Source organism: Paenibacillus sp. AK002, from assembly GCF_053903045.1.
This window is the reverse complement of the sequence record NZ_CP096377.1, coordinates 5953176-6009653: the sequence shown is the minus strand read 5'-3', so window position 1 is coordinate 6009653 and position 56478 is coordinate 5953176. Positions and strand designations below refer to the sequence as shown.

Here is a 56478-nt window from a genome sequence, read left to right as displayed (position 1 = left end):
TCGTGATGGACGTAAAGCCGGATATTCTGAACCACAACATTGAGACGGTGGAGCGTATGTCTGATCGCGTACGTGCCAAAGCCAAGTATTCCCGCTCATTGCAGCTGCTGAAGAATGCCAAGGCGATGCAGCCTGACATTCCGACCAAATCCAGCATCATGCTGGGCGTCGGGGAACAATGGCATGAAATTCTGGAGGCGATGGACGACTTGCGTTCGGTGGGATGCGATATCATGACGATCGGCCAATACCTGCAGCCTTCGCCGAAACATCTGAATGTTGAAAAATACTACACGCCGGAAGAGTTTGCGATCTTGAAGGAAGAAGGAATGAAGCGCGGATTCAGCCACGTGGAATCCGGCCCACTTGTGCGCAGTTCCTATCATGCACACGAGCAAGTGAAATCTGCGGAACGCAACAAGGAAGAGACGGTGCAGTCTTAACCTATTGGAAAGGCAGGGGAAGCTTTCAATGATCGTTATCGGAAACAAAAGCTATGAAGTGTTAAAGGACCATCGAAACGGCTGGAATCTGGAAGCTTTCCGGGAGCGGTACAGCGAGGTGCTGGACCGCTATGATTACATCGTGGGAGACTGGGGTTATAATCAGCTTCGGCTTAAAGGCTTCTATCGGGACAATCATCCCAAGGCTGCCAAGGATTCAACCTTTTCCAGCATGTCCGATTACATTAACGAATATTGCAATTTTGGCTGTGCTCACTTTGTGCTTCAGAAAACGAAGGAGCAGAAGGAAACGAAAGAGCATGCCTCCAATACGAAAGAGCCTGTAGAGGTTCGAGAAACATCCCCTAAGGATAACCGGGCTGAGGGGGAAGCACAGGGGGGCAAGGAACCCCAAGAGGGCCCAAAACCGGGCAAGGAGCACAAGGACCAGCGCGAGCGGCGCGAAGGCAAGGATTCAAGACGCGAACCGCGCGAAGCCAAGGCCCCCAAGGAGAAGGAAGCAAAGCCTTCCAAGGAGCCTCATGTGGCTTCAGAGAAGCCGCAATAAACAAAGAACGGTCACCTGTATTTTGGCAGGTAGACCGTTCTTTTTTTCGGATATTGGTAAAGGAAAGACTTCGTGAAGCGTTGGCCCTCCTGGTAAATGTAAGAAAGAGGTCTTCTTCATATTAACCAAGGAATGCATCGCGGACGCGGTTCCAGAACGGAAACGGCCGATAACGTGCGAAACTGACCTGCTGCTCCGCCACCTGACAGCGCACGGATACGAGGTCGTCAATCGAGATATTAACGTGGTCGATAGTAAGCAGCAAACGCTGTTCTTTTCGCGAGAATATATCACAATGATGATGCTTGGGCAGAAGCAGCGGCGAGCCCAGCGTACGGAAAATCCGGTTGTTAATCGAGGCGATTTCCGCAATCTGAAGCGCATCGATCGAGGGATGAACCATCGCCCCGCCGACACTCTTGTTATACGCCGTGCTGCCGGACGGCGTGGATACGCAAATGCCGTCTCCCCTGAACATCTCAAAGGTCACGTCGTTGATGTCAATCTGCGCGACAACGGTACCGTCAACGCCTTTAAGTGTAAATTCGTTTAAGGCAATGTAAGAGGACGTTCCTGATTTCTTATGGATTTCCAGTTGAACCAGGGGATACTTGACGAGGCGCGGCTTCACGTTGCCGTGTTCGCCTTCTCCGCTCATATGATCAATTAGCTCCGTCAGTTCATCCGCCTTCCAGTCAGCATAGAATCCCAAGTGGCCCGTATGGACGCCGACGAAGGCGAGGTCGGGAATACGGTCTATAAACGTATGGAAGGCGTGCAGCATCGTACCGTCTCCACCGATCGAGACCACAATCTCCGGAGATTCTGCATCCAGCACAAACCCCCGCTGTTCCGCCAGCTTGTGAAACTGCTGGGTCAGCTCGACAGACAATGGGTCACCGCGGTCCAGAACATAATATCTCAAGTTGATAAGCTCCTTTGTAAGGTTATATAAAGATGATAATCAATCTTGGAGAAGAACACAATGTTCACCTTGGGAATTAGCGGAATTTCTGCTGCAGTCCTCGAAGGATCTGAATAAACAACGCAACTGCAATCAGGAAACCGAGCAGGATGCAGAAAGCCGCCATAATATGGGTATACCCGTTTAGGGAGGAATCCGAAACAGACGGCACCGCCAGCGTCGGTATCGAAGAACCCATGACGCTTCTCCACAACAGCAACACGGCGGTGGCGGCAATAACGCCGTGGATCAGCCTGGCTACGACAAACGGAAAATACCTAAGGTTGGTAGAGTTCAGGATGCTGATGATCTGGGCATGAACGGACAGGCCGCCCCAAGACAAGATAAAGGCTGCCGCGGCCGCTTTGTAAGGCAGAGGAATAACGGCACCTGCCTCCCCGGCATAGCGTGCGCCCAGCGTCACTTCAAACAGTCCCCCCACGATGGCAGTGGATAAGGATTCAGGCATGCCAACGAGGGATAACAGCAGACTGATGACCTCCGTTAGCGCGGGCATGACGCCGGCCCGGGTCCAGAGTTCAAGAAACACGGAGAAGAAAACCACAAGACCGCCGACAACGATAATCAGCTGAAGCGATGATTGAATCGCTTGTCTTAGCAGCGTGCCGAGATCACGGCCATCCTGCTCCCGCGCTGCATGCATGGCCTGAAAGGCGGATTTAAGCCGGCTTGTCTTCGACTGGGACAGGCGTAGCGAATCGGTTGATGTATTGGACTCGCGCTTGCCATGAAATCTCATCAACAGCCCTACGAGAAAACCTCCGCCATAATGGGCGAGGGCCAGAATGAGACCTATTTTGGGATCGTGAAAGAAACCGATGGATACCGCTCCAATCAGAAATATAGGATCCGAAGAGGTGGTAAAGGCAACAAGTCGCTCACCTTCCTCCCGGTTTACCATTTTTTGCTCCCACAACTTGGCGGTTAATTTGGCACCGACGGGGTAACCTGAAACATATCCCATCGCGGCCACGAACCCTCCTGCACCCGGAATTCGGAACAACGGTCGCATCATGGGGTCCAGGAGCGTGCCGATCAGATGCACCACGCCAAACCCTAACAGCACCTCTGAAATGACAAAGAACGGGAACAGGGATGGAAACAGCACGTCCCACCATATCGCCAGGCCGCGGAGTGCGGATTGGAGCGCCGCTTCGGGAAACAAAGCCATCAGGACAATCACGCTGATCAGAGCCGACACGAGCATGAGCCAGCCCAATTTTTTCATGGTCATATAAGGAATACGCCCCCTGGCATCGTTGTGAATGATAGAATATGGTCCGATATTTAAAATCTATGCAGCATATAGGACAAACAGTATAAAAAACATGAGAAAGCGGTTACATTTGTGCTTTATTTTCGGGGATATTGTGCTATAATAAAAACCATCAAAGCACATCTTTCGTATTATGTTTGGATGGAGTGATGATCATGAGCATAGTCGCAGGTATCCTGGTATGCGCCTTCGTTTATGTTATACGTGCTTCTCTCGTCCAGAGTGAAGAGGACTGGCGCAGTTATTAATAAGTTCTAAAAGGTGCTAACCATCGCTTAGCGCCTTTTTTTGTTGTTTTTTGCTATAATGGACAGGTACATCCAATCGAAAGCGAATCATAAACAGATGGGAGAATTAGCGGATATGAATCCGAACTTAAGCATCTATGATAACCTCGGGGGTGCCGAGGGTGTACGATCGCTCGTCGAAGCTTTTTATCCGAGAGTGCAGCAAAATGAGCTGCTTTCGCCATTGTTTCCGGAAGATATCATGCCGGTGATGGAGAAGCAATATATGTTCTTGAGCCAGTTTTTCGGAGGGCCGGCCTTGTTCTCGGAAGCGTTCGGACACCCGATGATGCGGGCCAGGCACATGAAATTCCCGATAACCGACCGTCATGCCGAAGAATGGCTTGGCTGCATGGCCGGAGCCTTAATCGAAATCGGCGTGGAGGATGATTTACGTGATTTTGTGCTGCAGCGTCTTTCGGGTCCCGCCCACCATTTCGTGAATACTCCGTAGTGCCTTAGATCTAGAAACGGACAGGAATTAGACGCGAATGAAGGGATGGCGAATGGCGTGAAATTGGAACCCTTGTATTCCATCAAGGTGGCTTGTGCGCACTGTGATCATGAATACTTAACGTCCAGGGTGAGACCAAGCTTTAAGAAAGCATTCCGTACGGATACGGATTTCTGCGCTTATTACAAATCGGAGAACCCCGATTTTTACGTGGTGCGGGTCTGTCCCGAATGCGGATTTGCTTCGACGGAACACTCGACCCTGAAATTGAATGAACGGCAGAAGACGCTCTTCTATGACCAGGTTGGATGCCGCTGGGAGAAGAGGGATATGGGCGGTCCCCGCAATCTGGAGGATGCCCTGGAGTCGTACAAGCTGGCTCTCCTCTGCGCCCAGGTGATCGGGGAGCGGGACCGCATCGTGGCCAGCCTGCTGCACCATATCGCATGGCTGTACCGGTATCAGGGCAACGAGGATCAAGAGAAGCGGTTTTTGGGGTACAGCCTGGAATCCTATATCCGGGTGTTTGAACTGGAAGGGGTAGGGGCGAATGATGCCCGTCTGCTGTACCTGATCGGAGAGATTCATCGCAGGCTGGGACAGTTCCAGGAGGCGGTCCAGTGGTTCTCCAGAGTGGTCCAGGACGAGAAGATCATGGATGCTGCCATGATCCGAGCCTCCAGAGAGCAGTGGAAGCTGATAGCCGAACAGATCCGGGAGCAGAAGAACGCGGCGATTCAGGCGGAGTCATAAATGCAAACAGCCCGCTGAACGGTGGGCCAGCAGGCTGTTGATTTGCAATTTGCAGCGATGGCTCGCTTTAAGATAGAGTCAGCGCAATCGCTGATCCGTGAGCAAATAGTCGATGTCGCTGTCCAGCACGGTAACTTTGTTGTGACAGCAGGGGAAGATGAGCAGCTTCTTTTTCCCTTCCCTAACGCTTACAAGCTCCTTAGGCTTCATGGGAAGCAAGACATTGTCGGTCCCGCAGAAGGGGCAGCTGTGTACATATACGTCGTTGCCAACGACATCATAAGGCCACGTATTCGAAAAAGGAATCATGAGTTCTCCGATGAATGGGACTCATCGTCTTTCGGGGCTGCTTTCGCTTCCTCATTCTTGGCAAGCTCGGCAATCTTCTGCATTAATATATGCTGAGGCATATGCATCAGCTGTTCCAGCGGAACGCCCAGCTGCTTGGACAGTGTAACCGCCGTCTCCGGTGAAATTTGCAAAGGTCTCATGGCTTCTAGCTCCTCCAGCAGTAATTTGTTTGATCAAGAGGGAAAACAGTATTTTAGTTATATATAGTTATACACTTTTCCCTAAGTCCACACAAATGGTATTCCGTTTGAATTCATATTTTATCTCGAAAGGTGATGAATGTTCGATGGCACTTCAACAAACTTGGGATTTGGAATCGATATTTCCAGGAGGCTCCTCCTCGCCGCAGCTCGGGAGCTTTATTGAGGCTTTGGAGCAGGATGTACATAAGCTTCAGCAAGACGTCAAGGCATTGGCTGTTCCAGAGACCATCGAGAGCGCATCCAGTCTGGAGCGCTTCCTTGAGCAGTTCCAGAGCGCCTATGCAAGGATCCGCGAGGTTTCTGCCTTTGTTGGCTGCCTGACCGCACAGAACGTGAATGACAAGAAGGCGGTTCAATTGTCCGGGCGGGTAACTACGCTGTCTGCGGCCCTGCAGTCGGTGAAGAACCAGTTCGATAACGTGCTTCGGGGAATGAACGATGAGCTCTGGACCGCATGGACCGGTACGGATAAGGTGTCCGAGCTGGAATTCGTACTGAACGAAAGCCGCAATCTCGCGAAGGATAAGATGAGTCCCGAGCTGGAAAGCCTGGCTCTGTCGCTGGGGGTAGACGGTTATCACGGATGGGGAGAGTTCTACGACACCATCGTGAAGAAAATCCAAATTCCGTATGAGGAAGACGGAGAGACGGTCATGCTGTCGGCAGGGCAAGCGTTCAATAAAATGCATGATCCACGCCGGGAAGTGCGCCAATCCATGTTTGAGAAGTGGGAGAAGGCTTGGGGAGACTCCGCTGATTACTGCGCGGATACCTTGAACCATCTATCCGGCTACCGCCTGAAACTGTACGAGAACCGCGGCTGGGACGATGTCCTGAAAGAACCGCTGGCGATTGGCCGGATGAGCCGCGAGACGCTGGACACGATGTGGGCCGTCATTCAGGATACGAAGTCGGTGCTTGTAGAGTACCTGAACCGCAAAGCGAAGCTGCTCGGTCTGGACGGGTTGTCCTGGACCGATGTGGATGCTCCGCTCCGTACTTCGGCAACCAAGATCTCGTATGACGATGCCGCTGTTAACATCGTGGAGCAATTCCGTAAGTTTAGCCCGAGATTGGCGGATTTTTCGCAGATGGCGTTCGACAAGAGCTGGATTGAGGTCGAGGACCGCCCCGGGAAGCGACCTGGCGGTTTCTGCACCTCCTTCCCGGCAAGCGGCCAGACGCGGATTTTCATGACGTTTGGCGGAACGGCCTCGAACGTTTCGACCTTGGCTCATGAGCTGGGTCATGCCTATCATCAGCATCTGATGGGCGGAATTCCGGTGCTTAACCAAAAGTATGCGATGAATGTCGCCGAGACGGCATCCACCTTCGCCGAGATGATTGTTTTTGATGCGATGGTGAAGGGGGCAGGCAGCGAAGAGGAGAAGCTGGCTCTGTTGGAAGAGAAAATTCAGAACAGCGTGGCCTTCTTTATGAACATTCATGCACGTTTCTTGTTCGAAACCCGCTTCTATGACAAGCGGAAGAACGGTCTGCTGAGCAGCGAGGAGATCTCCGATTTGATGGTGGAGGCACAGAAGGAAGCATACTGTGATGCCCTGACCTCGTACCATCCGCATTTCTGGGCATCCAAGCTTCATTTCTATATCACGGGCACCCCGTTCTACAACTTCCCGTATACCTTCGGTTATATGTTCAGTACGGGCCTCTATGTTCGGGCATTGGAAGAAGGTCCGACCTTTGCGGACAAATATGATGCTTTGCTTCGAGACACAGGCGTAATGTCCGTGGAGAACCTGGCAAAGAAACATCTGAATGTGGATCTGACCCAGCGTGACTTCTGGCAAAGCGCGGCGGACTCCTGCGTCAACGATATTAAGCAGTTCTTGCAAATGACCGAGCATCTAGCATAAATTGTTGGTTATCATCGAAAAAACAGGTAAAAATGCAGTTCCTGTTATGGCGTTTGATCTTCCACTGCAGATTTATTCCCATATTCGAAAGAAGCTCCTTCGGGGCTTCTTTTTTTGTCGTAAAAGAAAGAAAGTTGACGCAATAAAGGAGAGGAAAACTAAAATATTTGTGCAATTTTAGTAATAAATACCCAAATGTGTTGAATATTGTTGATCCAATGATTTCTATCCCCTATAATGAGTCATAAGCCCTAATAATAGGGAGGATTTACTAATAAAGGAGGGGAGAAGGGATGGTAAAACTAGATCAATTATCACTGGCTAGGCAGCTGGACATCGTGTTTAAAGAGCTGGAAGAAGAGTTGGGAGGTCTAAGCTCGGGGACGGTTTTTGTACAAATACGAAACAATGTAATTGGTAAATTTGGCATACGGCATAACCCATTGTCTGGGCGTAACGGGATCATAGCTCCGCAAGAGGAGGGGCTAAGTGAGGCTCAACAATTCTCTTTTCGTTCGATGGCGCTTGAAAGTCTGAAACATAAACGCCATTGGACACATGGCGAAATCAGTTATGAATTTATGGTGCGACAAGGCATCGTCGTTGTGGATGCTGTGCTTGAATCCAACTATAACATGGCCAACTTGATGATACGGTACCCTCGTAATACATATGCCGAAGCTGCTTCGGAATCCTGAAATCATTTATTATATAGAACATATAACGAAAGAGGCGATCTTTGGGGAGAAGATCGCCTCTTTCTATTTACGGCTGGAGGGAAGAGATGCTAATTACAGGTTCGAACGACCCGATAATTGCTGCTCAGCCAATTGTACCAGACGTTTGGTGATGTAACCTCCCAAAGAACCGGTTTCACGGGAAGTATAGTTTCCATAGTAACCGTCTTGTGGAATCGTTACGCCCAGTTCTTGAGCAGCTTCCATCTTCAATTGTTGAAGAGCTGCAGTTGCTTGAGGTACGACAAGATTGTTAGAAGAACGACCTTGAGCCATGTCATGTCACCTCCTTTGGTGTTGTATGAGGATATTATGACCTGATTGATAGGGATCTCATTCGTGCAGGAGGCAGATCGTCTGCTGGTAAAATTACCCGTACACATTGTTCATAGATCAAATAAGAGCAGCCCTTTGATATTCAAAGGGCTGCTCTTGCTGAAAAGTTAAGTATATGAGGATGTTATGTGTCAACGGAGACACTGGCTTATCCTTGCTCTGCCTCCGGTGACGTATTCTGAATGCTGATCTTGGTCGTCAGATTCACGGTCTGTCCCGGTTCCAAATGAATCAGCCCGGTTTCTTCGTTCGGGAGATTCAAATTGGGTGCGTTGGGAAGCCAGGTGTACGGTTCGATGCAGAGGAACTGCTCGGCAACACCTTTGGTATAGAGCACCCAATGCTTGAAGAAGGCACGGTCTGCCGAATAATGAATTTGGTAACCATCGTCCCGCTTCAGCAAGGCCTCGGCAGGTTTGCCCTCAGGGATCTTTAATATCGTATCCAGGTCGGCATCCTTCAGGTTTAGTCCCGAATTCAGTTGTTCCAAATGGCCGAGAGGTGAAAGATCGCCGGTCGGGATCAGTTCATTATTCAAAGTATAAATGCCTTCAACTGGCAGATCCAGCGTCCAGCGATGCGGTTCGCCGTCCAGCAGGAACCACGTATGGTAACCCATGCCGAACGGAACGGGGCTGGCGCCCAGATTCGTTACGCGAAGGCTCTGCGTTAAGCGTGTCCCCTGAAGACGGAAGGTCATCTCCAGCTTCAGCGGCTCAGGAAATTGGGCAATCCATTTCGGATCATCCGATGAGATGAACTCGGTCGAAACGGCGCACCCGTCATCCTCCTCCTCTATGTCGCTGACACACCAAGCCTGTGATCGGTGGAGGCCATGGATATGATTGTCGTTCGCGGTATTTTGGTCAAATTGATACGACGTTCCGCCATATTCGAAATGGCCCTTGGAAATCCGGCCTGGCGGTATGAGCATCGGAATGCCGAAGTGGTAAGGCTTCTGTAGATAGAATGCAAGCTCGCTTTCATCTGGTTTTCGGAGGATTTCGCGTGAGTTTTCATTGTCTTTAATCCCAATGACGTTATTACCTAGACGAGGAAGGAGAGTCACTTCAAGACGGCCGCTGTTTAAAATATAGGTGTCGTAACCATTCCACTGGCCTTTGGTCACTTGATTCATATCGATGCTCCTTTACTAACAGAAATCATGGTCTGGACGATTAACCACATCATAACAGATTTTTGCGGAAAGGGTAAAAGAAATGCTTCAAAAAGGCCCGGACATCTTGATTCCAAATTGGAATTGACAAGGCGGAGCAAGAGTTTTATCATTGCATGTAATAGTGATCCATTATGATTGAAACACGATGACAAGGACAAGTAAGCAGGTGCGGCCCATCCTTCAGAAAGCCGGTGGTTGATGTGAACCGGCGGATCCGCTTTGCTGAATGGACCTTCGAGTGCCGGGCTGAACGGGATAATGCTGTTATTCCTTAATATGCCGGCCGGGTATTCTCCGTTACAAGAATGGAAGGCTGCAGCCTGCGTAGGATGATGCTTGCAGCGAATAAGGGTGGCACCACGGTCTCACGTCCCTTGCGGATGTGAGGCTTTTTTGCGTTCCTATATGCTCACGCAGGGCGGGGCAGACTTGGATAAAATGAAAATATAAATAAATGGAGGACTAGTCATGAAAACCGTATTATCGGGAATTCAGCCAAGCGGTAATTTAACGCTCGGCAACTACATTGGAGCCATTAAAAATTTTGTGAAGCTGCAAAACGAGCATGACTGTTATTTTATGGTGGTCGATCTGCACGCAATAACGGTACCGCAGGAGCCCAGCTCGCTGCGGGATCGCTCGGAATCGGTCGCGGCCCTGTACGTTGCCGCCGGAATCGACCCGAACCGTGCCAATATCTTTTTGCAGTCCCATGTTCCTCAACACGCCGAGCTGGGATGGATCATGACCACCCTGGTGAATATGGGCGAGCTGGAACGGATGACCCAGTTCAAGGACAAATCGGAAGGCAAGGACTCGGTTGGGGCCGGCTTGTTCGTTTATCCTGCGCTCATGGCCGCAGACATTTTGCTGTATAATGCAAATCTTGTGCCGGTGGGAGACGACCAGAAGCAGCATCTGGAAATCACGCGCGATTTGGCTGCACGCTTCAATCATCGGTTCGGTCCGTATTTCAATATTCCGGAACCGTTCATCCCTGAAGTCGGTGCGCGAATCATGTCGCTGGACGACGCCTCCAAAAAGATGAGCAAGAGCAATCCGGTTGAGGGCAGTTATATCGCAATGCTGGATACGCCGGATCAAATTCGCAAGAAAATCAGCCGGGCTACAACCGACTCCGGAGCCGAAGTGGTGTATGATCCTTCCGCTAAGCCTGAAGTGAGCAATCTGATGAGCATCTATTCGGAGTGCGCAGGAGTGTCTTTGCAGGAAGTGCAGTCTCGTTTCGAAGGAAAAATGTACGGGGCATTCAAGAAGGAGCTTGGCGAAGTTGTAGTAGCCGCTCTGGAGCCGCTTCAAAACAGATACTACGAAATTCGCCAAACCGGTGAAATTCATGACATTCTCGCCAAGGGAGCCGAGCAGGCGCAGAAGACCGCGGCCCAAATACTCGATGGCGTGAAGGACAAGATGGGATTTCTGGCTCCTAAATAAACAAGGGTCTTCTAGGAAGGCTTGCGCTTGGATTTAATAATGAATCCCCAGCCTATGTTGAGGATGGAGAGCAGTGCCAGACCGACGGCCAGAAATCCGTTGTAGCTGATGGATATGGCGGAGGCGGTCAACAGGACGATGGAAGATACCGCAAACCATAGGGATAAGCCTTTACTCATTATGAAAAAAACCTCCAAAGATTAAAATTTTAAAAATACGTATAACGTTGCAAGAAGGAGCCATAATAAGTTTGCAAGCTTGCACTGGAATAACAGACATTCAGTGAAGGGAGATTTTTAATATGGCAAGTCGCAGCAACAATTTGGTTGTACCTCAAGCTACTGCAGCATTACAACGTTTGAAACTCGAGGCTGCTCAAGAATTAGGCGTAACGATTCCTCAGGACGGTTACTATGGTAACTATACTTCCCGTGAAACAGGATCCCTGGGCGGATACATTACTAAACGTTTGGTACAGCAAGCTGAACAGGCTCTTTCGGGGTCTGGCCGCACGCTGTAATCTCTCTCTCATAACGTGAGTATGGAAGCCCGGAGCGCTATGTCAGCGCTCCGGGCTTTGTATTCATATCAGGGGCCCGACAGGCATCCTGCTACATAGACAAATTGTGCCTTAAACAACGGCGAAACGTCAAGGTGATATCCCTTCCAAATGTCACTGAATTGTCATATAGATGGAATGAATTCCGAAGGATTGCTAAACACTTTTTACTAATGATATGATAAACTTTATAGCGGAGGCAGTACTTCCTCCATAACGACAGATACAAGGAGGAACGTTAACACGTGGATAATCACTTGAGATACCAGGCTCCTTCAGAATCCGCAGCACTGGCCTCGGCAGCGCCTGCACCTCCCGATAAGGCGGGGACTTGGAAAGATTTTATCACGGTGACGAAACCCGGAATCATCCGGTCAAATTTGATAGCGGCTTTTGCCGGATTTTGGCTGGCATCGCGTTGGGATATCCAATTTGGATTGATGATTATGACACTTCTCGGAACTGTGCTTGTCATGGCTTCGTCCTGTGTTTTCAATAACTATTTCGACCGGGAGCTCGACATGAAGATGGAGCGTACCCGGAATCGCTCCCTTCCAACCGGGCGTTTGACACCCAAGGTTGTTCTTTGGTATGCCGTCATTCTGGGGGTCGTGGGACTAGCCGTCCTGTTCCTGTTCTCAGGGGTGCTGGCAGGCCTATTCGGAGCCGTCGGAATGTTCGTTTACGTTGTGGTGTACACTCTCTGGCTTAAACGTTCTTCTACATGGAGCACGTCGGTCGGAGCGATCTCTGGTGCCATGCCTCCGGTAATCGGCTATGTGGCCGTGACCGGAAGCGTGGATATGGCAGCCGTCCTGCTCTTCGCTCTGCTGTTTCTCTGGCAGCCGCCGCATTTCTGGGCGCTGGGCATTCGCCGGGTGGAAGAATACCGTGCAGCGGGATTCCCTTTGCTGCCGGTTGTCAAAGGAATTAAACGCACGAAGTATCAGATGATTCCTTACCTGGTGCTTCTCATACCGATTCCCATCCTGATGTACGCATACGGATATGCCGGTATATTCTTTCTGGTCATCGGACTCCTTCTGGCTATTTGGTGGCTCTACGCCGCACTCCAAGGTTTCCGTGCCAAGGACGATGAAGCTTGGTCCAAAAAAGTATTCATTATCTCCATCAACTACTTGACCTTGAGCCTGATCGTTCTCATACTCAATACCACCTTTTAACAGGTGGCTGGGCTTTTAGCGATACACTAAAACCTGATAGAACAGGGATTGCCTGAGACGAAGGGAGAACGGGGAAGGTCATGAATGCATTCAAACGTTACAAATGGACTTGGGTACTGCTCGCTGTATGCGTAATAGCAGCCATCTACCTGGTATACAACTCGCTTGGATTCGGAAAGGAGAAGTTTCCGATCGTTCGTGAGGTTGCTGCCTATTCCATGGAGAATGTAGATGGGAAAACGATCACGTCGGAGGATACCAAAGGCAAGGTGAAGCTTATGTACTTCTATTTCACCAGCTGCCCGGATGTGTGCCCGATTACGACGCTGGTTCTGTCTCAGATCCAGGAAGACTTGAAAAAAGAAGGTTTATTCGGTAAAGAAGTTAACTTTGTGTCCATCTCCTTTGATCCGGTGACCGATACGAAAGAGAAGATTAAGGAGTTCGGAGACCGATTCTATGCCGATTACAGCGGCTGGTACTTCCTGCGTGGAGACCAGGAGGAAACGCGGAAGCTGATGCAGGAGTCTTTCAAAATTCCGCTGCTGGGCAATAACTCGACGAATTTCACGCATGGCAATTCCATTGCCTTGGTGGACCGGGACAATAATATCCGGAAGACCTATAATGCTGCGGATCCATCCGAAGTGAAGACCGAGGATATCGTGAAGGACATCAAGGCTTTGATTAAGGAATAAATTGCAGGTAAAACCAAAAGGCGCGCTCTATCGTTAAAGATGGAGGACGCCTTTTTATTTTAAATAGCGAAAATTGTAGCCATTCAAGATGCTCTTGTGATCCTTGACAATAGACACGTTTCATCAGAATACGTCAGGGGGCGGGTAGATGATGAATTCCTCCAGCCCTGCCTTCTCCAGCTGGGCAATCAAGTATTCGTCGGGAGTTCCTTCAACGCCGGCATATCCCCGGCGGGTATAGATTTGTTCGGCATCTGGAAAGACGTCGCGCAGAGCCCCGCGAATTTTCTTGCCGGAGCTGTCGTTATCCATAAAAAGGTACACCTCTTGATCCTTCACCTGTTTATGCAGGCTCTCAAGCTTGGCGGTGTTTAACGTTCCGAAAGTACACAGGATGGTTATATCCGAAGTCAGCAGCCGACGCAGCCGACTCCGGTCGTTCTTGCCCTCTACAATGAGAAATATCGGCATCTTTTTTCACCTCTGTCATGATACGGAGATCCTTGGCAGCATTCCCCGGGAAATGTTGATCTGCCGTCGAATGATGTAGGTATAGTGTAACTTGTTTTCTGCCGATCATGCAAAAGGAGGCATAATAAACGGCCATCCAATGGATGGCCGCAATAAGATTAATCCATGTATTCTAGTTAGAAACAGCTCAGAATGATGACGAGCAGAATGTACAATACAAGAATCATTCCTACGGAATTTCCATGGCCGCCATGGCAATGTTTATGATGAACATGACTCATGATTACTTCACCCCTTGGTTAAATGTTCGTGGTCATTTGCCACACTGTATCTTATGTGGGTTTACCCATATGGACTGTGTTATGGCCCATCCGCGTTGATTTGGGCGCTGTTAATAGCATGGTACAAATTCATCAGACGGTTGAGATTGGGGTTTCGGGCGAGATGGCTGTCAAAGGTGCTTCACGATTGCGTTTGGGAAGCAGCAGCAGAACCGTCATCAGCATGAGAAACGCAACAAAATAAGGAGATACCACCGTGCGCAGCTGTCCAGCCGCGATCGGGCCGACAAAGGATCCCAGCGACATGGCGATGGACTGAAATGAGAACACTTTGCCAAGCCTGCCTCCGCCGCTGAGCTGAATGAACAAAGAGGATAGAGCCGGGAATAGCAAGCCTTTGGCAAGTCCGAGCGTAAACAGGATAATCATAATCGGTACATGGTCTGCTGCAGCGAGGGCGTAGAAGCATATGGCCAGCCCGAATACGCCAATGGTCACCCTGATATGAGGCGCATAACGGTTGAGGAACAGCATGCTTAGCGTGACCAGGGCTCCAAGGCTAATGACGGAGAAGAGAAGCCCGGTGGACATAATGCTTGCCAGCCCGCTTTCCCGAAGCGGTATTTCAAAGAACAGGATTCCTTGAGAGCAAGCGATCGCAAAAGGAATCAAATATAAGCGCAAGCTAAACGGAAGCCGTGCCGGCTCCTCGTTATTGATCGGTTCAGCCTGCTGACCCTTATGTTTAGCAGCGGCTGACATCGGCTTCGGGAGACTGAAAAACGCCATCAAGCCTGTGAAAATCAAAAGCCAGCCCAGACTCTGGAATGTGCCGGAAAATCCCGCATTGGCGACGATGAAAGCTCCTGCAGCCGGCGACAAGACAGAGGCAAGGGTGTGGATCACGCCATGACCGGACATATATTTGCCCTGCGTAACGGGATCCCGGGAGAGCGACGCCAGCAGCGCCAGGCAGGCCGGTGACAGAAAGGCCAGCACGAAGCCGCTGATCGAGCGGAGCACGAGCAGCTGCCAGGGCAATTGGACATGGGCCTGAAGAAGCAGGATGATACCGGCGGCGGTTAGGCTGAAAATAATGTAGCGTCTGCTGCCGTGACGATCGATCAGACTGCCCGCAAGCAGGTTGCCGGGCAGATGGGTTAGAGCATAAATGCCCATCATCCAGCCGATAAACGTAGGGGCTGCTCCAAGTGAAATGGCAAAGGGCGTCAGTACAGGATACTGAGCATGCAAATCAAAAAACGCCAGAAACAAAAACATATAGAGCCATAAAGCGGTTTTCAATATGGCACCCTCCTATCCGGCTAAAGTTGATATGGTACTACTACTTGTACGTACGAAAGGTCAAGCTTAGACCTTTTTGTGAAAAGACCCGGTTGGCTGACAGCTTTGCGGGGTATCATGTATAATTAACAAGACGGCCATAAACCGCCGCTTTTGAAACGATTGACGGGAGTGAAAACGAATTGGATACTCAGGTCTGGATTGAATTTCTTAAACAAAATTGGCTGGTCATCGCCATCGCCTTAATCATCTTGTTTATCGTGCTGAATGTGGTGAGAACCGTCATTAAGTGGGCACTTGCCGTGCTCATCATCGGGGGATTGCTGGTGTACAGCGGAATTTCCCTCGACAAAATCGGCGAGGTTGTAACCACGGTCAAGGAAGAGACGGTGGATACGATAAAAAAAGAAGCGCTGAACATGATGATGAAGGAAGCGAAGGAAGCACAATATACTTCGAATGGAGACGGCACGTACTCCATTAAAGCGCCCAATCTCGAGCTGAAAGGAAGCGCCGGTTCGAAAGAAGTGGAAGTCACCTTCCGCGGTGTTTCGGTAGGGAAGTGGGACATCAACGATACGATTCAGAGCTTTATCGATGATGCCAAGAGCAATTCGGCATCGAAATAACAAATGACGAACGCAATCGGATGCGGATGTAAGCTGGCAGCATGTTCATGAGCGGTTAAGCTTACGTCCGTTGACAAGACATCATGGGATAGGAGGGGATACCGTTTGATGTCGGCATGGAAGGAAAGTGTGCTGGATGGGAACGGAATCACCATCTTGCTGCTGCTGATTGTGGCTTTTTCACTCATTCAGGGATGGAGTCGCGGAGCCTCCCGCTCAGCCGGGAAGCTTGTTTTTTTTCTGGGGGACGCGGTGCTTCGCCTGGTCGGGCTTGCGATCTCCGTTCCTTTTACATTATGGCTGTCGCCTAAGGCAGGCGATTGGCTGGGCACGGTCTCCGGTTTACCGAATCGGGAGCTGCGCTTCTGGGAGCAGATTTATTATACGGCCGTAAAATCGCTGGCGGATTTCCCGCTGCTTCGATTTGCGGTCCTGTTTATGCTGAGTTATGCCGCTATCGTGTTTATGCTGCGGCTGCTGGTTTCCCTTATCATGGGAGGCGGGCTGGGACTCTTCGGAACGAAAAAAGAAACCTCGGCATCGCTGCTGAGCCGGCTGACCGGTGCCGGAATCGGCGTCATCATGGGTGCAGCCCGGAGCATTATTGTAATTGCTATCTTATTCATTTTCGTCAGTCTGAATCCTGATCACGGCTTCAGCCGGTATGTCGAGGCTTCTCCGGTTTATCAGCAGGGGGCGCGGGCTGTGATCGAGCCTTTGTCGGGTTCTCTCGTCAAGGAAAAGCTGCCGGTGTTTACCCAGTCGGTTCAGGAAGAATTGAATGGGATCATTCAGCGGAAGTACGAGGTCATCGACCATCAAATCCCCGAGGGCATCGAGCAGACGGCTCTCCATGTCGTGAAGGGGGCGTCAACCGATGAAGAGAAAGCGCGAAAGCTCTATGATTGGGTAGGCAGCCGGATCGCATATGACCACGACAAAGTGACGCTGTATGAAGAGCAGCGCATATGGAAAGAGCAGACGCCGCAGGATACCTACGATACGAGGTTAGGGGTATGCATTGATTACGCCCGGTTGTATGCCATGATGGCGAGGTCCCAGGATCTTAAGGTCAGAGTGGTTACCGGCAGGGGATATAACGGACAGGGCGGTTATGGTCCGCACGCATGGAATGAAGTCTACTTGAGCGAAGAGAAGCGCTGGATACCTCTTGACCCGACCTGGGCACAGAGCGGCAACTGGTTTAATCCGCCGCGCTTCAACGAGACGCATATTAAAGAGCAGGTATTTTAATAGAGTGATACAGGCAGGGGCGGCTTTCTAGCAGGGAAGTCCGCCCTTGCCTATCCGATGGGCCTTCAGATGAAGTGGGGGGGCGTTTATGTTAATATGGGTTTATGTGATTGTGGATAAAGGGGAGAAGCTTACGTGAAAGGGTTTAGGCCGGACAAGCGCAAACAAGAAGAACGAGATGCCGGCAGTCAGTTTAACTTGCGGGTTAATCTATTTTTTTTCAGCACGTTTATTATATTCTGTGTCATTATTATACGTCTTGCCATACTGCAGTTCGTGGAAGGCCCTGAGCTGAAAGAGCTCGAAACCGGCGGACAGGTTAAAAATTTCCCGCTTCAGCCGATTCGGGGCAGCATCATCGATGCTTCCGGAACGCCGATTGCCTACTCGACACCCTCCCAAGCCCTGTATTTAACGCTGTTAAAGGATTACAGTTCATCCGAACGAGGGAAGAAGAACCGTCCGGAAATCGAAAAGCTGGCCGAGGAAATGGTCAGGGTCTTCGATCAATACGGTGATCCGAAAGCAGAGAAATTAACGGTGGATGATGTAATCAAAGCGATGGACCTGGAATTTAACAAGCAGCCTGGTTATGAGCCGAGACGCATCAAAGCGGATCTCTCGACTAAAGAAGTGGCTTACTTTATGGAGCATAAGAACGAGTATCCCGGAGTCGAGGTCGTGGAAGAGAGCCAGCGTCAATACAACCCGGACAAAATCGCCGTTCAAACGATTGGTTATTTGAAAGAGTTCCGCGGCATCAAGACACTGGATAAATATAAAGAAATTGATGAGCAGAACAAGAAGCAAAAGGATCCGGGACTCATCTACACGGAGCAGGAGAAGGTCGGCGTAGACGGACTCGAAATGATGTTCCAGGATGAGCTGCGCGGCAAGAACGGATATATCGGCATTCCGATTAATCCGCAGAACATGGCGGACGGGGTACCGACCATGATTGCCCCGGAGAAGGGTTACAACATCCATACGACGATTCATAAGGATATCCAAAAAGCGACGCAGCAGGCGATCATCGATCAGCTGAAATGGCTGCACGCCAATCCGGTTTCCGGCAAAACGCATCCGAATGCGCTAACGGGTTATGCGGTAGCGATGGAAGTGGATACCGGCAACATCGTCGCCATGGCCAGCATGCCGGACTATGACCCCAATGTATGGGAGAATGGAACCGACGATTGGGAATCCGTCATGAAGTATTACGGCAACGGTACGATCTCTCCGTACAGTTCCGGGCGCTCCGGCAACAATCTGGAATCGGTCGTGCTGCTTGGCTCCACGATGAAACCTTTGTCGGTGCTGATCGGGCTTAACGAAAACTTGTTCGGGCCGAACGATTACTATTATGACGGCGGCGCGGCATTCTTCGGTAAGGATAATACGAGGGTTCGGAACTCCGGCGGCAAAGCCTACGGGTCCCTGAACGCAAGAAAAGCGATCGAGCACTCCTCCAATGCCTTTATGGTCGATTGGATCGGGGAAAAGCTGTACAACAAGTACGGCTCCGAATCCGTTGAAGTATGGGACAGATACATGAAGAAATTCGGGCTTGGGGTATCCACCGAATCCGGTCTGCCGAAAGAGCATAAAGGCATCATCGAATATACCAATATCGAGCAGGCGGGAAGTTATCTGGCTGCCATGGCATACGCCTCCTTCGGACAGTCGGGCAAATATACGACGCTCCAATTGGCACAGTATGCCAGCACGCTTGCCAATCGGGGAGAACGCATTCGTCCGCAGCTTGCGAGCAAGATTGTGGATCAGGACGGCAATGTGATCAAGGAATTCAAGCGGGAAGTATTGAATAAAGAGGAATTTCCGCAGCAGTACTGGAATGAAGTCATTTCAGGGATGAATACGCAGGGACTTCGGGCTTTCGAGGATTTCAAATATGATTTTGCGCGGAAAACAGGAACATCCGAGCAGGATATTTATAAAAACGGCACTCGGATCCGGGTGGAAAACGGGGTGTTCATCGCTTTTGCACCGCGACAAAACCCGAAACTGGCCGTTGCCGTAGTCATTCCGGAAGCAGGCTTCGGTTCCCAGAGTGCCGCGCCGGTTGCCCGTAAAATTTTCGATGCGTATGACGAGATTTACGGACTGGACGGTACGCCTCACCCTAAAAAAACCGAGGGTGAGAATGAGTACGGCAGTGCGAACGAATAATCGACAACAGCAAAACGGCAGCCAATACCCCTGCAGGGTTGGCTGCCGTTTTTTTGTCATACATGGGCGTCCGGGGCCTTGTCCGCCACGAGATTCAGAACAACGCCAAACTCCAGCAGCGCTTTGAGGCCGCAGAGCACCATGGTGTATCCTCCCATGGAATCAATGGCCCCATGCAATATCTCATCATCACTTCCTGTAAATCCGGAATGGGTAATGGTAACGAAGGTCTCATGTTCGCCCCGCGTGGTGAATATCCACTCGGTCCTGGTCTGATCGGAAGATTCGATGGCGATGCGGCGGTTCTCCTCGATATCGTGCACATACAAGTCATCAAACACGCCATACATTTCCCAATCCCAGCGGATATGCCGGCCCTTCTCAAGTCTGCCGCTGCTTTTGGTAAACCAGAACTTGGTTGTGATATCAGGGTCGATGAAAGCCTCGAAAACTTCTGAAACGGGTCTTCGAATCAACATCTCTGCCGTGACGACGGGATTCTCATTGAGCTTGGTCATTGGGGTGCATAACTCCTTTCGGGTTTGTCTTCGTATTTATCCTAGCATACCGTAACGAGTATTCTTTCTTTTACATTGCTTATTTATTTCAAGGGTCTTGTCGTTTGTTTGAGCACCCTCGAGGAAATCTTGCGTCAGGCCGGGTTTTACCTGGTTTGGCATGCATCGAGGGACTGCTCATTCAGGGGAATGTTTTGACGCCCGGCCTTTTGTGGTAAAATGTCGTTATGTTTGCTTTGATTCGTAAGGGGGTTAATACCATGAAACATAAATATCGGTTGTTGGCACTGGATATGGACGGTACGCTGCTTCAGGACGACCATGAAGTATCCGAGGAAACGGTGAAGTGGATCAAGGAGGCGGTGCGGCACGGCATTCACGTCTGCCTCTCGACGGGCCGGCCGTTTCAGGATGCTTATCCGTATGCCAAGCAGCTTGAACTGACGACACCGATGGTAACGGTGAACGGCGGCGAAGTATGGCGTGCGCCGTATGAATTGCATCGCCGCGCGCTGCTCGACAGCAAGCTCGTGGAACAAATGCATGCACTCGCGATTGAAACCGGATCGTGGTTCTGGGCGTATTCAGTAGATAGATTGTATAACACTGAGAACTGGACCGACGATGTCGCGAATCAGGAGTGGCTGAAATTCGGATATAACACGAATGATCATGAGGTACGCCACAATATCATGATGCGACTGCAGGATATGGGCGGACTAGAGATCACGAACTCTTCGCCGGATAACCTGGAAATCAATCCGCAGGGCGTCAACAAAGCGACCGGGATCGGGCAGGTGTGCGAGCTGCTCGGTATCAGCATGTCCGAGGTTGTAGCCGTAGGAGACAGCCTGAACGACCTGGCCGTCATCCAGCAGGCCGGCCTCGGCGTGGCCATGGGCAATGCCCAGCAGACCGTGAAGGATGAGGCGGATCTTGTGGTTTCCAGCAACAATGAGGACGGCATCGTCGAAGTCATCAGGGATCATATTTTGATCGAAGGGTGAGATGTTGATGGACGTATTGGGCTGGATTATCGTCATCGCTCTGTTTATCATTGGGATGGCCGGGGCGATATACCCTATTCTGCCGGGGGTTGTCGCCATTTACCTGGCGTTGTTCGTTTATGGCTGGTTCTTTACATTCGAGCATTACAATGCATGGTTCTGGATTATCCAGACCATCATTCTGGTGGTGCTCTTCATTGCCGATTATGCGGTTAATGCCTGGGGAGTCAAGAAGCTAGGCGGTTCCAAAGCCTCGATCTGGGGCAGCACGATCGGACTTATTATCGGACCGTTCGTGATACCGGCCTTCGGCTTGATTATCGGACCGTTCCTGGGGGCATTTCTGGGAGAAATGCTGGCAGGCTCGGGAGCAAGCAAATCCATGAAGGTTGGCTTCGGATCGGTTGTTGGATTGTTTAGCAGCATTGTGGTGAAGATTATATTGCAGCTTGCGATGATCATCATTTTCTTCATCTGGATTTTCTAATAGAGCATAGCAATCGCTGTAAGAGGCGCTTTGGAGGAGAAAGAAGGGTACGGTTTTGTCTAAGAAAGAGTCATTTATTAAAGGCACCATCATCTTGGCCGCTGCTGCACTGGTAGCCCGGGTGCTGGGCCTTGCTCAGCGGGTGCCGCTGGAGCATATGCTGAATGATATCGGGGATGCCTCGTTTACGATTGCCAATAACGTATATCTAATGCTGTTAACGGTAGCAACGGCCGGCATTCCCAGCACGCTCAGTAAAATGGTATCGGAGCGCCATGCTTTGAACAAGCCTGCGGAGGCTCGGCGCGTCTATCATGCTGCGCTTATTTTTGCCGGGGCAGCGGGCGTTGTCATGACGCTGCTCCTTTACTTCGGAGCTCCTTTTTATGCCACTCATATAGCCAAGCAGCCGGAGGCGGCTGCTGCCATTCAAGCACTCGCTCCGGCGCTGCTGCTGTTTCCGGCCATCGCCATGATGCGGGGATACTTCCAAGGGCGCAATAATATGACGGCTGGCGGCATATCGCAAATTATCGAGCAGATTGCAAGGGTTCTGACAGCGATCGGCTTGGCCTATGTGCTGCTGCGTTTGGGATATGACGATACCTGGATCGCGGCAGGTGCCTCCTTCGGTGGCGTCCTCGGCAGTATCGGGGCATTTGCGGTCATGCTGTATTTTACGTTGAAGCTTCGCCGAAGCGATCGTGAGCTCAAAATGCCGGCGGCGGACCGCTCGATTCCGCTTGGCGGGATATACCGGGATATATTCACGCTGTCTATACCGATTGTGCTGTCTTCCCTGGCGGTTCCGGCGGTCAACTTCATTGACAGCTCCATTGTGAAGCCGCTGTTGATCGGGCAGGTTGGTCTGGGAGAGGCTACTGCAGCCCTCGCGGTATTAGGAAACCGAGCGCAAAGCGTAGCGGGCATTCCGCCGATTCTAGCCATTGCCCTCAGCACCTCGCTCATTCCGATCATCTCTGCCGCTTTTGCGAGGAAAGATCAGGAGCATTTGGAACAGCAAGTGTCGCTGGCCATGCGCGTTGCCATATTGACGGGTATGCCGATGGTGATTGCGCTCTGCGTTGCATCCTATTCCATCAACGGATTGCTGTTTAGTTCCCTCGGTGGAAGCGGGATCATCGGGTTCCTGACATTCGGTACGATTTTTCAGATCACGATGATGACAACGAACTCCATTCTTCTTGGAATCGGCAAGGCCAAGCTCTCGATGGTTCACGTGATGATCGGGATAGCGGTCAAGCTTGTTGCCAGCTTCCTGCTTGCTCCGTTGTTTGGCATTTATGGCATCATCGGGAGCACGGCTCTCTGTTTCCTTGTCATTACGATGCTGAACGTCAGATCAATCAAGGCGATTGTATCCTTCTCGATCCTGGGCAAACGCTGGATGGGCTTCATACTGACGGTTGCTACCGCAGGAGGGATCGGTTACGGCCTGAATCTGGCCGGTATTCAGATGGTCGATATCATGCCGGCTCGTTTGGCATTCCTGCTGACCTGTCTGGTTGTAGGCATAGCCGTAGTCATTATATATCTTGTACTGCTGGTGGTGTTTGGCGTACTCCGGCAATCGGAGCTTAGCAGTTACCCGCGTCTTTTACAGAAGGTGTTCCGTCCGCTGATGAGGCTGCAGCCTGCGCGAATGCGGGAGCGGGGTTAAACCTATGATGCAAGAACAGCACATCAATCCATGCATCCGTTAGAGAAGAGACCATTCCGGCATTATCGGAATGGTCTTCTTTTATTGCCGGTGGGACGGATCGGATACGTCATGGGCGATGGAGGTTTTCTCCAGGGCGGCCCGATGGGCGTGGGTGATATCCGGCAGCATCGGCGGTTTCGGCTTGCGAATAAACTTAAACATCGTGTGGCCCTGATACCAGTCGTACCGGGGAATCGGTTCCGGGGGTTCATCCTGCCAGATCTCCTCGAGACGGGGGCTATACAGACGACGGCCGTCCGGCAGCCATTCCGATTGGACAAGCTCAAGCCCCTCGTGGCCGTGATTCATGGCTTGATCCCGCGTCGGCGTGAATAACGCCGGCCAATATTCAGCACGCGAGCCCTGATGCTTGGTGGAACGAGCGAATGTCAGCACGGCATGGTAAATATCCTCATAACCGAACAGTAAAGCGTACAGCGAGCGGCCTGCCTTGATCCGGATGGACAGGTCGTCAAACTTGGGGATGGTGAGTCCGGCCAGCGGCCGGGTAGGGGAAACGGGATAATCGGCAGAGTCTGTGCTTGTCTGATGGCTTTGACCCAGCGGGAACACAATTTGATTCAACCGGGTTAGCTCATGCATCCGGAAGAGAGGATTCTGAAGAATATGCTGACGGTAAAAAGGATGTCTTGCCACGCGCCCCTCAATATAGTTCTGTTCATTAATGATGAGGGCGACCGTAAGCAGCGAACTGCCTTGGTCGTGCCAGAACCGTTCCCAGAACGGTGTCATGAACGATGAAACATGGAAGCGGGGGAGCAAATGGAATAAGGGCTTTCCTATTTTTCGACTGTGCATATAGAGAAGCAGCTGCGGATAGGCATCCTGAAAAATCAGCGCATTGCAGCGCTCCAAGAAACTGTACAGATGGTTTTGGAATGGGGGAGCCATAAGATCCGACATCAGCCCGCCCTTCAGATCGCTCATATTCCATCCGGCATTGCGTGATACCATATGGGCAAGCAGGGCCCAATGCAGCTCTGGATGCGACTCGTAACAGTCCAAATAGGCCTCGGTTCGAGTCACGTTGCTTCGGTTGGCGCCGGTAGTTGCCTCCTGAATGCGATGGATCAGCTCCTGCTCCTCATGCGTTGGCTGCAGGTTCGGTTCATGGCCGCGAATTTCGCTGTGACCTTCTTGCAGAGGGAGGAACGAAGAAATGTCCTGCGGCAGATAGGGATGGGAGGAGAGAATGCTCTTGAGCTGCCTGCGAATGGCCCTAACGGCTGTAGGATCCCACTGCAATTCATGCCTGTTTGTCCGAAGCTTTAAGGAATTTCGCCAAGCTGCCATCATACCCGACCACGATTCCGCCAGGGCTTGCGAAATGGCGGCTGTCCATGCCCCGTAATTCCTGCCCCGATTTGGTTTGTCCTTGGCTCCGTGCGAGTGCATGCCGGTTGTCACCTGCACTTTCTGATGATAATTCCAGACCGTGAACCTCATACAGTCAGTATGCTCTAAAATTTGACTTCCACTCAACAATTTGATTCACTAGGGGGGAAGGAATTCGACGTAAAGGGGGAGATAATCAATGGAAAAAATCACTTCAGAAGCAGAATTTCAGGTTGCAATCCAGTCTCCACGACTGACAGTTGCCGTATTTAAAGCGGACTGGTGCGGCGATTGCAAGTTTATCGATCCATTCATGCCGGAGGTTGAGACGAAGTTCTCCAACCAATTGACTCTGGTGGAAGTTGACGTCGATGCTGTCGGTGACGTGAGTCAGCAGCAAAATATTCTGGGCATCCCTAGCTTTGTTGCATACTCTGACGGTCGCGAGCTGGTTCGCTACGTTAACAAACTCCGCAAATCGCGCGAGGAGATTGAAGATTTCCTGCAGCGTGCCGTAGACGTATACGGTACGATTCACAAGTGAGCAGTGACGATAGCACCGCCGCCTTTGAGCTATAACGGGCGGCGGTGTTGTTTTTACATTGGATATTATGAGGGGAATTGCGAAGTCAAGTACCTTGAGCATGAAGGTTTTGTTCATTTTTGAACATTTTGTCACAATCGCTCAAGTGACCGGGGCTGCAGAATCAGGTATAATGAAATGTGGACTGTATATGATGCGATCCTGTATAGGTTTTGAATAGTGAATGATTATGAGCAGCAGGTGAGATAAGTGAACGATAAACAATTAAAGTGGCTGAGTTACATAACATGCTTAATTATGTTCTGCGCGACTTTCGGGGGCATGGTTGTGACAAAGACGGGGTCGGGGCTTGGCTGCGGCCAAGAGTGGCCGCTGTGCAACGGTAAATTTGTTCCCGCTTACACGGTGTCCTCGATGATCGAATATTCCCACCGGGCCGTAAGCGGAATGGCCGGCTTGGCCGCCTTGGCCTCGCTGATTGCGTTCTGGAAGTACAAGCGGGACCGCCGGGATTTGATGGCTTACGTCATCGGAACCTCGATATTCGTCGTGGTACAAGCAATCATGGGTGCCCTCGCGGTGGTTAAACCTCAATCGGCGGCGATCATGGCGCTGCATTTTGGCTTCTCGCTGATTGCTTTTGCCAGCTCGGTCATGCTGGCTTTGGGCATGCGCCGAATCGAACAAGCGAAGGGGCCCGCTGACCTGGAGCGTTTGCCGCGGGTGGGCAAGGGCTTCCGCAATTTGGTCTGGGGCACGACTTTGTACAGCTACATCGTGGTGTATATCGGTGCATTCGTCAGCCATACGGATTCCCGGGAAGGCTGCTCCGGCTGGCCGTTGTGTAACGGAGAAGTGATACCGGAGCTGAGCGGAGGGGTCGGCATCGCCTTTATGCACCGCGTGGCCGCGCTTCTGCTGCTGATCGTGGTGGCGGTGATGGGGCATTTTGCATATTGGCGCAATCGCGATAACCGGGAGATCCAGATGCTGGGCATTTCGGCAACCGTGCTGTGCCTGCTGCAGGTGTTCAGCGGCGCCCTCATTATGGCTACGATGCATAACGAGGAAGTTTACGTATTCTCCGCACTGGGTCATACGCTGCTGATCTCGGCGCTGTTCGGCGTACTGTGTTATTTAAGCGTCCGGGTATGGCAGCTCAGCAAGCCGCTCGAAGCTGAAATACGGAAGGGCCACGACGTGCCCCGCGAAAAGATCGTATAAGGAAGAACGCCAATTAATCCGCAAAGATATTGAATATTCTATGGCATTCTTGCATGCAAAGTCCCCGGACCGGAGTTCGAGGGCTTTGTTGTATAGAAAGGTGCTGCCGGCAGCCGTATCGAAAAGGTTTGATAAGGCAACGAATTTGTTTATATTTAATAACACCGGAGAATCACAAGTCGCTCCATGCTATGGAGTTGTCTTCCCGTTTCGGGGGCATCCTAACAGGACGAGCCCAGATTGGCGCAGCAGATGATGACAGTCAAGGGGATGCCGAAGGGCCTGATGGCGATCCGGATGAGTTGCCCCCGCGCGAGGATATCGCCGTGAAGACGGCCGCTGAGCGCTGGAATGACTATATTGGCATTGGCACTATCGAGATCAAGAACCAAGATTAATCTGATGACGCGAGGGGGTACCGCCATGCTTCGAATGTTACTTGGGGAACAGCCCCGGCAGAACAACGGCCTGCTTGAGGAAGCCATCGAATCGATGGTTAAGACAACCCGGCTGCTGCAGAAGGAAATGGATAAAAATCAAGATCCGACGCATGATTTTCGCAAGCTGGAGATTTGGACCCGGGGACTGATCGTCTCCCTGGATGAGCTGGAGCAGAGCTGGAATGCGGCCAAGCATTTCAGTCAATCGGTCAAATCGGGTTACATCGATGATATGTCGATTCAGGAGCAAGGGGAATATCAACGATATGTGTATTTTTACAAAAACGGCTTCATCCGCGTATTCTCGATCCTTGACAAGCTGGGCACGGTGCTGAACGATTTGTTTGATCTGCATACCTCCAAGGTAAAGGCGCATTTTTCTTATTTTACGGTCCTGCGGCAGTTCAAATATCTTAAGGCCCACGGTGAGCTGGCTGAAGAGCTGGAAGCGATCAAGGATCGCTACAAAGCACCGCTGAACGCGCTCCGCAAAAGGCGCAATGCTGAAATTCACTACATGAACTCCGAGATGCAGGATGATTTGTGGCAGCGCCATCAAGGACTGTCCGACAAAATCGAGCTGGAGGATATCGACAAGCACCTGGACGATCTCCAACAGGGCATCGATATGGTATGCCGCAGCCTGGCCGCCTCGTATAAATATACGAACAAGCTGTGGACTGAAAATGGTGTGCGGGCTTAGGCACAAAATCGCCATGAAATTCCTTTTGACAAAAGCCTGAAAAGAATCTATACTAACTATTGCATTCATTACATGTTATCAAATCAGATCAATTTAATCGGAAAAATTTCATATCGATGTTTTCTTATCGAGAGAGGCGGAGGGACAGGCCCGATGAAGCCCGGCAACCGACTTCTTGCGTACCATTGCTTAATGCGATGACGCTTGAAGTGACATGGTGCTAATTCCTTCAAAGCTATGGGATACCTTCAGCTTTGACAGATGAGAAAAGGCGTTGACTTTTACGTAAAGAGGGCCCTTTTTGATTCTACAAAAAGAGGCTCTTTTCTTTTGGGTAAATAGATATGAAGCTAAGGAAAAAGGAGGATTATCGGATTGATTGAGCTCAAGCAATTGACGAAGCAGTACGGAAAAGCCGGGTCATTAACAACTGCGTTGTCCGAATTGGATTTGTCGATTGAAAAAGGAGAAATTTTCGGAGTGATCGGACACTCCGGTGCAGGGAAAAGTACATTGATCCGCTGCATCAATTTACTGGAGCGTCCCACCTCGGGCGAGGTGTGGGTGAACGGCAAAAATTTGACGTCGCTCGGCAAGAAGCAGCTTCAGGCGGAGCGCCGTAAAATCGGTATGATTTTTCAGCACTTTAACCTGCTGTCTTCCGCGACGGTGTACGATAACATTGCGTTTCCGCTGCGTCTGATCAAGACGCCGAAGGTCGAACTGGAGCGTAAAGTATCCGAGCTGCTGGCTTTGGTCGGCTTGGAGGCGCATCGCGACAAATACCCGTCCCAGCTGTCAGGGGGCCAGAAGCAGCGGGTGGGCATCGCCAGAGCGCTCGCGAGCGATCCGGAAGTGCTGCTGTGCGACGAGGCCACTTCGGCCCTTGACCCGCAAACGACGGATTCGATTCTGCGCCTGCTGCTGGACATTAACAAAAAGTTTCATCTGACGATCGTGCTGATTACCCATGAGATGCATGTCATTCAGAGCATATGCGACCGGGTCGCCGTTATTCATCAGGGCGGCATCGTAGAGCAAGGACCGGTAACGCAAGTGTTCCTGAAGCCGAAGCATGAAGTGACGCAGGAATTCATCCGCCAGGAGATGGACAGCGGCGAAGCGCTGCGGCTGGCTATGCAGGGTCAGGTAAACGGCCCCTCAAGAGCGGTTCAAATCACGTTCCTGGGATCGAAAACGTACGAATCGATCCTGTCGCATACCGTTCATGAGACGGGCGTGAATTTTGCGATTCTGCAGGGTACGATCTCTACGATCAAAGATACGCCTTACGGCCAGCTCATCGTCCGTTTCGAAGGGGAAGAGCGCTCGATTGAAGATACGATCCGGAAGCTGCTTGAACAAGGACTAGACGTGGAGGTGATTCATTGATGTTCGGACTTGATTTTACCCAGATCGACTGGAAAGAGATATGGACGGCAACATTGGATACCCTGCGGATGCTGGGAGCTTCGGCCTTGTTCAGCTTCATCATCGGACTGCCTGTCGGCGTGCTGCTCTACATGGCCGCAAGGTCCACGTCCGGGTTGGTACGCTTCGGCTACACGATTCTGTCGTTCATTGTAAACATTCTGCGCTCGGTTCCGTTCATCATCCTGATCGTGGCGATGATCCCGATTACGAAGTCGATCGTAGGCGTTTCGTACGGCGTGCTGGGCACCATTCCGCCGCTGGTGATCGGCGCTGCTCCATTCTTTGCAAGGCTCGTGGAAACGGCTTTGAATGAAGTGGATAAAGGCGTGATTGAGGCGGCTCATGCCATGGGCTCTTCGACAAGCCAAATCGTATGGAGGGTGCTCCTTCCGGAGGCGCGTCCGGGCCTGCTTGCCGGGATGACCATCACGATTGTAACCCTGGTATCTTACACCGCGATGTCCGGTCAAGTCGGGGGCGGCGGTTTAGGGGATTTGGCCATCAAGTATGGCTATTACCGTTATGAGACCGAGATCATGATTCTGGCTGTCGTGCTGATGATTGTCCTGGTCCAGCTGCTGCAGATGGCAGGAGATCGTCTGGTGCGGCATTTTACAAGAAAATAACGGATTGATGAGGCTTCAAGAAAGACAATATATAGATAATATATTTTTCGGAGGGAGAGTTTTAGAATGAAAAAATGGACATTGGCATTGATCAGCTTGACCTTGGTTACGGTGCTGGCTGCATGCGGCAGCAAGCCTGCGGATAACGCATCCGAGCCAGGGGGAACAACGGGAGGCGGCGGTCAAGAGACCGTAACCTTGAAAGTAGGGGCTTCGCCATCACCGCATGCCAAGATTCTCGAGCATATCAAACCTGCGCTTGAAAAAGAGGGCGTAAACCTGGAAATCGTAGAATTCACGGATTATGTGCTGCCGAATACGCAAGTGGATTCCAAAGAAATCGACGCGAATTTCTTCCAGCACAAGCCTTACCTGGATAACGAAATCAAAGAGCGCAAGCTGAACCTGGAGTCCGTGATCGCCGTGCACGTGGAGCCGCTGGGTGCGTACTCCAAAACCATTACATCTGTGGATGACCTGAAGGATGGAGCGGTTGTAGCCATTCCGAATGATCCTTCTAATGCTGGCCGTGCATTGACGCTGCTGTCCAAGAACGGCGTGATTAAGCTGAACGACGAAAGCAAGCTGGAAGCAACCGCCAAGGATATCGTGGAAAATCCGAAGAACCTGGAGTTCAAGGAAGTTGAAGCCGCCATGCTGCCGCGTATGCTGGATGAGCTGGATCTGGCTGTCATCAACACGAACTACGCGCTGGAAGCGGGACTGGACCCAACGAAGGATGCGCTCTTCATCGAAGACAAGGACAATCCTTATGCCAACCTGCTGGTAGCCCGTCCGGACAACAAGGACTCCGACGCCATCCAAAAACTGGCGAAAGCGCTGACTTCCGAGGACGTGAAAACTTTTATTGAAGAAGAGTATAAAGGTGCCGTCATCCCGGCATTCTAATTCGAGCAGTAAAGCTCGATATGTAGTATATGAATTCATCGTATATGTGAAGAAAGGGCATTATCCAAGAGACCCATTGGTCTTTGCGGATAGGCCCTTTTTTCTTTCTTTTTCTGTCGAATGGCCATTCCTGGTCGGAAGCAAGTTGTTCGGCCTTATCAAATCTTTTATACTGAAGGAAGGATATCCATCTGAGGAGGGAAAGCCTTGAAGGGAAAAGTGGCGCTGATTACAGGCAGTGCGACAGGTTTGGGAAAAATGACGGCAATGTCGTTAGCCCGGCAGGGATGTCATATAGCCATAAATTATGTGAACAGCAAGGATGAAGCGGAGGCGCTTTCCCGTGAAATCGAGGGGTTTGGCGTGAAATCCATCGCAATTAAAGCCGATATCGCCAGCGAGCCTGAGCTGTATTCATTGGTGGATCAGACGGAGGAGCGGCTGGGCAGCGTCGATATCCTGGTTAACAATGCTGGACCGTTCATCCGGGAACGCCGTCTGTTCTCGGAGTACAGCCGCGACGAAATCGTACATATGGTAAATGGCAATTTAACCGGCGTCATGCTGCTGGACCATCGCGTTCTGCCTGCCATGCGGGAGAAAAAATGGGGACGCATCATCCACTTTGGTTTCGGGCATGCCGGTGAAGCCCGCGCATGGCCTCAACGCTCCGCCTACGCGGCTGCGAAGGTGGGCCTGGTCTCCTTTACGAAGACGCTGGCCGTGGAAGAGGGGCCGTATGGGATCACCGTGAATATGATCTGTCCGGGGGATATCCGCGGTGCGAACAAAGAGAAAACCATCGATGAAGTATCCGGCATTCAGGACGGGTTGACTCCTCGCGGACGATCGGGCAGCGGTGAGGACGTCGCCAGGGTGATCGAATATTTATGCCTGGATAAATCGGATTTCATAACCGGCAATATTATGGATATATCCGGCGGGCTGGACCCGATTCGCCCGTTAATCAAGCCGGAATAAAACAACCCCACAAAGTGGAGTCTGTGCTTCGAAACTTATTCCAAATACTTTGCGGGGACCCATAACATATAATGCGATTCAAGAATTGCTAACGCTTCGGTGAAAACTTATACCTTCTCTCAAAAAAAGAGTCTTGGTCCCGCGAGGGAAACCAAGACTCTTTATAGTTAAAGAAGATTTAGAATACTTGAACTACTTCTTGGATGCCTTCTACTTCTTCAACCAGGGCGCGCTCGATCCCTGCTTTCAGAGTAATGGTGGAGCTTGGGCAGCTACCGCATGCACCCATCAATTTCAGCTTAACGATGCCGTCTTCAACGTCAACCAGTTCCACGTCACCGCCGTCGCGCTGCAGGAACGGACGAAGTTTATCAAGCACTTCAGCCACTTCATCATATACAGTGGTTTGCGTGTTTTCACTCATCTTGTTCAACTCCTTTCCTCCCTATATTATAGTACATAAACCGGCAAAATAAAATGCCAATCTTAAGGCAGGTCTAATAACAATGTCCATTATCATTGAGTTTTGCACAAGCAATTCCTATTTCGGCACGGATAAAGTGCTGCAGACGCTTGAAGGCAAGTACGATTGCCAGGTCATCGAATATGGCTGCCTGACCAGCTGCGGCCAGTGCTATTTGATGCCCTTCGCTTACGTGGATGGCGATTGGGTTGAAGCCCCTACGGCTGAAGAGCTGCTTGAGGTTGTCATCCGCAAGCTCGAAAGCTTTCGGGACGGTGAAGAGGAAAGCGCTCCTCGGCGTCCCTCCCCAGTAGAATCATAAGCGCCCGTAACCATCCGACTAGTAATGACGCTTGGATTTCCAGAGCACGCCGCTCTTTAATATCCTTGGTACCCGGCCCATGACCGACGTGCTGCCCATGAGTCCAAAGCCCGCATGTTTGCCGAGGGAACCCAGCGTTCCCTTCAGCTTCAGCGGAGATACCTTAGGCGTATCGTCGCGCCATAAAGCTTTCATGACATGTCCCACTTGCTCGGCCTGAGCCCCTGCCGCTTGCGCGCTCGGGACGAAGGGGAGGCTGGCGCAGTCGCCGATCACATATACCTCGGGATGGGACGGAACCTGATACCACTCGTTTAGCAGAATGCGTCCGCTGCGGTCTTTTGGCAGATCCAGATCCTGTACGACCTTTACGGGTTGAATGCCGGCGGTCCATACCGCCAGATCGGTTGCGATCGGCACATCCAGATTGTACACGGCGTCCTTCTCCACTCGGGATACGGATACGCCGCTGTGGATGTCCACGTGGTGCTCCTCAAACCAGCGATGAATATAAGCAGACAAACGGTTAGGAAAAGAAGAAAGCACCCGTTGTCCCCGGTCCAAAATGGCGATATTCAGGTCAGGCCGGCTTTCCCGAAGATCGGCAGCGAGCTCGATGCCGCTTAAGCCTCCGCCAATGATATGAACTTGACCATAAGGTCTGAGGTTGTTCAGGTTCAAATAGGTCTCCCGGGATGCCGCAAAAGATTGCAGGCTGAACGTGAATTCTTCAGCGCCCGGTACCCCATGATAACGGTCCGTACATCCCAGGGCAATGGCCAGCTGATCGTATTCCACTGGATCGTTGTTCGTCAGGTTCACAAGCTTCTTCTCAAGATCAATGGATAGGACTTCACCGTATACAACATGGAGGCGGTCATACACCGGGAATTTAACACGAACAGCGGTATCGGCCACGGTGCCTGCTGCCAGCGCGTAATATTCGGTTTTGAGTCCTTGGTACGGCATGCGGTCGATGAGCACGACCTCCACGTCCGGAGGAAGATAGCCGCTGAACAATTCTTGAATTAGGGCAAGACCACCATAGCCTCCGCCGAGAATGACGAGCTTTTTCATAAATTTCTTCCTTTCTCAAGAGATAAGAAGGTGAGCGCCGATTCGCAAGAAAAACGCCGCTGAAAGCGGCTTAGGTTACCCACGCTATATTATCTCTTTAACCTGTTTTCCGTTTTTTGGAACGTCTGCTTTGCTTGCGTCTTTGCTGGTATGACTTATTCGTAAACCTTGATCTCGTTATAGAAGGTATCGCGTTCGACCGGAATGCGGCCGGCGCCTTGGATGAGCCATACAAGCTCTTTGCGGGTCAGCCCTTCTGGCGTTAGCGCTCCTGCGGCATGGCTGATGCGTTCCTTCAGGATCGTGCCATGGACGTCCGATGCGCCGAAGCTGAGAGCGACCTGCGTCAATTGAGGCCCGATATTAATGAAGTAAGCCTTGATGTGGTCGATATTATCCAGCATCAATCGGCTGATGGCAATGGTTTTCAAATCTTCGTAAGCCGAATTGCGGCGCATGATGCCCGCATTCTTATTCTTCGGCTGCATGGACAGCGGAATGAATACCATGAATCCGTTCGTTTCATCTTGAAGATCCCGAATTTGCAGCATATGGCGGATCCGGTCCTCATGGCTCTCGATCGAGCCGTACAGCATGGTCGTGTGCGTCTTCATGCCGAGCTTATGCGCGGTACGATGAACGTCGAGGTATTGATCCACGTTGGCTTTATCCACCTTCATCTTCTGACGGTACTGGTCAGACAAGATTTCGGCTCCGCCGCCCGTCAAGGATTGAAGACCTGCCTTCTGCAGCTCCTGCAGCACTTCCTTCGTGCTGAGTCCGCTGATGCGGGTGAAGAATTCGATCTCCGCCGCGGTATAGGCTTTCAGGGTAACTTCAGGGAAACGTTCCTTCAATGCCTTCAGCGAATCTACATAGTACTGGAACGGGACATGGTTATTATGTCCGCCAACGATATGAAATTCACGGATGCCTGGGTGAATATGCTGTTCCACATACTCAATCATTTCCGCGCCGGAGAGGGTATAGGAGCCTTCCTCGCCTTGGTCTTTCCGGAAATTGCAAAAAGCGCAGCGGGATTCGCATACATTGGTAAAATAGAGACTCATGTTCTCGATGAAGTAAACCTTTTTCCCGTTCTTGCGCAAATTGGCTTCATTAGCCAGCTGCCCGAGGGTCAGCAGGTCATCGGTTTGATACAAATACACACCGTCTTCAAGATTCAGGCGTTCGCCGCGTTGGACTTTCGCAACGATCTCGGCCATTCTCTGATCGGTAAATGGTGTCACAATCGTGGACATGTTCAATCCTCCTGTTCACACTTTGACTTTCCGAATACTCGGCAGATCAAGTGATCATAAAGTGGATCACTCCCCGCGGGGAACGGTCCGTTTATAGTCGTGTAACAACGAAATCGATAAATGGGCTGAATAAATAAATGACTTTGTGAAAAAATATACAACTGTGGACCAGCCATAACCTTTGCCGCATTTTAGCCGGGGGATGTGACAATTATCCAACAGTTGCCGCCCATGTTCCTTCCCTATTATAAACCTGACCCCTCGGGGTAGCAATACATATAGAGGAATTGAAATAGGTTATTGACCATATGGTAAAATGGCCATCATCTCAACCTTGAGCGAATTCGCGAAGAGGAGTATACTTAAAGAATGAACGAAAAGGAGGGTGACCTATGATATCAATCAGCGAAACAGCTGCAGAACGTTTGAAAGAAATGCTTGCTGAACAGGAAACGCCCAATATGTTCCTTCGACTGGGTGTCACTGCCGGCGGATGCAGTGGTTTTTCATATGCAATGGGCTTCGATGATCAAGAAACGGAAGCGGACGTATATATGGACCTGCAGGATATGAAAGTCGTTGTCGAGAAGGACGATCTGAAATACCTGAACGGTCTCGAAATCGACTTCGAGGAATCCGGCATGACGGGCGGGTTCACCATCCACAACCCGAACGCGACCGTAACTTGCGGCTGCGGATCTTCCTTCCGCACGGCAACGGATACGGGCAAACCGAACGAAGAGCCTTGCTAAGCAGCGGGTTTTCGGGGACTGTGCTCTGAATCTAACCAATAAAAGACCTCTGCGACCCTATTGTCGTGGAGGTCTTTTTTTGCTGCCGCCCATAAGAAATGAAAAATGCAGCGGACTCCCGCAGGCGGGGCCAGCTGCATTTTGTTGTTCTTCCTATCCGATCATACCGGGAAGAAGAAGGTATCGTTCAGCATCAGCACGATCATGCCGGCAGCCACGAGCGAGAAAACGATGCAGCCGGCCCCGAGTCCGCGGCGCTTGTCTTTGATGAACTTGAAGCCCATGACAAAGATCAGAACGGTGATGGCTGCAAGGGCAACCGACATGCCGACAATGGCAATCCAGTACAAAACTTCAAACAATGCTGCCAAGGTGACAAAGCCTCCTTTATGGTTATCCATGGATGGATTTATTACGGACAAAGCTCTGCTCTTACTATACGATAGATCACATCATTTGCAAAGGGAGGCTCGCTTCGCGCCATGAATGCGTCAAATTATTAGGCATAACGATCCCGGACAATCATCCAAGACAAAGTGCGGATAAGAGAATAGGATAACGTATGTCATGAATAAAAGGAGGCGAAAGCAGCATGGCGGGAAGACAATTGGCCAGCAAGTGGCTGAAGACGGAAGCGCTGCTGACCGATCCGCAGGTTGCTCCCTACATTCCGGCGACCCAGTCGTATGGAGGGGATACCCTGGTCTCAATGCTGGATGAACACGAAATGGTCGTGATCAAGCCGATTGTAGGCACCGGTGGTAACGGAGTCATCCGAATACAGAAAGACGGAACGGGATACTTGGTAACCCATAAGAGGCGTACTGTTCATGTAGATACATTGAATTCCCTGTTGCACGTATTGAACAGAATGAAACTGAAACGGCGTTACATGATACAGCAGGGGATTCATCTGGCTAAAATTCAGGGACGTCCGCTGGATTACCGCGTTAAGGTAGTCAAGGAAAGAGGAAGATGGGAATTCCGGGCCATGCTAGGTCGGCTCGCGAACCCGGGGCTGTTTGTGACGAACATTTGCAAAGGGGGGACGCTGCTTCGTTGCCGCCATGCTCTGCGGCTGTCGCTGCCCCATATCAATGCCAGGGAGAAGCGTAATGAAATGCGCCACTTAACCAGACAGTGCATCACGATCCTGGAATCGCGCTTTCCCGGGATCGGGGAACTGGGATTCGATTACGGACTCGACGTCGAAGGCAAGATATGGATTTTGGAAGTAAATACAAGACCAAGCTGAATTTTTTGTTTAATATTCCCAACAGAAGTCGTTTATATGATTTTTTAATAGGGTAATAAAAAAATAACCGTAATCTACCGATATAATAATTGATCAATTTTTTTTATGGTAGATTTACCCCATATCCTGTGTATAACATTTATCCCCATAATCCACTTTGATATGACCTTGTTTCTTACACTTACCAACAAATTATACACAGGATTTCCACAAGAGGTTGTGGATAAGCGAACAGTTGTTCCGTTTTCGCATGTCTGATATGATAGATTCAGGAAATATGAGGAAGGGGTGTGAGGGGATGGCTATGTTGACGGATGAGATGCTTCTCGATTCCTATCATATGGCTGTTGAATTGAAGTTGGAACGAGAGTTCATCACTCTACTGCTAGCCGAAATTCATAAACGGAACTTGGACACCGATTCCGGCAGCATCCTGCATTAATCAGATTTTCGTATATAGAATAGATAACTTACGACATGATACGCATATAATGTGGGAGCTTTCAACCAAGTTCTACATATGGTTTGAAGAAGAATAGAAAAGGTATCTTCCGTTCTGAGCGGCGCATCGCCCTCTGGAACGTTAGATACCTTTTTTTCTGTATGTCGAAGCGTTAAGGAAATCGCTAACCTTTACAATTTCATGTTGCTGCTATGTCCCGGAGCCAATCTGGCTTCAGGATCGAAGTATACTTTGGCATTGTTGACGGCGGTTGGCGCTTCGCCGAATCCGACGGCAATGAGCTTGACCTTGCCAGGATAGGTCGTGATATCGCCGGCCGCAAAAATACCCGGGATGCTGGTTTCCATGCGGGAGTCCACGACGATGGAGTTGCTTTCGATGGCGATGCCCCACTCGGAGATCGGACCGAGGGAGGAAACGAAACCGAAATTGACAATGACATCGTCAACTTCAATCTCTTGCGTCTCTTTGGTCTTAATATGCGACAGCGTCACTTTTGTAATGGCATCTTCACCATGCAGCTCCGTGATTTCGGTTGGTGTCACGATGTTCACCTTCGAGGCCATCAGCTGCTCCACGCTATGCTCGTGGGCACGGAACTTGTCGCGGCGGTGAACCAGCGTAACCTGCTCGGCGATCGGTTCGATCATGAGCGCCCAGTCTACCGCGGAATCGCCGCCGCCGCTGATGAGAACCTTCTTGCCTTTAAAGCGACTGAGATCGTTGACGAAATAATGAAGGTTGGCCTTCTCGTACTTCTCGGCACCTTCAATCTCCAGTCGGCGGGGTTGGAACGCCCCAACGCCGGCTGTAATGATGACGGCTTTGGCATGGTGTTCGCCCAGATTCGTTCTCACGACAAAATGACGTTCTTCAAGCTTTTCCACAGCTTGGACTTTCTCTTCAAGACGGATGTCCGTTTTAAAGAGCTCCATTTGCGCGGACAGATTGTTCACAAGCTCCTGGGCGGTAACCTTCGGGAAGCCTGCCACGTCATAGATATATTTTTCGGGATACAGCGCAGCCAATTGGCCTCCGAGCTGAGGCATGCTCTCGATAAGTTTAACCGAGGCTTGGCGCATTCCGCCGTAAAAAGCGGCAAACATGCCTGCAGGTCCGCCACCGATAATCAAAAGATCCGTCATATTGTTGTCTTGTGGCATCGTTGTCATGCGGTAAGCACCTCCATAAAATGAGTTTATATTCGAATCAGACAGACGTTCTTGTCCGGATAAAGCTGATTCATGAATTCCTTACCTATTATAATCGTCCCGAACCGGCATGAAAAGTCGAGAATTGAGTTAAAATACCTAACATTGGAATGGTTGCGCTTACTTAGCAAGTAAGGGGGGAAATGGCGGAATGATTTGCATATTTAATGGCAAAAAAATTCTTGATATTTGCATGGTTTATGCATATGATTAACGTGATAACTTGTGTTCATTGCAGGGTTCTCATATCGATTGGTTACGGCAGCAATCATAAGGAAACCGCAGGATTACAGCTGTTTTTGAACCGTAATGAACCATCAGGTCAAATGATGAAACGGGCTCTGATAAGGGCTCTTCTCTTTTTTTGGATGCAATTTCACAGAATGTTAACATGTGTACCATACTGTATATATAAAGAGTAAGCTGGAAGGAGCAGTAGAATGAGCAGCATACCGAAGATCGTAATCCTTGGCGCGGGTTACGGGGGCATATTGACAGCGCAGCGGCTGCAAAAAGAGCTGAATTATAATGAGGCCGATGTTACATTGGTGAATCGCCATGATTATCATTATATTACAACGCATTTGCATATGCCGGCAGCAGGAACCGACAGCATTGAGAATACCCGGGTATCCATATCCAAGTTGATAGACGAGTTCAAAATCGATCTGGTCAAATCCTCGGTTCAGGAAATCCGCCTTCACGATAAGAAGGTTATCCTTGAAGATGGAACGTTATCCTATGACTATCTTGTCATTGGACTCGGCGGCGAGCCGGAGACCTTCGGGATCCCGGGACTCGCAGAGCATGCGATGACGATCCGAAGCATCAACTCGGTACGATTGATTCGAGAGCATATTGAATATCAATTTGCTTTATATAAGAATGAACGCAGACCGCAAGAGCGCATCAACTTCGTGGTTGGCGGAGCCGGGTTCAGCGGCATCGAGTTTGTAGCCGAGCTGGCGGACCGCATTCCGAGACTGTGCAAGGAGTATGACGTCGATCCGACATTGGTGAACATTTATAACGTAGAAGCCGCGCCGTCGGCGCTGCCGGGGTTTGCCCCCGAGCTGGTTGAATACGCCATGAACGTTCTCGAGAAGAAGGGTGTTACCTTCAAGATGGGCATTGCGATCAAGGAATGCCTGCCGGGCGGAGTCGTGCTGAACAACGGCGAAGAGATCCGGGCGGCAACGGTCGTATGGACCGGAGGCATCCGCGGGAACCGCCTGGTTGAGTCGGCCGGCTTCGAAACAATGAGGGGCCGCGTGAAGGTTGATGAATATTTACGCGCTCCGGGATACGAGAACATTTATATTATCGGCGATAACTCCCTCATTTTTAACGAAGAAGGCAGACCTTATCCGCCGACCGCCCAAATGGCGATGCAGCAGGGCGTATGCTGTGCCCAGAATATCGTTGCGGCGATCCGGGACAAGTCCATGCGCAAATTCGAGTTCCATAATAAAGGCACGGTTGCTTCCCTCGGCCGGGGCGAAGGCATTGCGGTTGTCGGGGATAAGAAATACCAGGGATGGAAAGCGGCCCAGCTGAAAAAATTGGTTGATCTGCGCTACCTCTTCATTATCGGAGGCATTCCGCTCGTCCTGAAAAAAGGCAGGTTCCTATAAATGAGACATTGCAGCGTTCAAGTACGGGGGCTGCTCACAAGAGGTGAACTGGATCGCTACAACGCCCTGATGGAGGTCGGCTCCTACCTGGAGTCGCAAGAGCGGTACGATCTGGCTTATACCGTTCAGCAGGAAGTCGACATTCTCATTCTTCCTGCCATTGAGCGCCTCAAGGATAAAGGGCGGGCCCGGGACCGGGCCACCGCTGAATATCTTGAAACCTTGCGCAAGCAAGAGCAAGATGAGGAAGACGGCGAATAACAGAAGAAGGGATGCTCTCATTCGGAAGAGCATCCCTTTTTTTTGATATGCCATTTATGTGCAGAAGGAATTATACCTTCATCAAGTCGGTGAAAGAAGCCTGATCGAGCAAGTTGCCGACATAGAAAGGACCGAATTCGCCGAAACGCGCGCTCACTTCGTCAAATCTCATTTCGTACACGAGCTTTTTGAATTGAAGCGCATCGTCGCTGAACAAGGTAACGCCCCATTCCCAATCGTCGAAGCCGACGGAACCGGTGATGATCTGCTTGACCTTGCCGGCATAACCGCGGCCGATCATCCCGTGGCTCTTCATCATGGATTTGCGGTCATCCATGCTCAGCATGTACCAGTTGTCCGACAAATCCCGCTTTTTGTTCATCGGGTAGAAGCAGATATGCTTCGATTTTGGCAGGACCGGCTTCAGGCGGGCAATGACATGCGGGTTCTGCATCGGATCCTCATCGGAGGAGCCTGCCAAGTAATTGCTCAGCTCGACGATGCTGACATAGGAATAAGCCTTGGTGGTGAACTGGGCAAACGTCGTTTTGTTAAAAGCGTTCTCGATCGCGTTCAGCTCTTCCAGCGTCTCGCGCAAATGCATGAAAACAAAATCGGCTTTCTGGCCGACGATGGTATATACGGCGGTGCTGCCCTGCTTGGCGGTCTCGACGGCATCCCATTCCGCAAGGAACGCATTCAGCTCGTCCAGCGCAAATGCGCGTACTTCTTCGTCTGCAGCTTTCCAGGCCGGCCAATTGATGGTGCGGAAATCATGCAGCGCATACCAGCCCTCGAGCGTCATTGCAGCTTCGTTCATGTGATCACTCCTAAACATTATGTTCGTTATAATTGAAGCGGATGGCCGCTTGCATTAACTTCCTATATTGTACTGTAAGCGCAGTCGGAAGGGCAAACGCCGACACAATGTATTCACGATTGTTCGTTGATCTGTGACATGATTTTTAGTAAACTAGCTATTAGCTAAAGCTTGGTGTGCTGTTTCTTGCTGCAATAAAGTAGGATAGCTGCTATGCGTAGGTGATAAAGAAGAGGTGAAAACAGCGATCATGCTTCAATTTATTCCTGTGCTCGTGCTGATGATTTTGTTTTTTGTCATGATGTTCGGTATCGGTTTTATCCTAAATATGTTGATGAAGACGACCTGGTTTCCGTGCTTTCTGTTCGTGATTGTCATTCTGCCGGTCGTTGTATACAGCTTGTGGGATCGGGGCCAAATGTCGTTCTGGACTCACGTCGGATCGTTCCAGTTGGTGGATTACTTAACGGGAGTTGCGGGTCTGATCGGGGCTTACATGAGCGGATGGACCATTAAGACATTGCGTATTAAAGGGTTTAGAATGTTTTAATCGCGCTTGGCGCAAATTGAATGTAATGTTAATGGCGGCTCTTCGATACGTGGGGGCCGTCATTTATATTTATGGAAGCTCTGCCAAAAGGCAGACGCAAGAATTCCATAATTTTTGATGCGAAAGAACCGACTTCTGAGCATCGGATTTATGATAGAATAGAGGAAGTCTATTTTTGGGCGACAGGGGGAGCATAAACGATGCGCATGACTAATTTTTTACATTTTACAGAGAATCACCGTTACTGCGTATACCGTGACTTCTGCTTAAGCGGCCTGGACGACAAAATGCTTGGTTCGATATATCAACCGATGGTCGGCGCGTTTGCGGTCAGCCTGTACCGTCTTCTCGTATCGCATGTGCCGCTGGAGAAGGTGGGCTATTCGGCCATAGAACAGCAGCGAAGATTATTTTTGACATTAGGGCTGGAGCCCAGCGAAAAAGGACGCCGCTATCTCATTGAGCAAACCTCCAAGCTGGAAGCGGTAGGATTGCTGCAGACCAGCCGGATGTTCGTCCCGGAAACGGACGACCATGTCTATGAATATGAGCTTCAGGCGCCGCTCAGTCCGGCAGAGTTCTTCAATACCCAGCATTTGACGCTGCTGCTTCGCGACAAGGTGGGGAAATTCGCCGTCCTGTCGCTGAGGGAAGAGCTTTGGAGCAAGGAACCCCTGGAATGGTCCGGCATTTCCCTGAACAAGGAGAACATCTCGGTTCCCTTTTACGATATTTTCGAGTTGAACACGCATGTCATTGATTATGAACTGGAGCAGGCGCTGGAAGAGGTAGCGGTATCAAGGAAGTCGGTGCTGCCGCCGAATCCGCAGGGAGAAGGCCTGAACTACGCGGACATTATTCTGCGATTCCCGCGCGAGTCCCGCAATCGCGTCTTTGTGGAGCGTCTTCGCTATGACCATGAACAGATGGGCATCGTGAATTACGTCGTACGCAAGTACGATCTCAGCACGCAGGATTTGTGCCGCCTGCTTGACGAGGACGGCATCTTTACCGAGCACGGCGAGGTTGTCCTGGACGATTTGCAGCACAAAGCCAGCCTTCACTTTAGGCAGGGCATGAAGATGCAAGAGAAGCGGCAGATTACGGCGGGCAAGGTGGTTGCCCTGCATCAGGAGATGACGGCCGATCCGGACGAGCCTGCGCAGGAGCATGCCGTACAGATGGAATATTACGTCGAGGTTCCGGCCCAGTTCCAATCCAAATGCGATATTCACCAATATAATATGATGCTTCGCAACGAGCCTTATACACGGCTCCTGCAGACGTTCTTCCCGGGCTCGGTTCCCGCGCAGTTTCTGGACATCTTCGAAAAGATCGACCTGAGCTACAAGCTGCCGGGCGAAGTCATCAACGTGCTCATTCATTATTTGATGTCGCTCATTGCCGCAGGCGGCGAGCAGCGGATCAACCGCAACTTCGTGGAAGCCATCGCTTCCAATATGCTGCTGAAGCAAGTAAACAGCTATGAGAAAGCCGTTCAGTATATACGGGATCAAGCCAAGATGAAAGGCAAGCAGAAGGCAGCCTCGCAGCGCACGCGTACATACGCTAAAGGCGGAAAGGTGAAGCCGGAAATTCCAGTGGCTTTGGAGTCCGATCAGGCGGAGGCCGTATCGGATGAGGAGTTCGAAGAAATGATGCGGTTTGCGGCAGAAATGCAGGCTGGCAACAAGAAGGGCGGATAAGGAAAATCCTGCTTAAGAGAGGAGGGAACGGGTGATGGAGTCCCTTGGTGAACTGCTGGAAAGCATGAAAAGTACTGCGCTCCTGCGCAGAACCGAGCAAATTACGGAGGATTTGCTCAGGAATCCTCTGATTCAAGCACTGCGAAGCGAATATCCGGAGATCGATGACCGGGTCATACGATTGAATTTAAGCAAGCTGTATCAATATGCGGGAGACCAGGCCCACTGCCAGGCTTGCCCGGGTCTGGACCGGTGTCCGAATGATTTCCAGGGACATTTCAGCAAGCTGGATATCCAGCGGATGAACGGCACGGTGGAGATCTATGAACGGAAGGCGCCGTGCTCCCTGCAGATTGCAAAAACCAATGAGGATCAGATCAAAAAGCGGATTCGCAGCTTTTATGTTGACGAGCATGCCTTGAGCGAAGGGTACGACAACATGGAGATTATGGCGAAGGACCGCTTGCGGGCACCTGCGGTGCACCAGGTCTTCAAATATATCCGGGATACGAAGGAGAACGGCTTGTCCCCGCGCGGCTTGTATCTGACCGGTTCGTTCGGTACCGGGAAAACGTACCTGATGGGTTACCTGATGCATGAGCTCGCGAAAGCGGGCCATTCGGGCGTGATCGTCTATATGCCCGATTTCGTGGAAGATCTGAAAACCATGATGCAGGACGGCCAGAAGCTGAAGGACATGGTCGAGACGATGAAGCATTGCGACCTGCTGATCTTTGACGACATTGGAGCGGAGAATTTGAATCCGTGGGTACGGGATCATGTCCTCGGCTCCATCCTGAATTTCAGGATGAACCGGCTGCCGACCTTCTATACGTCGAACTATCCGCTCGACGGGCTGGAACAGCATCTCAGCTTCACGAGCAAGGACGGCGAGGAGCTTCACAAAGGGCAGCGGTTGATGAACCGGATTGCGCCTTTCGTGGATGTCGTTCATTTGTTCGGGGAGAACCAGAGAGGGAAGTTTTAGACGTCTGCTAAAATGCACATGAGCACAGTGGACAAACGTCCCTTGAAGCGTAAAAAGTCTGATCCCGCTTGCGCATGGAGCGCGGCAGGATCAGACTTTTTATCTGTGCACAAGGAATCATCAAATATTAACCGACCAAGAACTTGATAATGACGAATCCGAAAAAGATGATGGTCATGAAACCGAACATCCCCACGAAGCCCATCATCAAATCGCCAAAGTCATTGCGTGGTTCTTCATTGATGTGCTCCCGTGGATCGTTAACGCGTACGTTTACATCCATGGTGCTTGCCTCCTCAAAAGGTGAACATGCCGTGCGAACACGAAAAACTTGACAGTCACCCGACTTGTTACTAGTAGTATACCCAATGCGCAAATCATTTGTAAAGATTGCATAAAAATCCCGTGAAAACCTCTTTCTTTAGGTGAGTATATTTCACTTTTTCCGGCCGATTGTGGTATACTAAATTCGTCGACCCATTCGACAATTATGATTCGCACTTTACTCGATCTTATCCTGTGAGGAGGAGAATACAATGGCTATCGTCAATGTTACCGACCAAACCTTCGTCAATGAAGTAGAAGGACAAGGCACGGTTGTAGTTGATTTCTGGGCGCCATGGTGCGGCCCTTGTAAAATGCTTGCTCCGATTCTGGACGAATTGTCTTCAGAACTCGGCGATGATGTAAAAATTGCAAAGGTGAACGTGGATGAGAATCCGGAATCCGCAGCACGCTTCGGCGTCATGAGCATTCCGACCATGATCTTCTTTAAAGACGGCCAGCCTGTCGATAAAGTCGTAGGTCTGAACTCCAAAGAAGCCTTGAAGGGCATCATTGCAAAACATCAATAAGCAGGATTTGCCATAGACTGCAATCCGCTTTCATACAGCGCCTTCGGTGTAACCCGGAGGCGCTTTGTGTGGTTCATTATCATGGTATATATTAATAATGTTAATATCATACAATCTCCTTGGAGAGGAGGAATAGCATGGACGATTCTGCCAAACGGCTTCAGGATCAGGAGAAGGCGCAGGAGAATATTCGCCACAAGCTGGCATTGCTGCCGGATCAGCCGGGCTGCTACCTGATGAAGAACCATGAAGGCACGATTATTTACGTGGGCAAGGCCAAAGTGCTGAAGAACCGGGTGCGCTCGTATTTTACCGGGAGCCATAACGGGAAGACCCAGATGCTCGTTTCGGAAATCCGCGATTTCGAATACATCGTGACGGGCAGCAACATGGAAGCGTTAATTCTGGAGTGCAATCTGATCAAATCCCATCAGCCGAGATTCAATGTGCTGCTGAAGGACGATAAAACCTATCCCTACCTTAAGATAACGAATGAAGAGCATCCCCGCCTGGAAGTGACCAGGAGGGTGCTTAAAGATAAAGCCAAATACTTCGGTCCGTATCCCAACGCGTATGCGGCGCAGCAGACCAAAAAGCTGCTGGACCGGATGTATCCGCTGCGCAAATGCGGCGTTATGCCGAAAGAGGTCTGCTTGTATTACCATATGGGACAATGCTTGGCTCCATGCGTGAAGGAAGTGCCGAAGTCCGCCTATGAACAGATTACGGGAGAGATTACTTCCTTCCTGAGCGGCGGGCACGAAGAGATCAAGAAGGAACTGCAGCGAAAGATGCAGGAGGCCGCGGAGGATTTGTATTTCGAGCGTGCCAAGGAGCTCAGGGACCAAATCATCCATATTGATACCCTCATGGAGAAGCAGAAGATCACGACAACGGATACCCGGGATCGCGACGTATTCGGTTATGCCGTGGACAAAGGCTGGATGTGCGTGCAGATTCTGTACATGCGCCAAGGCAAAATGGTGCAGCGCAACAAGTCCGTTTTTCCGTTCTACGGGGATGCGCACAGTGATTTCATGTCGTTCATAGCCCAGTATTACAGCGATAATCCTGCATTGCCGCAGGAAATTCTGCTGCCTGGGCCGCTGTTGGCAGAGGAGGCCGGCTCCGAGACGGCAACCGGAAGCGCCGGAGATCAAGGTGCCCGGGACGCAGGCGAAGCCGCGGAAACGGAGAAGAAGCTGACCACGGATGCATCCGAAGAACAGCGGGAAGTCCTTGTCCAAGCCCAGGCGGAGCAGGCGGAGGCCGCCGGCCTCGTAGATGCTGCCGGGGGCGCTGCCGCCTTGCAGGAATGGCTGGGCGTGAAGGTTCACGTGCCGCAGCGGGGCTTGAAGAAACAGATGGTCGGCATGGCGTCGGATAACGCAAAGGTGTCCCTGGATGAGAAATTCCGCTTGATTGAGCGCGATGAAGAACGGACCTCGGTTGCAGCGGCCAATCTGGGCGAGGTGATCGGCCTTCAGTCGCTGAACCGGATCGAGGCGTTTGATAACTCGAACATTCAGGGCGCAAATCCGGTATCGGCCATGGTTGTATTCACCAACGGGAAACCGGATAAGAAGGAATATCGCAAATATAAGATCCGTACCGTGCAGGGGCCGGACGATTACGATACGATGCGTGAAGTGATCCGGCGGCGTTACGAGCGTGTATTGAAGGAGAACCTGCCGCTTCCGGACCTCATTGTCGTCGATGGGGGGAAGGGACAGATCTCAGCGGCCATCGACGTGCTGGAGAATGAACTGGGGCTGTTCGTCCCGGTCTGCGGGCTTGTGAAGGATGCCAAGCATAAAACGGCGCAGCTGATGGTCGGAGACCCGCCGGAGCCGGTGTCGCTGCCTCGGGACAGCCAGGAGTTCTATTTGCTCCAGCGCATTCAGGATGAGGTTCACCGTTTCGCGATTTCCTTCCACCGCGAGCAGCGCGGGAAATCGATGGTGACGTCTAAGCTGGATTCGATACCGGGCATCGGGGAGAAGCGCCGCAAAATGCTGCTGAAGCATTTTGGCTCGGTCAAAAAAATAAAAGAGGCTTCAGTCGAAGACTTCAAGCCCCTTTCAATCGGTGAAAAATTAGCAACGGAAATTCTTAATGCACTTCGTGAGGAGGAGTCGTGACATACGGCTTCTCTTTTTTTGTCGGGTTGAAACGGTAAATCGCATAGGCTACAATCGCCGGAAGCACCATGTAAAAAGCGCCCGTCAGCAGGTTGGCGGCATCCTTGAGCATGATCAGGCTGATGCCCATCAGGATGCTGTTGAAGATGACATGGGAGAACATGGCCGCCAAATACCCGTATTTCAAAAAGATGTAGCTGAACAGCAAACCGATGATGACCAGCTCAATCGGCCGGGAGATCACGGGGTATATCGGATAGAGCGTATGTCCCAGCGCCCAGATGAGCGAGGTGATCAAGCTTGCGACAAAGGTATTGCGGACGATCTTTTTCACCATCTTGATGCCGAACAGCCGGTACACGGCCTCCTCGGATATGCCGGCCAGCCAGGCCATCAATGGAAACAGCCAAGGATACAGCATGTTGTAAGGCGACTGCGTCGCATCCGTGGTGGACCATGTATTCAGGGTCAGGCCAAGACCGATAAAGATGACGGATTGGACGCCAAGCAGGATGAAGGCCCACATATACCCCAGCTTCATGCTGTCCAGCACGTAGTGCCCGTATCCGGGTTCTTTGGCGCGCGGCCATGGATTGAGCCCGTCTTCTTTATGCCACAGCCCGCTGCCGCCGACAAGGGAGAAATAGAGCAGGGCGGAGAAAACGAGCGAATAGACGGCATAGAAAATCATCATCCCGAGCACGCCGGTTTGCGACATGCCTTCGGATTTGAAAACGGGAATCAGATTGTACGTGTTCAGCATCTGAATGACGAACAGCAGCGCCGATAAGAACAGGCCGCGCTTAAACGAGGTGTAGGCCCTGGTCTTTACGCTGTACACAATCGCAAGAATGCCCAGGATTAGGGTGAACAGGCCGTACCCGGCGAGCGTCAGCAGGGTGGCATCCTGCGTCTGCTTGTTGACATAAGCGGAGTGGGCGGCCGGGACCGAGAAGGAGGGCTCATAAGAGCGCAATTTCCCCTGCTCGAAGGTGAAGCGGTGCTCCAGCCTGGAGTCCCCGATCCTGGATTCAGGGTCCACATATTTGAGACGGGGCTCCCCTTCCTTCGTAACCAGCTCCAGATTCGACAGGTCATAACCCGCCCGCTGAAGCCATGGCTCGGCCAGCGCCTGCTTCTCGGCCAATGTCATGCCATCCTCAACGACGAGCAGCATCTGTCTCTGAATTTCGCCCTTGTTCAGCTCGATCCGGTCAAAGCTGGAGCGGGCATAATCATACGAGAATCCGACGATGCCGGAATTCTGCATGTGCACGTCCACATTGAGGGCATCGCCTCCAGGCTCGCTGAAGCGAACGCGGTATACGTCATAGGGATATTTGGCTTCATAGGTTTTGTTATATTCCGAAAGTCTCTTCTCCTTCGCCAGATATCCGTAAAGTTCCGATTTGGATTGATATGTAACCAAGGCTTCGTCCGTGTCCGCAGCCGCAAACTGCAGATGCTCCTGAGCAAACCTTGAAGCTGCCTGCCGAGCCTGCTCCTTGGAAATGATATCCGGCGAGGCCATCTCGGTATCGTCCGGATTCGCCCACGGAAATACCTGAAATAATAGGAACAGAATCAGGCCGACTGCGGCAGGCGCGATGAGCTGCTTCAGATTGGGCTTCAGCTTCAAGGGCTCTCTTGCACGATTCATGAAATTCCTCCTCTAAGAAAGTTGATACTCCCACTGGTATTCGATATGCCTGATTAAGAACGCATAGAGTCAATATAACATAGTATGAAAGCCATAAGCAGCTTATCCCAATTATCGGAATATTGAAATAAATCGATGAAAATGAATGAAAGGTTTCGAAAACGTTAGAGAACCCTACGCTTGTATTCTTGAATATGCCCAATTCGCGCTCTTTTAAAGATATTTCGGGCGAAAAACGGCATTGGGTTTACGTACCGGATTGAGTTATAATCACATCATGCTTGAAGGAACCGAATATTCCAGCCGAATTTCGTAATGAAAATGGGGGAACCATGTAATTGGGGTGAATTTCATTATTCCCGGAATAATGAATAGGGCGACCTGTGGAAATGCCCGAATCCGTCAGCTAACCTCGTAGGCTGTTGCACAGGAACCAGACCGAAAGGCACTGCGTTTTCCAGTGTCTTTTTTCGTTGATTTTTTTAAAGAAGGTGTCCGATTGAACGCTAAATTAAACTGGCTTACATTGTCTCCGCCCCAAATTCTCGTGCTTGGTTTTGCGGCCATCATCTTCATCGGGACCGGGCTGTTAATGCTGCCAATCTCGACGACGACGGGCGAACCGCTTGGATTTACTGACGCCTTGTTCACTTCCACCTCGGCAACGTGCGTAACGGGCCTGGTCGTGGTGGATACGGGAACGACATTCAGTTCCTTCGGAGAAGTCGTGATCATGCTGCTGATTCAAATCGGCGGGCTCGGATTCATGACGATGGCTACTTTATTCGCCTTGGTTCTGAAGAGACGCATATCGCTCAAAGACCGTCTAATCTTGCAGGAAGCGATGAATCAGTCCTCGATGGAAGGCATCGTAAGGCTGATACGCAGAGTACTGCTGTACTCGCTCGTCATCGAGGCCTGCGGCGCAGTCCTTTTATCGGTTCGTTGGGCGTTTGATATGCCGCTGGGCCGGGCGATATATTACGGAGTTTTTCATGCGGTGACGATGTTTAACAACGCCGGCTTCGATTTGTTTGGCGATTTTCGGAGTTTGACCGGGTATGTATACGATCCGGTAGTCAACTTCGTCGTGATGTTCTTGATTGTTTCCGGGGGCATTGGATTTATTGTGCTCTCCGATCTGATCGATTACCGAAAACAGCGGAGGCTCTCCCTGCACTCCAAGGTGGTGCTCACGATGACGGCTGCCTTGCTTGCGGTCGGATTTATCGTCATTCTCATATTTGAATTTACCAACCCGAGAACGCTGGGTTCCCTGAACTGGGGCGGGAAATTCTTCGGCGCGTTATTCCAATCCGTAACGCCGCGTACGGCGGGCGCGAATACTATAGATATTACGGGGCTCAGACAGGCAACGCAATTTTTTATCGTCATCCTGATGTTTATCGGAGCATCTCCAGGGTCAACCGGCGGCGGCATCAAAACCACGACCTTTACCATTATGGTAGGGGCGGTCATTGCGATGATGCGCGGGCGGGAAGACATCGTCATGTTCCGTTATCGCCTGGCCCAGGAGCGGGTGCTGAAGGCACTGACCATTGCCTTGCTGGCCCTGCTGCTCGTTCTAACCGTCTCGATGATTCTGTCGACGACAGAGGAAGGGGACTTCCTGGAGATTCTATTCGAAACGACATCCGCCTTCGGTACGGTAGGTCTCTCCATGGGCTTAACGCCCGATTTGACCGTGTTCGGCAAGATCCTGATCAGCCTTACGATGTTTGCGGGTCGATTGGGGCCTTTGACGCTTGCTTATGCACTAGGGCCGAAAAAGGGTAAAGAATTATATCGTCATCCGGAAGGCAAAATGATAATTGGATAAGGGGTATAGGAGAGACATGAAACCAAAGCAATTTGCAATCATCGGTTTGGGGCGATTTGGCGCCAGTCTGGCGCTGGAGCTGATGGAACAGGGATATGAGGTGCTCGGCATCGACCGGAACGAAGAGGTCGTCGAGGACATGAGCGAGCTGCTGACGCATACGGTGGTGGCGGACGCGACGGATGAGGAAGTGCTTAAATCGCTCGGCATCCGCAACTTCGACTGCGGGATCGTTGCGATCGGGAACGACATTCAGATGAGCATCCTCTCCGCCATCCTGTTGAAAGAGCTGGGTGTCGCGATGGTCGTTGCCAAGGCGATTTCGGTGCTGCACGGCCGGGCGCTGGAGAAGCTTGGCGTGGACCGGGTCATCTTTCCCGAGCGGGATATGGGGATCCGGGTAGCGCACCAGCTCGTGACGCCGAACCTGCTTGATTATATCGAATTATCCAAGGATTATCTGATTGTGGAGATGACGGTCACGGACTGCATGGACGGGAAAACGCTGAGCGAGCTTAATACGAGGGTCCGGTACGGCGTCAGCGTGGTGGCGCTGAATAAACAGTCCGGCATTATCGTTGCTCCGACGGCCATGGACGTCGTGAACTCCGGCGACATTATGGTCGTCATCGGCTCCAATGACAACGTGGACCGCTTTGAGTCCGAAGTCGTGAATATGCTCGAAAAATAAATATAGTAGAAAAAAACTGACGATTGCGAAATATCGTCAGTTTTTTTTCGATTTATTTTCCTCCAGCTTGCGGAACAGGATCTCCGTTTCTTCGATCCAGCGGCTGGCCGCCTTGCTCAGCTCCGAGGCTTGTCCGTAGATCAGCGAAGTCGTTCGCCGGGTTTCGATGAGTGCCGGAATATGAATGTCGACGAGCCCGTTATCGGACAGCAGCTGCGGCCTCAGATAGGATTTGGGCAGCAGCGCGGCCGCCTTGCAGGTCGGGATCAGCCTGACGATCGCTTCGAAGGAGTCGATCTCCATCCGGATATCGGGCATGATGCCCCAGCGGTGAAACAGATCGTCCGTCAGCTTGCGGTACCAGGTTCCGGTCGAAAATATGATCATCGGCAGGCCTTGAAGCTGTTCGATGCCCACATCCTCGATTTCCGCCAGCGGATGTGAAGACGGGATGACAAGCTCCAGATGGTCATCGAACAGCGGGATGCAGTTCAAGCCCGGCTGATTGATGGATGAAGCAACAATGCCGACATCCACCCGTTTATCTCTTACATAAGACACGATTTCATGGGTCTTGCCGGTGATGAGCTTGATTTCGGCTGACGGATGACGCTCCATGAAGGCATTGACCAGCGGGGGCAGGGTGGTCTGCAGCGTGGTCAGACTGGCGCCCAGGTTAATCGAGATTTGGTCCCCTTCCCGGTAATGGGCCAAGGTCTGCAAGAATTTGATCTGCTGCTGGCGCTGCTCCAGGGCGAAGGTATACACAATCTGCCCGATGGAGGTAAGCTCCAGCCTTTTGCCGCGGCGGTTGAACAGCTGCAGCCCGAGCTGGTCCTCCAGCTTGGCTATTTTTCGGGACAGGGCCGGCTGTGACAAGTTGAGCAGCTTGGAGGCTTGATTGATGCTGGATTGCTCCACGACGACGGCGAACACGTCCAGTTCTTCGAACATGGAAATCCTCCTATTAAAATAGACATGCGTGCAAAACGTTGCTTATGCGTATAGATTATAACGATTAATAATTATATTGCAATTCCATTATAAGAAAAAAAGGAGTAACATGAAACATGACACAAGTTGTTCACACGATTGCTGAAATAGGCAACTTTTTGTCGTTGCATGGCTTTTTGAACAACCTCTTTTAGGGCAGGGGAAGTGTAATTGTTCTGAAAATAGGAAAGATTGAAAATGAAAACGCTGTACATTGGAAAGGGGAACGTCAACTGATGAAAGGGTATTATTCCAGAAAGCTGCATTCTTTGCTCGGTGTCATACCGCTTGGGGCATTTTTGCTCAGCCATATGATTTCCAACTTTAAGGCTTTCGAGGGTGGAAAGGAAGGCTTCGCGAGCGCGGTCCATTTTTTGAACAGCATGCCGCTGATTTTTTTCCTCGAGCTGTTCCTGATCTGGCTGCCATTGCTATATCACGGCGTCTACGGGTTATACATCGCTTACCAGGCGAATAACAACGTGGGCAACTACAACTATGAACGGAACATCCGCTTCACCATCCAACGGATCACCGGCGTTATTACGTTCGTTTTTGTCATCTGGCATATGTACGATACGCGCTTCCAAATCATGATCGGCAAAATCACGCATGACGATTTGGGCGCCACGATGCACGGCATCATGAACAATCCGGTTCTGTTTATTCTGTACGTCATCGGCGTTGTTTCCGCTACCTTCCACTTCGCTAACGGCCTGTGGGCGTTCCTCGTCAGCTGGGGCATCACCGTCGGTCCGCGCGCGCAGAAGGTATCCACTTACATCTGCATGGGCTTGTTCGTATTGATGAGCGTGCTGTTCGTTCTTGCCATGACAGCATTCCGCGGTTCCGAATTCCAGGCGGCGACGGCAGCGATCGATGTAGTTAAGACAGTCTTAAGTTAAAGGGGAGTGAACGAAAAATGGCATCTAATATTATCGTAGTGGGCGGCGGCCTCGCCGGGCTGATGGCAACCATCAAAGCGGCGGAAGCAGGCGCTCACGTTCATCTATTCTCGCTTGTACCCGTTAAACGCTCTCACTCCGTGTGCGCGCAAGGCGGCATCAATGGAGCCGTAAATACGAAAGGTGAAGGTGACTCTCCTTGGGAGCATTTTGACGATACCGTATACGGCGGCGACTTCCTTGCGAATCAGCCTCCGGTCAAAGCGATGTGCGAAGCGGCGCCGGGCATCATCCACTTGATGGACCGCATGGGCGTTATGTTTAACCGCACGCCGGAAGGCCTGCTCGATTTCCGCCGCTTCGGCGGAACGAAGCGCCACCGTACCGCGTTTGCCGGCGCGACCACCGGCCAACAGCTGCTGTACGCGCTTGACGAGCAGGTTCGCCGCTGGGAAACTGCGGGGCTTGTGACCAAATACGAGAACTGGGAGTTCCTGAATGCGATCATCGACGACGAAGGCGTATGCCGCGGCATTGCCGCCCAGGATCTGCGCTCCATGGAGATCAAGTCGTTCAAGGCTGAAGCCGTCATTCTCGCCAGCGGCGGTCCCGGCATTATTTTCGGAAAAACAACCAACTCGGTTATCAATACGGGAACAGCGGCTAGTGCCGTGTATCAGCAAGGCGTTCATTATGCGAACGGCGAGTTCATCCAGATTCACCCGACGGCCATTCCGGGCGACGACAAGCTCCGCTTGATGTCCGAGTCGGCACGCGGCGAAGGCGGACGGATCTGGACCTATAAAGACGGCAAGCCCTGGTATTTCCTCGAAGAGAAATACCCTGCTTACGGAAACCTGGTGCCGCGCGATATCGCTACGCGCGAAATCTTCTCCGTCTGCGTTGATATGGGACTCGGCATCAACGGCGAGAACATGGTCTACCTGGACCTCTCCCATAAGGATCCGAAAGAGCTGGACGTCAAGCTCGGCGGCATCATCGAAATCTATGAGAAATTCATGGGCGACGATCCGCGCAAAATCCCGATGAAAATCTTCCCGGCAGTCCATTACTCCATGGGCGGCATGTGGGTCGATTACAACCAAATGACCAACATTCCAGGGCTGTTCGCAGCCGGCGAATGCGAGTATCAATATCACGGCGCGAACCGTTTGGGAGCCAACTCCCTGGTATCCGCCATTTACGGCGGCATGGTGGCCGGACCGAAAGCGATCGAATATGTCAAAGGCCTGAAGAAATCCGCAGAGGATGTATCCTCCACGGTATTTGACCGCGCAGCGAAAGAGCAAACCACCAAGTACGAAGGCCTGCTCAAGATGGAAGGAACCGAGAATGCTTATGTGATCCATAAAGAGCTCGGTGAATGGATGACCAACAACATGACGGTTGTTCGTTATAATGACAAGCTTGAAGCAACCATCGGCAAAATCAAGGAATTGAAGCAGCGTTACCGCAATATCAATATGACGGATACCTCCCGCTGGAACAACCAGGGCGTGGCGTTCACGCGTCAGCTGTGGAACATGCTGGAGCTGTCCGAGGCCATGACGCTGGGTGCGCTTCTCCGGAACGAAAGCCGGGGCGCTCACTACAAGCCGGAATTCCCGGATCGTAACGATGAAGACTTCCTCAAGACAACCAAAGCAACTTGGACGCCGGATGGACCACAGATTTCATATGAAGAAGTGGATGTTTCCTTAATCCCGCCGCGGATTCGCGACTATTCGAAAGACAAGTAAGAAGGAAGGGGGATTTACGATGTCTCAAACGGCAGCTGCCTCAAAGAGCGTTAAATTTATCATTACACGTCAGGACAATCCGGAGACGAAGTCCTATACCGAGGAATTCGAAATTCCTTACCGTCCCGGCATGAACGTCATTAGTGCGCTGATGGAAATTCAGCGCAATCCCAAAAATGCGCAGGGCCAAACCACCGCACCCGTATGCTGGGACTCCAACTGCCTGGAAGAAGTGTGCGGAGCTTGCTCCATGGTCATTAACGGGAAGCCGCGCCAAGCATGCGCGGCCTTGATCGATAAGCTGGAGCAGCCGATTCGGATTCAGCCGATGAAGACGTTCCCGGTCGTGAGAGACTTGGTGATCGACCGCAGCCGCATGTTCACGGCTCTCAAGCGCGTGAAAGCGTGGATTCCGATCGATGGCACCTATGACCTTGGTCCTGGCCCCAAAATGGCGGAGAAGAAGCGTCAGTGGGCTTACGAGCTGTCCAAGTGCATGACCTGCGGCGTATGCCTGGAGGCTTGCCCGAACGTCAACGAAAAAACGGACTTTATCGGACCGGCCGCGATCTCCCAGGTTCGCTTGTTCAATGCTCACCCGACAGGCGAGATGAACAAGGAGGAGCGTTTGGAAGCGCTGATGCAGGACGGAGGCATCGAGGGCTGCGGTAACTCGCAGAACTGCGTGCGTTCTTGTCCGAAGGGCATTCCGCTGACAACGTCCATTGCGGAGATGAACAAGGATACGACCAAACAGCTGTTTAAGCGCTGGCTTAGCGTTTAATCGGTTAACTTCAACACCAAGGCGTCTGACCGGGGCATGGCTTCGGTACAGGCGCTTTTTGTTGTGCTATAATTTATGTGTTTTTTTCATAGGACAGGAAATCTTCGAATTGAATCTGAGGTGAGTCGCTTGATCATAGAAAGACCGATTACGACAAAGGATATTAGCGATGATTTGGCCGCTCTGGGCGTACGGAAGGGCATGACCTTGCTGGTCCATTCCTCGCTCAGGAGTGTGGGCGGGTGGATCGTCGGCGGTCCGGAGGCCGTCATACTGGCACTCGAAGACGTGCTGGGGGAAGAAGGGACGCTGGTGATGCCGACGCAATCCGCGAACTTAACCGATCCAAAGACATGGGGAAATCCGCCGGCCGATCCAAAATGGTGGAATCTGATCCGCGAGGGCATGCCGCCGTATGATCCGGATCTGACGGTCACTTCGGGAATGGGGATCATTCCGGAAGCGTTCCGTAAACAAGAAGGGGTTATCCGAAGCGCTCATCCGCATGTTTCGTTTGCGGCACGCGGCAGGGATGCCAGAGTCCTTATGCAATCCCATCCGCTGGATCATAGCTTAGGCGAAGCGTCTCCACTGGCACGCTTATATGATGCGGGCGCGTACGTGCTTATGCTGGGCAGTGGTTATGGCAACAATACGT

At 51.2% G+C, this 56478-nt stretch carries 61 protein-coding genes, 2 riboswitches and 1 other annotated feature (2 of these 64 running past the window's edge); of the genes, 41 read left to right on the top strand and 20 right to left on the bottom strand.

Annotation, left to right across the window (positions count from 1 at the left end):
* Together lipA and M1D70_RS27005 are read left to right on the top strand one after the other, a co-directional pair.
* Positions 1-443, top strand: partial view of a lipoyl synthase gene (lipA, locus tag M1D70_RS27010; protein ID WP_009591422.1) — the end only. The gene continues 451 nt to the left of window position 1, outside the view; 443 of the gene's 894 nt are visible here — the last part of the coding sequence; its start codon lies beyond the left edge, outside the window; it ends in the stop codon at positions 441-443.
* Positions 444-471: 28 nt separating this feature from the next.
* Positions 472-1011 (top strand): YutD family protein, encoded by a 540-nt coding sequence (locus M1D70_RS27005; protein ID WP_009591406.1) that lies wholly within the window; start codon positions 472-474, stop codon positions 1009-1011.
* Positions 1012-1132: 121 nt separating this feature from the next.
* Here the strand turns inward: M1D70_RS27005 and M1D70_RS27000 are convergent, their stop codons facing one another.
* Both M1D70_RS27000 and ylbJ read right to left on the bottom strand, forming a co-directional pair.
* A complete protein-coding gene (locus M1D70_RS27000; RefSeq protein WP_009591431.1) occupies positions 1133-1936 on the bottom strand; it encodes an NAD kinase in 804 nt (267 codons plus the stop codon).
* Between the two features lie 76 nt (positions 1937-2012).
* Positions 2013-3230 carry a sporulation integral membrane protein YlbJ gene (gene ylbJ, locus M1D70_RS26995; protein WP_456288436.1) on the bottom strand — a complete coding sequence of 406 codons (1218 nt, stop codon included), beginning with the start codon at positions 3228-3230 and terminating at the stop codon, positions 2013-2015.
* A gap of 405 nt (positions 3231-3635) precedes the next feature.
* Between ylbJ and M1D70_RS26990 the strand changes: the two genes are divergently transcribed.
* Positions 3636-4013 carry a globin domain-containing protein gene (locus M1D70_RS26990; protein WP_036671870.1) on the top strand — a complete coding sequence of 126 codons (378 nt, stop codon included), beginning with the start codon at positions 3636-3638 and terminating at the stop codon, positions 4011-4013.
* Between the two features lie 57 nt (positions 4014-4070).
* Complete coding sequence (locus M1D70_RS26985) at positions 4071-4766, top strand: DUF2225 domain-containing protein (RefSeq protein WP_175320756.1); 696 nt, start codon at positions 4071-4073, stop codon at positions 4764-4766.
* Positions 4767-4844: 78 nt separating this feature from the next.
* Here M1D70_RS26985 and M1D70_RS26980 read toward each other — a convergent pair whose 3' ends face one another.
* A complete protein-coding gene (locus M1D70_RS26980) occupies positions 4845-5075 on the bottom strand; it encodes a hypothetical protein (RefSeq protein ID WP_009591425.1) in 231 nt (76 codons plus the stop codon).
* Positions 5072-5257: a YycC family protein gene (locus M1D70_RS26975; RefSeq protein ID WP_009591437.1), complete on the bottom strand. Its 186-nt coding sequence runs from the start codon at positions 5255-5257 to the stop codon at positions 5072-5074. Before M1D70_RS26975 ends, M1D70_RS26980 begins: the two co-directional genes overlap by 4 nt.
* A gap of 146 nt (positions 5258-5403) precedes the next feature.
* On the opposite strand from M1D70_RS26975, the gene M1D70_RS26970 reads away from it, so the two are divergent.
* Positions 5404-7197: a M3 family oligoendopeptidase gene (locus M1D70_RS26970; protein WP_009591429.1), complete on the top strand. Its 1794-nt coding sequence runs from the start codon at positions 5404-5406 to the stop codon at positions 7195-7197.
* 293 nt (positions 7198-7490) lie between these two features.
* Positions 7491-7895 (top strand): hypothetical protein, encoded by a 405-nt coding sequence (locus M1D70_RS26965; protein ID WP_009591435.1) that lies wholly within the window; start codon positions 7491-7493, stop codon positions 7893-7895.
* A 93-nt stretch (positions 7896-7988) separates the two neighbouring features.
* On the opposite strand, the gene M1D70_RS26960 is transcribed toward M1D70_RS26965, so the two are convergent.
* Positions 7989-8210, bottom strand: coding sequence for an alpha/beta-type small acid-soluble spore protein (locus tag M1D70_RS26960; RefSeq protein ID WP_006212633.1), 222 nt, complete (start codon positions 8208-8210; stop codon positions 7989-7991).
* Positions 8211-8418: 208 nt separating this feature from the next.
* Complete coding sequence (locus M1D70_RS26955; protein ID WP_009591434.1) at positions 8419-9408, bottom strand: aldose 1-epimerase; 990 nt, start codon at positions 9406-9408, stop codon at positions 8419-8421.
* 178 nt (positions 9409-9586) lie between these two features.
* Positions 9587-9828, top strand: a binding site (T-box leader).
* Between the two features lie 90 nt (positions 9829-9918).
* Here M1D70_RS26955 and trpS point away from each other — a divergent pair.
* The gene (gene trpS / locus M1D70_RS26950) at positions 9919-10905 is read left to right on the top strand and encodes a tryptophan--tRNA ligase (protein ID WP_433941425.1); all 987 of its coding nucleotides are present in this window, start codon (positions 9919-9921) and stop codon (positions 10903-10905) included.
* 11 nt (positions 10906-10916) lie between these two features.
* Here the strand turns inward: trpS and M1D70_RS26945 are convergent, their stop codons facing one another.
* On the bottom strand, positions 10917-11084 hold the full coding sequence (locus tag M1D70_RS26945; RefSeq protein WP_009592873.1) for a hypothetical protein: 168 nt from the start codon (positions 11082-11084) through the stop codon (positions 10917-10919).
* A gap of 122 nt (positions 11085-11206) precedes the next feature.
* Between M1D70_RS26945 and M1D70_RS26940 the strand changes: the two genes are divergently transcribed.
* From M1D70_RS26940 to M1D70_RS26930, 3 genes are all read left to right on the top strand, one after another.
* Entirely contained in the window at positions 11207-11425 is a 219-nt protein-coding gene (locus tag M1D70_RS26940) for an alpha/beta-type small acid-soluble spore protein (RefSeq protein ID WP_009592890.1), read from the top strand.
* Between the two features lie 284 nt (positions 11426-11709).
* The gene (gene cyoE, locus M1D70_RS26935) at positions 11710-12648 is read left to right on the top strand and encodes a heme o synthase (protein WP_009592896.1); all 939 of its coding nucleotides are present in this window, start codon (positions 11710-11712) and stop codon (positions 12646-12648) included.
* A gap of 80 nt (positions 12649-12728) precedes the next feature.
* Positions 12729-13346, top strand: a complete 618-nt coding sequence (locus M1D70_RS26930) for an SCO family protein (protein ID WP_009592915.1) — start codon at positions 12729-12731, stop codon at positions 13344-13346.
* 123 nt (positions 13347-13469) lie between these two features.
* On the opposite strand, the gene M1D70_RS26925 is transcribed toward M1D70_RS26930, so the two are convergent.
* Entirely contained in the window at positions 13470-13817 is a 348-nt protein-coding gene (locus tag M1D70_RS26925; RefSeq protein WP_009592860.1) for a toprim domain-containing protein, read from the bottom strand.
* A 413-nt stretch (positions 13818-14230) separates the two neighbouring features.
* The gene (locus tag M1D70_RS26920) at positions 14231-15403 is read right to left on the bottom strand and encodes an MFS transporter (RefSeq protein ID WP_456288435.1); all 1173 of its coding nucleotides are present in this window, start codon (positions 15401-15403) and stop codon (positions 14231-14233) included.
* Positions 15404-15585: 182 nt separating this feature from the next.
* On the opposite strand from M1D70_RS26920, the gene M1D70_RS26915 reads away from it, so the two are divergent.
* The 3 genes from M1D70_RS26915 (at position 15586) to M1D70_RS26905 (ending at position 19476) form a co-directional block, all read left to right on the top strand.
* The gene (locus M1D70_RS26915; RefSeq protein WP_009592905.1) at positions 15586-16032 is read left to right on the top strand and encodes a hypothetical protein; all 447 of its coding nucleotides are present in this window, start codon (positions 15586-15588) and stop codon (positions 16030-16032) included.
* Between the two features lie 105 nt (positions 16033-16137).
* A complete protein-coding gene (locus M1D70_RS26910) occupies positions 16138-17286 on the top strand; it encodes a transglutaminase domain-containing protein (RefSeq protein WP_456288434.1) in 1149 nt (382 codons plus the stop codon).
* Positions 17287-17421: 135 nt separating this feature from the next.
* Positions 17422-19476, top strand: a complete 2055-nt coding sequence (locus M1D70_RS26905) for a peptidoglycan D,D-transpeptidase FtsI family protein (RefSeq protein ID WP_456288433.1) — start codon at positions 17422-17424, stop codon at positions 19474-19476.
* A gap of 56 nt (positions 19477-19532) precedes the next feature.
* Here M1D70_RS26905 and M1D70_RS26900 read toward each other — a convergent pair whose 3' ends face one another.
* A complete protein-coding gene (locus M1D70_RS26900) occupies positions 19533-19994 on the bottom strand; it encodes an SRPBCC family protein (RefSeq protein WP_009592856.1) in 462 nt (153 codons plus the stop codon).
* 260 nt (positions 19995-20254) lie between these two features.
* On the opposite strand from M1D70_RS26900, the gene M1D70_RS26895 reads away from it, so the two are divergent.
* From M1D70_RS26895 to M1D70_RS26885, 3 genes are read left to right on the top strand one after another with little or no spacing between them, the layout of a single operon-like run.
* The gene (locus tag M1D70_RS26895) at positions 20255-21001 is read left to right on the top strand and encodes a Cof-type HAD-IIB family hydrolase (protein WP_456288432.1); all 747 of its coding nucleotides are present in this window, start codon (positions 20255-20257) and stop codon (positions 20999-21001) included.
* Positions 21002-21008: 7 nt separating this feature from the next.
* The gene (locus tag M1D70_RS26890) at positions 21009-21488 is read left to right on the top strand and encodes a DUF456 domain-containing protein (RefSeq protein ID WP_009592909.1); all 480 of its coding nucleotides are present in this window, start codon (positions 21009-21011) and stop codon (positions 21486-21488) included.
* Between the two features lie 55 nt (positions 21489-21543).
* The gene (locus tag M1D70_RS26885; protein WP_009592842.1) at positions 21544-23169 is read left to right on the top strand and encodes a putative polysaccharide biosynthesis protein; all 1626 of its coding nucleotides are present in this window, start codon (positions 21544-21546) and stop codon (positions 23167-23169) included.
* Between the two features lie 81 nt (positions 23170-23250).
* On the opposite strand, the gene M1D70_RS26880 is transcribed toward M1D70_RS26885, so the two are convergent.
* The gene (locus M1D70_RS26880; RefSeq protein ID WP_009592900.1) at positions 23251-24678 is read right to left on the bottom strand and encodes a DUF2515 family protein; all 1428 of its coding nucleotides are present in this window, start codon (positions 24676-24678) and stop codon (positions 23251-23253) included.
* A gap of 88 nt (positions 24679-24766) precedes the next feature.
* On the opposite strand from M1D70_RS26880, the gene M1D70_RS26875 reads away from it, so the two are divergent.
* From M1D70_RS26875 to M1D70_RS26840, 8 genes are all read left to right on the top strand, one after another.
* Positions 24767-25111 (top strand): thioredoxin family protein, encoded by a 345-nt coding sequence (locus M1D70_RS26875; RefSeq protein ID WP_009592843.1) that lies wholly within the window; start codon positions 24767-24769, stop codon positions 25109-25111.
* A 249-nt stretch (positions 25112-25360) separates the two neighbouring features.
* Positions 25361-26335: a COX15/CtaA family protein gene (locus tag M1D70_RS26870; RefSeq protein ID WP_009592910.1), complete on the top strand. Its 975-nt coding sequence runs from the start codon at positions 25361-25363 to the stop codon at positions 26333-26335.
* A gap of 191 nt (positions 26336-26526) precedes the next feature.
* Complete coding sequence (locus M1D70_RS26865) at positions 26527-26733, top strand: hypothetical protein (RefSeq protein WP_009592868.1); 207 nt, start codon at positions 26527-26529, stop codon at positions 26731-26733.
* Positions 26734-26758: 25 nt separating this feature from the next.
* Positions 26759-27478 carry a Cthe_2314 family HEPN domain-containing protein gene (locus M1D70_RS26860; RefSeq protein WP_009592887.1) on the top strand — a complete coding sequence of 240 codons (720 nt, stop codon included), beginning with the start codon at positions 26759-26761 and terminating at the stop codon, positions 27476-27478.
* A 121-nt stretch (positions 27479-27599) separates the two neighbouring features.
* Positions 27600-27746: riboswitch (SAM riboswitch) on the top strand.
* A gap of 107 nt (positions 27747-27853) precedes the next feature.
* Positions 27854-28870: a methionine ABC transporter ATP-binding protein gene (locus tag M1D70_RS26855; RefSeq protein WP_009592848.1), complete on the top strand. Its 1017-nt coding sequence runs from the start codon at positions 27854-27856 to the stop codon at positions 28868-28870.
* Entirely contained in the window at positions 28870-29538 is a 669-nt protein-coding gene (locus M1D70_RS26850) for a methionine ABC transporter permease (RefSeq protein ID WP_009592866.1), read from the top strand. The genes M1D70_RS26855 and M1D70_RS26850 overlap by 1 nt, the downstream gene beginning before the upstream one ends.
* 66 nt (positions 29539-29604) lie before the next feature.
* Positions 29605-30447: a MetQ/NlpA family ABC transporter substrate-binding protein gene (locus tag M1D70_RS26845; RefSeq protein ID WP_009592889.1), complete on the top strand. Its 843-nt coding sequence runs from the start codon at positions 29605-29607 to the stop codon at positions 30445-30447.
* Between the two features lie 207 nt (positions 30448-30654).
* A complete protein-coding gene (locus tag M1D70_RS26840; RefSeq protein ID WP_009592869.1) occupies positions 30655-31428 on the top strand; it encodes an SDR family oxidoreductase in 774 nt (257 codons plus the stop codon).
* Between the two features lie 178 nt (positions 31429-31606).
* On the opposite strand, the gene M1D70_RS26835 is transcribed toward M1D70_RS26840, so the two are convergent.
* On the bottom strand, positions 31607-31852 hold the full coding sequence (locus tag M1D70_RS26835; RefSeq protein ID WP_006212609.1) for a NifU family protein: 246 nt from the start codon (positions 31850-31852) through the stop codon (positions 31607-31609).
* An 82-nt stretch (positions 31853-31934) separates the two neighbouring features.
* Here M1D70_RS26835 and M1D70_RS26830 point away from each other — a divergent pair, with 82 nt between their 5' ends.
* Positions 31935-32213: a YuzB family protein gene (locus tag M1D70_RS26830; RefSeq protein ID WP_456288431.1), complete on the top strand. Its 279-nt coding sequence runs from the start codon at positions 31935-31937 to the stop codon at positions 32211-32213.
* Positions 32214-32231: 18 nt separating this feature from the next.
* Here the strand turns inward: M1D70_RS26830 and M1D70_RS26825 are convergent, their stop codons facing one another.
* Positions 32232-33290 carry an NAD(P)/FAD-dependent oxidoreductase gene (locus tag M1D70_RS26825; RefSeq protein WP_009592908.1) on the bottom strand — a complete coding sequence of 353 codons (1059 nt, stop codon included), beginning with the start codon at positions 33288-33290 and terminating at the stop codon, positions 32232-32234.
* 155 nt (positions 33291-33445) lie between these two features.
* Entirely contained in the window at positions 33446-34552 is a 1107-nt protein-coding gene (mqnE, locus tag M1D70_RS26820) for an aminofutalosine synthase MqnE (protein WP_009592862.1), read from the bottom strand.
* A 392-nt stretch (positions 34553-34944) separates the two neighbouring features.
* On the opposite strand from mqnE, the gene M1D70_RS26815 reads away from it, so the two are divergent.
* On the top strand, positions 34945-35304 hold the full coding sequence (locus M1D70_RS26815) for a HesB/IscA family protein (protein ID WP_456288430.1): 360 nt from the start codon (positions 34945-34947) through the stop codon (positions 35302-35304).
* A gap of 161 nt (positions 35305-35465) precedes the next feature.
* Here the strand turns inward: M1D70_RS26815 and M1D70_RS26810 are convergent, their stop codons facing one another.
* Complete coding sequence (locus tag M1D70_RS26810) at positions 35466-35675, bottom strand: hypothetical protein (RefSeq protein ID WP_009592898.1); 210 nt, start codon at positions 35673-35675, stop codon at positions 35466-35468.
* 221 nt (positions 35676-35896) lie between these two features.
* Here M1D70_RS26810 and M1D70_RS26805 point away from each other — a divergent pair, with 221 nt between their 5' ends.
* Positions 35897-36559 carry a YheC/YheD family protein gene (locus M1D70_RS26805; protein WP_009592895.1) on the top strand — a complete coding sequence of 221 codons (663 nt, stop codon included), beginning with the start codon at positions 35897-35899 and terminating at the stop codon, positions 36557-36559.
* 298 nt (positions 36560-36857) lie between these two features.
* Positions 36858-37001, top strand: a complete 144-nt coding sequence (gene sda / locus M1D70_RS26800) for a sporulation histidine kinase inhibitor Sda (RefSeq protein ID WP_006212600.1) — start codon at positions 36858-36860, stop codon at positions 36999-37001.
* Between the two features lie 191 nt (positions 37002-37192).
* On the opposite strand, the gene M1D70_RS26795 is transcribed toward sda, so the two are convergent.
* The gene (locus M1D70_RS26795) at positions 37193-38194 is read right to left on the bottom strand and encodes an NAD(P)/FAD-dependent oxidoreductase (protein ID WP_009592883.1); all 1002 of its coding nucleotides are present in this window, start codon (positions 38192-38194) and stop codon (positions 37193-37195) included.
* Positions 38195-38673: 479 nt separating this feature from the next.
* Here M1D70_RS26795 and M1D70_RS26790 point away from each other — a divergent pair, with 479 nt between their 5' ends.
* Both M1D70_RS26790 and M1D70_RS26785 read left to right on the top strand, forming a co-directional pair.
* Positions 38674-39867 (top strand): NAD(P)/FAD-dependent oxidoreductase, encoded by a 1194-nt coding sequence (locus M1D70_RS26790; RefSeq protein WP_009592911.1) that lies wholly within the window; start codon positions 38674-38676, stop codon positions 39865-39867.
* Positions 39868-40128, top strand: a complete 261-nt coding sequence (locus M1D70_RS26785; protein ID WP_456288429.1) for a hypothetical protein — start codon at positions 39868-39870, stop codon at positions 40126-40128. It abuts the gene before it with no gap.
* 70 nt (positions 40129-40198) lie between these two features.
* On the opposite strand, the gene hemQ is transcribed toward M1D70_RS26785, so the two are convergent.
* Entirely contained in the window at positions 40199-40948 is a 750-nt protein-coding gene (gene hemQ / locus M1D70_RS26780) for a hydrogen peroxide-dependent heme synthase (protein WP_119846453.1), read from the bottom strand.
* A 250-nt stretch (positions 40949-41198) separates the two neighbouring features.
* Here hemQ and M1D70_RS26775 point away from each other — a divergent pair, with 250 nt between their 5' ends.
* The 3 genes from M1D70_RS26775 to dnaI all read left to right on the top strand — a co-directional run bounded on the left by M1D70_RS26775 (position 41199) and on the right by dnaI (position 44192).
* The gene (locus tag M1D70_RS26775) at positions 41199-41498 is read left to right on the top strand and encodes a YuiB family protein (RefSeq protein WP_015737411.1); all 300 of its coding nucleotides are present in this window, start codon (positions 41199-41201) and stop codon (positions 41496-41498) included.
* A 200-nt stretch (positions 41499-41698) separates the two neighbouring features.
* Positions 41699-43204 carry a helicase DnaB gene (locus M1D70_RS26770; protein WP_456288428.1) on the top strand — a complete coding sequence of 502 codons (1506 nt, stop codon included), beginning with the start codon at positions 41699-41701 and terminating at the stop codon, positions 43202-43204.
* A 34-nt stretch (positions 43205-43238) separates the two neighbouring features.
* Positions 43239-44192 carry a primosomal protein DnaI gene (dnaI, locus tag M1D70_RS26765; protein ID WP_009592849.1) on the top strand — a complete coding sequence of 318 codons (954 nt, stop codon included), beginning with the start codon at positions 43239-43241 and terminating at the stop codon, positions 44190-44192.
* A 127-nt stretch (positions 44193-44319) separates the two neighbouring features.
* On the opposite strand, the gene M1D70_RS26760 is transcribed toward dnaI, so the two are convergent.
* Complete coding sequence (locus M1D70_RS26760; RefSeq protein ID WP_006212594.1) at positions 44320-44475, bottom strand: hypothetical protein; 156 nt, start codon at positions 44473-44475, stop codon at positions 44320-44322.
* 253 nt (positions 44476-44728) lie between these two features.
* On the opposite strand from M1D70_RS26760, the gene trxA reads away from it, so the two are divergent.
* Both trxA and uvrC read left to right on the top strand, forming a co-directional pair.
* Complete coding sequence (trxA, locus tag M1D70_RS26755; RefSeq protein WP_009592891.1) at positions 44729-45046, top strand: thioredoxin; 318 nt, start codon at positions 44729-44731, stop codon at positions 45044-45046.
* Between the two features lie 137 nt (positions 45047-45183).
* Entirely contained in the window at positions 45184-47187 is a 2004-nt protein-coding gene (gene uvrC / locus M1D70_RS26750; RefSeq protein WP_456288427.1) for an excinuclease ABC subunit UvrC, read from the top strand.
* On the opposite strand, the gene M1D70_RS26745 is transcribed toward uvrC, so the two are convergent.
* Positions 47159-48847, bottom strand: a complete 1689-nt coding sequence (locus tag M1D70_RS26745) for a CPBP family intramembrane glutamic endopeptidase (RefSeq protein WP_009592906.1) — start codon at positions 48845-48847, stop codon at positions 47159-47161. The two genes, uvrC and M1D70_RS26745, sit on opposite strands and share 29 nt — an antisense overlap.
* Before the next feature lie 291 nt (positions 48848-49138).
* Positions 49139-49283, top strand: a riboswitch (cyclic di-AMP (ydaO/yuaA leader).
* A gap of 63 nt (positions 49284-49346) precedes the next feature.
* On the opposite strand from M1D70_RS26745, the gene M1D70_RS26740 reads away from it, so the two are divergent.
* Complete coding sequence (locus tag M1D70_RS26740; RefSeq protein ID WP_015737407.1) at positions 49347-50687, top strand: TrkH family potassium uptake protein; 1341 nt, start codon at positions 49347-49349, stop codon at positions 50685-50687.
* A gap of 16 nt (positions 50688-50703) precedes the next feature.
* Complete coding sequence (locus M1D70_RS26735; protein WP_009592874.1) at positions 50704-51378, top strand: potassium channel family protein; 675 nt, start codon at positions 50704-50706, stop codon at positions 51376-51378.
* 36 nt (positions 51379-51414) lie between these two features.
* On the opposite strand, the gene M1D70_RS26730 is transcribed toward M1D70_RS26735, so the two are convergent.
* Positions 51415-52332, bottom strand: coding sequence for a LysR family transcriptional regulator (locus tag M1D70_RS26730; protein ID WP_009592853.1), 918 nt, complete (start codon positions 52330-52332; stop codon positions 51415-51417).
* A 275-nt stretch (positions 52333-52607) separates the two neighbouring features.
* Between M1D70_RS26730 and M1D70_RS26725 the strand changes: the two genes are divergently transcribed.
* The 4 genes from M1D70_RS26725 to M1D70_RS26710 all read left to right on the top strand — a co-directional run.
* Positions 52608-53276 (top strand): succinate dehydrogenase cytochrome b558 subunit, encoded by a 669-nt coding sequence (locus tag M1D70_RS26725; protein ID WP_015737405.1) that lies wholly within the window; start codon positions 52608-52610, stop codon positions 53274-53276.
* A 17-nt stretch (positions 53277-53293) separates the two neighbouring features.
* The gene (gene sdhA / locus M1D70_RS26720; RefSeq protein WP_009592884.1) at positions 53294-55036 is read left to right on the top strand and encodes a succinate dehydrogenase flavoprotein subunit; all 1743 of its coding nucleotides are present in this window, start codon (positions 53294-53296) and stop codon (positions 55034-55036) included.
* Positions 55037-55055: 19 nt separating this feature from the next.
* Positions 55056-55820, top strand: a complete 765-nt coding sequence (sdhB, locus tag M1D70_RS26715) for a succinate dehydrogenase iron-sulfur subunit (protein WP_009592902.1) — start codon at positions 55056-55058, stop codon at positions 55818-55820.
* 129 nt (positions 55821-55949) lie between these two features.
* On the top strand, positions 55950-56478 hold the 5' portion of the coding sequence (locus tag M1D70_RS26710; RefSeq protein ID WP_456288426.1) for an aminoglycoside N(3)-acetyltransferase. The gene runs 272 nt beyond the window's last position; only the first 529 of its 801 coding nucleotides appear in the window; it begins with the start codon at positions 55950-55952; the stop codon falls past the right edge of the window.

Excerpts from the sequence above, each read along its gene's own strand:
- M1D70_RS26835 (WP_006212609.1), bottom strand. The coding sequence starts at position 31,852 with ATGAGTGAAAACACGCAAACCACTGTATATGATGAAGTGGCTGAAGTG.
- sdhA (WP_009592884.1), top strand. The coding sequence starts at position 53,294 with ATGGCATCTAATATTATCGTAGTGGGCGGCGGCCTCGCCGGGCTGATG.
- M1D70_RS27005 (WP_009591406.1), top strand. The coding sequence starts at position 472 with ATGATCGTTATCGGAAACAAAAGCTATGAAGTGTTAAAGGACCATCGA.
- M1D70_RS26815 (WP_456288430.1), top strand. The coding sequence starts at position 34,945 with ATGATATCAATCAGCGAAACAGCTGCAGAACGTTTGAAAGAAATGCTT.
- uvrC (WP_456288427.1), top strand. The coding sequence starts at position 45,184 with ATGGACGATTCTGCCAAACGGCTTCAGGATCAGGAGAAGGCGCAGGAG.
- M1D70_RS26730 (WP_009592853.1), bottom strand. The coding sequence starts at position 52,332 with ATGTTCGAAGAACTGGACGTGTTCGCCGTCGTCGTGGAGCAATCCAGC.
- M1D70_RS26890 (WP_009592909.1), top strand. The coding sequence starts at position 21,009 with ATGGACGTATTGGGCTGGATTATCGTCATCGCTCTGTTTATCATTGGG.
- M1D70_RS26805 (WP_009592895.1), top strand. The coding sequence starts at position 35,897 with ATGGCGGGAAGACAATTGGCCAGCAAGTGGCTGAAGACGGAAGCGCTG.
- dnaI (WP_009592849.1), top strand. The coding sequence starts at position 43,239 with ATGGAGTCCCTTGGTGAACTGCTGGAAAGCATGAAAAGTACTGCGCTC.
- sda (WP_006212600.1), top strand. The coding sequence starts at position 36,858 with ATGGCTATGTTGACGGATGAGATGCTTCTCGATTCCTATCATATGGCT.
- trpS (WP_433941425.1), top strand. The coding sequence starts at position 9,919 with ATGAAAACCGTATTATCGGGAATTCAGCCAAGCGGTAATTTAACGCTC.
- M1D70_RS26865 (WP_009592868.1), top strand. The coding sequence starts at position 26,527 with ATGGAGTTGTCTTCCCGTTTCGGGGGCATCCTAACAGGACGAGCCCAG.
- M1D70_RS26735 (WP_009592874.1), top strand. The coding sequence starts at position 50,704 with ATGAAACCAAAGCAATTTGCAATCATCGGTTTGGGGCGATTTGGCGCC.
- M1D70_RS26860 (WP_009592887.1), top strand. The coding sequence starts at position 26,759 with ATGCTTCGAATGTTACTTGGGGAACAGCCCCGGCAGAACAACGGCCTG.
- M1D70_RS26725 (WP_015737405.1), top strand. The coding sequence starts at position 52,608 with ATGAAAGGGTATTATTCCAGAAAGCTGCATTCTTTGCTCGGTGTCATA.
- M1D70_RS26960 (WP_006212633.1), bottom strand. The coding sequence starts at position 8,210 with ATGGCTCAAGGTCGTTCTTCTAACAATCTTGTCGTACCTCAAGCAACT.
- M1D70_RS26990 (WP_036671870.1), top strand. The coding sequence starts at position 3,636 with ATGAATCCGAACTTAAGCATCTATGATAACCTCGGGGGTGCCGAGGGT.
- M1D70_RS26875 (WP_009592843.1), top strand. The coding sequence starts at position 24,767 with ATGGAAAAAATCACTTCAGAAGCAGAATTTCAGGTTGCAATCCAGTCT.
- M1D70_RS26940 (WP_009592890.1), top strand. The coding sequence starts at position 11,207 with ATGGCAAGTCGCAGCAACAATTTGGTTGTACCTCAAGCTACTGCAGCA.
- M1D70_RS26975 (WP_009591437.1), bottom strand. The coding sequence starts at position 5,257 with ATGAGACCTTTGCAAATTTCACCGGAGACGGCGGTTACACTGTCCAAG.
- M1D70_RS26745 (WP_009592906.1), bottom strand. The coding sequence starts at position 48,847 with ATGAATCGTGCAAGAGAGCCCTTGAAGCTGAAGCCCAATCTGAAGCAG.
- trxA (WP_009592891.1), top strand. The coding sequence starts at position 44,729 with ATGGCTATCGTCAATGTTACCGACCAAACCTTCGTCAATGAAGTAGAA.
- M1D70_RS26955 (WP_009591434.1), bottom strand. The coding sequence starts at position 9,408 with ATGAATCAAGTGACCAAAGGCCAGTGGAATGGTTACGACACCTATATT.
- M1D70_RS26770 (WP_456288428.1), top strand. The coding sequence starts at position 41,699 with ATGCGCATGACTAATTTTTTACATTTTACAGAGAATCACCGTTACTGC.
- M1D70_RS26945 (WP_009592873.1), bottom strand. The coding sequence starts at position 11,084 with ATGAGTAAAGGCTTATCCCTATGGTTTGCGGTATCTTCCATCGTCCTG.
- M1D70_RS26900 (WP_009592856.1), bottom strand. The coding sequence starts at position 19,994 with ATGACCAAGCTCAATGAGAATCCCGTCGTCACGGCAGAGATGTTGATT.
- M1D70_RS26790 (WP_009592911.1), top strand. The coding sequence starts at position 38,674 with ATGAGCAGCATACCGAAGATCGTAATCCTTGGCGCGGGTTACGGGGGC.
- M1D70_RS26775 (WP_015737411.1), top strand. The coding sequence starts at position 41,199 with ATGCTTCAATTTATTCCTGTGCTCGTGCTGATGATTTTGTTTTTTGTC.
- M1D70_RS26895 (WP_456288432.1), top strand. The coding sequence starts at position 20,255 with ATGAAACATAAATATCGGTTGTTGGCACTGGATATGGACGGTACGCTG.
- M1D70_RS26845 (WP_009592889.1), top strand. The coding sequence starts at position 29,605 with ATGAAAAAATGGACATTGGCATTGATCAGCTTGACCTTGGTTACGGTG.
- ylbJ (WP_456288436.1), bottom strand. The coding sequence starts at position 3,230 with ATGACCATGAAAAAATTGGGCTGGCTCATGCTCGTGTCGGCTCTGATC.
- M1D70_RS26850 (WP_009592866.1), top strand. The coding sequence starts at position 28,870 with ATGTTCGGACTTGATTTTACCCAGATCGACTGGAAAGAGATATGGACG.
- M1D70_RS26760 (WP_006212594.1), bottom strand. The coding sequence starts at position 44,475 with ATGGATGTAAACGTACGCGTTAACGATCCACGGGAGCACATCAATGAA.
- M1D70_RS26970 (WP_009591429.1), top strand. The coding sequence starts at position 5,404 with ATGGCACTTCAACAAACTTGGGATTTGGAATCGATATTTCCAGGAGGC.
- sdhB (WP_009592902.1), top strand. The coding sequence starts at position 55,056 with ATGTCTCAAACGGCAGCTGCCTCAAAGAGCGTTAAATTTATCATTACA.
- M1D70_RS26795 (WP_009592883.1), bottom strand. The coding sequence starts at position 38,194 with ATGACAACGATGCCACAAGACAACAATATGACGGATCTTTTGATTATC.
- mqnE (WP_009592862.1), bottom strand. The coding sequence starts at position 34,552 with ATGTCCACGATTGTGACACCATTTACCGATCAGAGAATGGCCGAGATC.
- M1D70_RS26925 (WP_009592860.1), bottom strand. The coding sequence starts at position 13,817 with ATGCCGATATTTCTCATTGTAGAGGGCAAGAACGACCGGAGTCGGCTG.
- M1D70_RS26965 (WP_009591435.1), top strand. The coding sequence starts at position 7,491 with ATGGTAAAACTAGATCAATTATCACTGGCTAGGCAGCTGGACATCGTG.
- M1D70_RS26825 (WP_009592908.1), bottom strand. The coding sequence starts at position 33,290 with ATGAAAAAGCTCGTCATTCTCGGCGGAGGCTATGGTGGTCTTGCCCTA.
- M1D70_RS26830 (WP_456288431.1), top strand. The coding sequence starts at position 31,935 with ATGTCCATTATCATTGAGTTTTGCACAAGCAATTCCTATTTCGGCACG.
- M1D70_RS26880 (WP_009592900.1), bottom strand. The coding sequence starts at position 24,678 with ATGAGGTTCACGGTCTGGAATTATCATCAGAAAGTGCAGGTGACAACC.
- M1D70_RS26980 (WP_009591425.1), bottom strand. The coding sequence starts at position 5,075 with ATGATTCCTTTTTCGAATACGTGGCCTTATGATGTCGTTGGCAACGAC.
- hemQ (WP_119846453.1), bottom strand. The coding sequence starts at position 40,948 with ATGAACGAAGCTGCAATGACGCTCGAGGGCTGGTATGCGCTGCATGAT.
- M1D70_RS26785 (WP_456288429.1), top strand. The coding sequence starts at position 39,868 with ATGAGACATTGCAGCGTTCAAGTACGGGGGCTGCTCACAAGAGGTGAA.
- M1D70_RS26930 (WP_009592915.1), top strand. The coding sequence starts at position 12,729 with ATGAATGCATTCAAACGTTACAAATGGACTTGGGTACTGCTCGCTGTA.